Here is a 56,324-nt window from a genome sequence, read left to right as displayed (position 1 = left end):
ACCTCCCTGATCATCGGCGACCACCGCAGCGCCCAGGTGCGGCTTGCTCTCGACCTGATCCGCGGCGTGCGGCAGGGCGCCCTGTTCACCGACGAGGTCCGCTGCCCCATCGACGCCACCGACCTGGCTGCCGCCATCCTTGAGCTGGCGACTACCGACTACGCGGGCACCATCAACGTGGCCGGCCCGCAGGTGCTGACGCGAGCCGAGCTGGGGGAGCTGGTCGCCCGCGCGCATGGGCTCGATCCGGCCTCGGTGCCGCAGTGCACAATCGCCGAGGCGGGGGCAGGGCCGCGCCCGGCCTGGGTCACGCTGGACAGCACCCGTGCGACGAACCTGCTGGGCATACGCCTGCGCCCGGCCTCCGAAGTCCTGCGCCCCTGAGCCGTCCCCGCGGCCTGGCCGGCGTTGTCGCCCGGCCTCGCCTGCGTTTGCCCTCGCGCGCGGGAACCCGGCAACCCGCACAATAAGAGCCATGTTGCTGCAGCCGACCGTCGTTGAGCGGCCCGAGCAGGTTTATGCCGGCCGGCGTGAGTCCATCACCATGACCGAGTTTGCTCAGGTAGCCGACCATCTGCCGGGGATGTTCTCGTGGCTGGGGGAGCGGGGTGTCGCACCGGTCGGCGCTCCCTTCTTCCGGTACCGGGTCATCGACATGTCGGCCGAGTTGGTCGTGGAGGCCGGGATTCCGCTGGCCGCGCCGATCGAGGTGGAGGAGCCCACCTTCGTTGACGTGTTGCCGGCCGGGCGGTATGCGAGTGTCACCCATGTCGGGCATCCGGACGAGCTGATGGGCGTCACGGCGAACCTGCTCGACTGGGCGCAGCGCGAGGGCCTGGCCTGGGACATGACGCCGACCCCGGACGGTGAGGTGTGGACGGCCCGGCTGGAGGTGTTGCTGACCAACCCGGCTGAGCAACCCGACATGCACATGTGGGAGACGGCTCTGCTGTTCAAGCTGCTATGAGGTCCGTGGCGCGGCGATCAGGCATCAAGCGCCGCCCGCGGATCACCAACCCGGTAAGGACCTCGTCCCACTGGAGCCAGGGGCTGCCACCGGGCCGCCCAGGACGCCAGCCCCTGCCCGAGCCCGCCCACGCGCTGCGGGGTCTCCTTCTCCAGCAGCGCCCGGACCGCATGACCGACCCTGATCACCCCGTGGGTAGCCCCGGCGGCGATGCCCGGCAGCAACCGCGGCCACCACATTGTGAGCACGTCACGCCACGCGGCCGGGGCGAGTTCGCGGTCGAAGTATGAGAACAGAGCTTCGTCGAGGGTTATCGAACCACCGTCCACCTTGAACCTTGGTTCAGGTCAAGGACGCGGGACCAGGTAGATCCGCATCGACGGGTCCTCGGTCAGGCGGAAACCGAGCGACTCGTACAGCGCCCGGCCGTCGGGTGAGGCGCGCAGATCAACGGCACTGATGCCCCGCTGGGTGTACCAGTCCAGCAGGGCGGTCATGCAGGCCCGGGAGAAACCCCGGCGACGGTACGCCGGGTCGGTCGCGACGCTGTAGACGTACCCGCGAAGACCGGTCGGATCGCTCGGACCCGGCAGCCGTTGATCCACAGCGCCCACGACGCAGGCCGCGAGACCCCGACCCTCGGGCTGGTCCACGACGAAGGCGGCGAGATCGTCGCCCAGGCGGTCCTGCAGCAGCTCGATCCCGGTCTGCTGCCAGGGGCCATCGGGCACCGCCGGGTCCATGGATTCGAGCATCACCTTGCGCAGCCGCATCAGCTCGCGCGCATCCCCGGGCGTCGCCTGCCTCGCATTCACCATGGTCCACATCCTTGCACAAAAAGGCTGCACAGAAATCTTGCACAAATTCTGTGCACAGGTACTGTGCAGAGCATGTCATCCCGTCGCGTCATCCTTGACCCCAAGCAGATCCGGGTCCTCGCGCACCCGCTGCGTTCCCGGCTCCTCGGCCGGCTGCGCTTGGACGGCCCGCTCACCGCGACCCGGCTCGCCGAAGTTCTCGGGACCAATACCGGCGCTACCAGTTACCACCTGCGCCAGCTCGCCGACGTCGGGCTGGTTGTGGAGGACAGCGACACCGGACGCGGCCGCGAGCGGTGGTGGCGGGCCGCGCACGACATCAGCAGCTGGAAGCGCGACGCGTTCGAGGGCGATCCCGACGCCACCGCCGCCTCCGACTGGCTCGAAGGCCAGCAACTGGCCTACCTCAACGAGCGCGTCGAACGCTGGCGGCAGGTGCAGAACGAGGAGCCGGCCGAGTGGCGCGCGGCCGCCTCCTTCTCCGACTACTACGTCACGGTCAACGCCGAGCAGTTGAGCGCCATGACGGCCGAGCTTGACGCGGTCATCGAGCGCTACCGGCAAGCCGCCCCCGGACCGGACGCGCGCCAGGTCATGTACTACCTGTGCGCCATGCCGCGGATAGAGGAGCCGTGACCGCCGCCCAAGCCCGGCGCCGCTTTCTGTTTCTGCTCGCGCTGCGCTGGTTGCCGGTCGGCTTGTTGATTCCGATCTCGGCGCTGCTGCCCCTCGACCGCGGGCTCACGCTGGCGCAGTACGGCTCGGCCGCTGCGTTGCAGGGCATGGTCGTGCTGTTCCTGGAACTGCCCACCGGCGGGCTGAGCGACGCGCTGGGGCGGCGTCCGGTGCTGCTGCTCGCCGGGATGATCGAGATCGGGGCGTTGTCGCTGCTCACCATCGCCGACACCGTCACCATGTTCGTCCTCTTCTTCGCGCTGCAGGGCGTCTATCGCGCTCTGGACAGCGGTCCGCTCGAAGCCTGGTACGTCGACCACGCGCTGGCCGCCGACGAAGCTGCGGACATCGAAACCGGGCTCAGCCACAGCAACGCGGTGCTGGGCGTGGCGATCGGTGCGGGTGCGCTGCTCAGCGGCGGCCTGGTCGCGCTCGTCTCGATCAACCTGCCCGTCTACGTCGCGTTGGGCCTGCAAGTGGGCTCGCTGGTCGCGGTGGTGACCGTCATGACCGAGGATCGTCCGGGTCGTGGCATGGCCGCGCTGATTTCTTCGGTACGGGGGGTGCCTGCGGCCATCGGCGGCGCCCTCGGCCTGCTACGCCGCTCCCGGGTGATCGTCGCGCTGGTCTCGGTGGAGCTGTTCTGGGGCTTCGGGATGGTCGCGTTCGAAACCCTCACCCCGGTCCGGCTGGCCGACGTGCTGCGCAGCACCGACCGAGCGTCGGCGCTGATGGGCCCGGTCGGCTCGGCGGGCTGGCTCGCCTCCGCCGCCGGTGCCGCGCTGATCCCGCTGCTCGCCCGCCGCATCGGCGCACCCTGGACCGGGTTCGTGCTGCGTCTGCTGCAGGGTGCCACCGTCGCCATGATGGGCCTGCTCGCCGGTCCGGTCGGCGTGATCACGGGGTACCTGCTCTGCTACACCGTGCACGGTGCCTCCGGCGCGGTCCACAGCGGACTGCTGCACCGCCAGGTCGAGGGGCCGTACCGGGCGAGCCTGCTCTCGCTCAACTCGATGGTCTCCCAACCCGCCGGCGCGCTGGGCGTCATCGGGCTGACCGCGCTCGCCGGTGCGACCAGTCTGGTGGTGTCGCTGCTGACCGGAGCGATCGTGCTGGCCCTGGCCGCGCCGCTCTATCTCGCCGCCCGGCGCACACCGAGCCGCGAACCGGTTTGCGCGTGAGCACCCCGTGGGTAACAGCCCCGGCGAAGTGCTCTCACCCCCCATGGAGGCTCCCCATGCTCGCGATCGCCGCGGCCGTTGTTTTCGGCATCTACCTGCTGCTCGACTTGTTCGACGTCAAGCACTCCGACCTGTTCAACTTCGAGACGTTCACCTCGCTCGGCCTGCTCCTGCTCGCTCTGTACCTGGCCGGCGTGGGCAGCGGCCCGCGCAACGGCAGCGGCTCCGGCTCGGGCCGCCGCTTCTACGGCCGTCGCCCCGGCCGCGGCTGAGCTGCTGTCCCTGCTGTTCCACGGCCGTTGCTGTCCTGCTTGCCGGCCGCGGTTGAGCTGTTGAGTCTGTCCGCGCCGCCTACCTCGTCCGAGGTGGGCGGCGTTCGGGCATTCGGGGCATTTCCGGCTCCGGGCGGCGGGCCGGTACTGTCGTTGCCGATGGAATTCGACGGGCTCTTCTCTTTGGGCGATCCGGGTGCCGTGCGCACCGCACCCCCGGCTGCCATGGAATCCGGCTTCTCCCGGCCGGACGCCGCATCACCCTTGCCCGTACGTATGCGCCCGCTCACCCTGGATGAGCTCGTCGGCCAGCAGCATCTGCTGGCCCCCGGAGCGCCGCTGCGCCAGCTCGTCACCGGCACCAGCCCCATGTCGGTGATCCTCTGGGGGCCGCCCGGCACCGGCAAGACCACCATCGCCCACCTGGTCGCCGGAGCCACCAACCGCAAGTTCGTGGCGATGTCCGCGCTGACCGCCGGCGTCAAGGACGTCCGAGCCGTGATCGACACCGCCCGCCGCGAACGCCGAGCCGGTGGCCCGCCCACGGTGCTGTTCATCGACGAGGTGCACCGCTTCAGCAAGACCCAGCAGGACTCGCTGCTCGCCGCCGTCGAGGATCGCACGGTGACCCTGCTCGCCGCGACCACGGAAAACCCCTACTTCTCGGTGATCTCGCCGCTGCTGTCGCGCTGCGTGCTGCTCACTCTCAAGGGTCTTGACGAGGACGATGTGCGGGGGCTGCTGCGCCGCGCGGTGACCGACGAGCGCGGGCTGGGCGGGCAGGTCACGCTTACCGCCGAGGCCGAGGACCACCTGGTACGGCTGGCAGCTGGGGACGTACGCAAAGCACTCACTGCCCTTGAAGCGGCAGCCGGCTCAGCTCAGGCGCAAGGCGTCACCGACATCGATCTGGCCACCGCCGAGAAAGCAGTGGACGTAGCGGCAGTCCGTTACGACCGCGACGGCGACGCGCACTACGACGTGACCAGCGCCTTCATCAAGAGCATGCGCGGCTCGGACCCCGACGCGGCCGTGCACTGGCTGGCCCGCATGCTGGTAGCCGGCGAAGACCCCCGGTTCATCGCCCGCCGCATCGTGATCTTTGCCAGCGAGGACGTCGGCATGGCCGACCCCCAGGCACTGTTGATAGCCACGGCCGCCGCCCAAGCGGTCCAATCGGTAGGCCTGCCCGAGGCGCAACTCAGCCTGGCCCAGGCGGTCATCCACATGGCCACCGCCCCGAAGTCAAACGCGGTGACCACAGCCCTGTTCGCCGCGATGAGCGATGTCCGAGCCGGCCGAGGCGGCGCGGTGCCGGCCCACCTGCGAGACGCCCACTACCCGGGAAGCAAGGGCCTGGGCCACGGTCGCGGCTACCGCTACCCGCACGACGACCCCAAGGGTGTTGTTAGGCAGCAGTATGTGCCGGATGATCTGACCGGCACGCAGTACTACCAGCCGACAGACCACGGAGCCGAAAGGGCAATGGCGGAGCGTTTGCCGCTGTTGCGCAGAATCGTCCGTGGAGTCGGAGGGAGATCGTCCGGGCCGGGCGGTGTTCCGGCGGCTACCGGTGGCTCTGGGAGCGCTTCCGGCGAGGGTGCTGGGGCGTTGCCGGGAACGGCGTCAGGTAAGGGTGGTCTTGACGAAGTGCCGGAGGGTGCTTCGGCGGGGGTGCCGGATGCGGCGCTGGGTGCGGTGGTGGAAGATGCCTCCGCTCAGGTGCGGCCGGAGCTGTCAGCCGAGGTTGCAACGGGTGAGGTTTCGTCGCGGACCTCGGGTAAGGCGCAGCGGGGCGCCGCACGCAGGGCGCGGTTGAGTGCCCCGGGTGCCTCCGCCGGTCCTGCGGCGGGTGCCTCGGGTGCGGTGGTGGACGGTGCCTCGGGTGGGGTGCCGGAGGGTGACGACAGCGGCGGAAGCGCCGGAGAGGACCAGCCGTGAGCAGGCGCGGTGCCGAAAGGCCCGACGACTACGAGGACCACACCGAGCAGACCGGCCGCAGCCGGCGGCTGTTCGGTCGGGGCCGCTCGGAGGCGGTCGAGCCCGAGCAGGTCTCCGGCGAGGAGACCGGCTGGCTCGATGACCTGCGCACAGCCAAGCAGACAGGCGGCGCGATCGGCCCCGGCACGGCCCCCGGCGAAGCCCGCTTCAGCAAGAGCGGCCGCACCGCCCCCGGCCCCAACGGGGGTGGGGGTTCGTGGCTGGGCGGGCCGAGATCGAGGGAGTGCGGCGCAAGGTTCGCGTGCCGTTGCTCACTCAGCCGGTACGTCTGGAGCGCACCCTCAGCGGCTACCGCATCGTCGCCGCGGGTGATGCCGAGCTGACGCCGCTGCTGGAGGACCGTGGCCTGGCTGCGGAGATGGAGGCGGCCCCCGGTTTGGCAACGCCGGGCTGGCTCGAGGCGATCGGCACGAAGTCCTGGCTCTGGTCGGCCGCCGAGGCCACCGGTTTGCCCATCGACGCTGTGACCACCGCCACCTCCAGGTTGCCCGGCGATCGGCTTGTCGTGGTCGCCGCCGCGGCCCTGTTCGTCGGCCGGGACGTGTTCGGCGGCGGTCTGGTCGACAGTTTGCGCAGCTGGGCGGGCCGGGAGCTGCACGCGACAGCGCTGGCGGCGGTCTACGACCCACCCGGCGAGCCGGAACCCGACAGCACTCCGATTCTTTCCCCGCTGCCGTTGACGCAGGCTCAGGAAAAAGTCGTGGCGAGGGCGCGAACGGCACCGGTGACGGTGGTGTCCGGCCCGCCCGGCAGCGGCAAGAGTCACACCGTCATCGCCGCGGCGCTGGAGGTGGTGCACCGAGGGGGTTCGGTGCTGGTTGCGACGCAGTCACCGCACGCCGCCGACGTACTGGCCGCGCTGCTCACCCGCTATCCGAGTCCGTCGCCGGTATTGTTCGGCAACGCCGAACGGCGGGCCGCGCTTGCCGCGGAGCTGGCGGGCGGTGCCGCCGACGGCCCGTCGGAGCGCGAGCTGCGGGCAGACCAGCAGACCGTGACAGAAAACCATGATCTGGTACGGGGTGCAGCGGCGCGCCTGCAAGCCGCGCTGGCCGAGCACGAGGCGGCAGCCGGGTTGCCGGCCTGGCAGCCACTCCTGCCCGGCCTCGCCGCCGACGTGCCAGGAGCGTTCGATGACGCGGTAGATCTTGACCGGGCCGTCCGGTTGCTCGACCGTGCCGGTTCATCGTGGTGGGCCCGGTGGCGGGTGCGGCGGATGCTGCACGCTGCTGGGGGCGTACCGGAAGAGAAAATGCGGGAGGCGATCCGGGCGGCGACCGCGCAGCGTGCTGCGGCGCGACTGGCCGCGGCTGGTGGCACGGACCTGGCGCCGCAGTGGGAGGGTTTGCAGGCGGCGGAGGAGACGCTGGCACAGGCGGTTGGCGCGGCGATGCATCGGGCTGCGCGTAGCCGGAAGCGGTGGGATGCCGAGGCTCGGCGGGGTGCTGCGGCACTGGCTGCGGCGTTGCGGGCCGGGCGTAACCGACGGCGCGAGTTGCTGTCCAGATTGGACGCTGCGTCGCTGGTGCGGGCACTGCCGCTGTGGATCGGCACCGTGGCGGATGTGGAGGACCTGCTGCCCGCCACGCCCGGCATGTTCGACCTGGTGGTGCTCGATGAGGCGTCCCACGTCGATCAGATCCGGGCGGCACCGGTGCTGGCCCGGGCCCGGCGGGCGTTGGTGGTCGGCGATCCCCGGCAACTGCGCTTCGTCTCGTTCGTCAGTGACGTGGACGTGGCCGAGGTGCTCAGCCGGTACCACGCCGACGACCGGCTGGACGTCCGCCGGGTCAGCACGTATGACTTGGCGGCCGGCGCTGCCCCGGCGATCTGGTTGGACGAGCATCACCGCAGCACTCCGCACCTGATCGGCTTCTCGGCGCACCGGTTCTACGACGACCGGGTGACGGTGGCGACCCGGCATCCGCGCACCGAGGCGGTCGACGCTATCTCGCTGGTACGGGTGGGGACTGCGGCTGCCGAGGTGGATGCCGTGGTGGGGGTTGTCCGGTCTTTGGCGGAGTCTGGCCGTACCGGAATCGGGGTGGTGTCGCCCTTCCGGCCGCAAGCCGAAGCCCTCGAAAAGGCCCTGCTCGCCGCGTTCCCCACCGACGAGATCGAGCGCCTCGGCCTGCGTGTGGGAACGGTGCACGCCTTCCAAGGCAGCGAAGCCGGCACCGTGGTCGCCTCCCTGGGCCTGGACCCCGGCGCCCCAGCCGGCCGCCGCCGCTTCGCCACCGACCCCCACCTGTTCAACGTCATGATCACCCGAGCCCGCCACCGCCTGATCGTCGTCACCGCCCAGCAGAACCCGGACGGCCTGCTCGGCGACTTCTTTACCTGGGCCGACAAGCCACCCCCGATCGACCTGGCCCCCGACCCGGACGGCTGGCCCGGCGTCCTGACGGCTGAGCTGCGCCGGCAACAGGTGACCGTACGCCCGGCCTACAAGGTGGGAACCTGGACCGTCGACCTCTGCGTCGGCCCACCGGACAGCGCGATAGGAGTGTTCTGCGCGGTCCACGAGCAGGGCCCGCAGGCTCACATCGACCGGCGCCGAGCGTTGCGCCGAGCAGGCTGGCAACTGCTCGACATCTTCGGCACCGATGGGAGCAGCGACCCGCGCCGCGCAGCCCTGGAAATAGCAACGGTCGTGCAGGGCGCTCGGGACCATCCAGGTATCGGCTCGGTGCCGGCCTTGGACTCGATGTCGGCCCCGGGCTCGCCGCCGCCTTCGCGTGCGTCACCGCCAACGACGTAGGGCCGCCCGGCCCCGCGATCACCGCGGCACCGGGCGGTCCCGGCTACCTCACTCGTCGTCGTCCGGCAGCGTGTCCGGATTCCATCGGCCGAGGTACACCGCGGGCTTGCCCTCAACCACCTCGCCGGCGAGCGCGACCGCATCCGCCAGGATGAGTTCCATCATGTCCACCGGCAGGTGCGGATTCGCCGCCGCGGCCTCCGTTGTCTCGTCAGCGTCGAACAGCTCCAGCACCCGCGCGGGCGACAGCCGACGGTCGGAAGCCATGCGTGCTCGCACCACCGCGTACTCGTCGTGGCTCAGGCGTTCGATCAGGCCAGGGGCGGCGTTGGGATCGCGGGGTACGAGTGCTCGCGCGCCGGGGTGCGGGTCTTCGGCCAGGCTGGCGAAGGGGAAGTCGCGCAGCCGGGGGTGGTCCAAGAGCCGGCCGGCCGTCATCGTGGTGGCTTCGAGGAACGTTGTGACGACTCGTTGCGGGGCTACGGTGGCGTTGTATTCGCAGAGCAGCAGTCGTACCGCGAAATCGGTGTCTTCCGCGAGAATCGGGACCAGTTCGGGGGACAGGTGCTGGTTGAGGGCGACGCTGCGCCGCAAGCCGATGTGGGCCGACAGTGCGCACGTTCGCTGCACCTCGGGGTCCTCGGTCGTCGTGGCCCACCACGTGGGACGGAGGCGGTCGTCGGGACCCACGTGGTAGTCGATGGCCTGGCGTTGGTGCTCGGTGAGTTCCGGGCGCAGCGACACCGCCAGCCGTACCTCGTGCGCCGGGTCGTTGGTGAAGCGGGCCGCGATGCCGGCGGGCACCCGCGGATCAGCCAGAGCTTGGGCCCGGCTGTATTCGTTGTCCGTGGCGACCATCGCCTCCGCTTGCGCGCGGGTGAGCGGCACCTCGGGCGTCGGCGCCGTCCTTTGAATTCCGAGGCGTTCCTGAATGTCCTGCGGCACAAAGGGATCGTCCATCAGCGCCAGCACACCCCATTGGGGATACCGCTCGATTATCCGCTCGTAGGCCCACCGCGGCAGTGGTGGTTCCGGCAGTTCCCACGAACCGAAAGCGAGCATGCCCGCGAAGTCGATAAGCGCGGCAACAACGTTCCGGCTCGGATCCTCAACGAAGTGGGCGCGCTGTTCCGGGGTCAGGTACCAGGCGTGCGCCACCCGTTGACGTACTCCGTCATCGGGGTGATCGGCGAGCGCTCGGAACTGCGAGTCCGTCCATTCTTTGCGCGAACTCAGCGACCCGAGCGTTTCCTCACGCTGCTCGTCGATGAGGCGGCGAAGCAGTTCGGCGGGGATTGCGGGGTTGCGGGTCAGGCCGCGCAGACGGGCGCGGACAGGCTTGTTGTGGTGCTTGCGGTACGCGGCATTGACGTGCAGGGCAGCCTCCCAGCTTGGCGTGAGAGCCAGAGTAGGCAGAGAAACTGCAGGTCAACAGGGCCGAACGACCGAGTGATCTTCGTCGCTGCCTGCGGTAAGCTGAGGTCAAGCGTTTCCCGTTCAGCCGGGAACGGGAGCGGCGACCGGGCTGCGGTGGCCGTCGCGATCGATTGCTCGTACCCCGAAGAAGACGTTGTCCTTGGAAATGTCGATCGTCGTCGCGGTTACGTTTCCCACGGCCAGCGCGTGTTCCCAGTCCGGAGCCGTGGTTTCGCGCCAGACCACTTCGTATCCCGCGATGTCGGCCGCCGGGGAAGCCTGCCACCGCAACGTCGTCGCATTGGTCAGCTGCGTCGTGTCAATGATCACACCCTTCGGCGTTCCCGGTGCCTGCGCCAGCGACCACAACGCCGCCGCATTCACCCTGGCCACCCGGGCGATGTACCGGAAATCGCAGAACTCCACGAGATCGCCATACTGCACACCGTTTTCCACGCGCACATTCTGGTGCTCATGAGCGAAATTCTCCCGAGGCTCGGTGAAGCGCGCCGCCGGATACCCGCGCAGCAGAAACGAAATGTGGTCACTGCCGCGCAAATACCGATCGCGGCGCCACACCACCCGCACGGACATGCCGGTCTGCGGGTTCTGCGCGACGTCCCGGACGAACCGGCCGAGCTGCCGTGACGGGCCATCGTTCTCACCCCCGACCGAGAGGCGGGTGGTGGCCTGCGCGGGCGTTTCGGACGTGGGCACCCCTTCAACAAACAATCGGACGGTACGCGGGTCGGCTGCCGTTCCGTCGTGAGCGTCCCCGGTGCCCACAATGTCGTTGCTGAACATTGCTTGCACGTCCGTGCCGGCGTCCTTGAGAACCTGGGCCAGATGGTCGGATCCGTAAAGTCCCTGCTCCTCGGCCGCCACCGCCGCAAAAACGATGGTGGCCTGCGTCTTCCGCCTCGCCATTACCCGGGCAATTTCCATGACGGCGGCTACCCCGGATGCGTCATCGTCGGCCCCGGGCGCGTCGCTGGTCGCGTCCAGGACATCGCTGGCCCGCGAGTCATAGTGACCGGTCACCACATAAACCCGGCCGGGCTCGTCGGTGCCCCGCAACGTGGCCACAACATTGGTGATCCGCGTCGGCTCCGGAATGCGAGAGGCGGGAGCCTGAACGTACGACTGCAGCTCCACGGTCATCCGCCCGCCCGAAGCGGCGGCGTAGTCCCGGAACTGCTCGTAAATCCAATCCCGCGCAGCTCCGATCCCGCGTACCGGGTCATCCTGACTGGACAAGGTGTGCCGGGTACCGAAGGAAGCAAGCCGTCGCACAGTGGTCTCGATGCGGTGCGGATCAATTTCTCGCAGCAGCGCCTTGAGCGCCCGATCAGGCTGTTGTTCGGGTAATCCGCCCGGCTTCGCGCCGGGTCGGCTCACCGAGGCCTGCGCCGCCCTGCCCGAGCCGGCCGCTAGCACCGGAGTTGTAGCAACAACAGCAGAGGCAGAAAGAAACGCACGCCGGCTCGCCTGCGGGCGCTCACCACGATCCGTCATGCCCCCTGACTCTCGTCCATACCGGACACCATGTCCACACCCATCAATGTCAGACCTTTGGAGGGGTTGGTGAATCCGTCACCCCCCGCAGGAACCGGAGCACCGCCAGAACCCGCCGATGATCCGAGCGATCCTGCATCAGATCGAGCTTGAGAAAGATTGCGGTCACATGCTTCTCCACGCTGCGTTCCACCAAGTGCAGCTTCTCCGCGACAGCCACGTTGGACCGCCCCTCGGCCAGCAGTCCCAGAATTTCGCGTTCGCGGGCCGACAGCCGCCCGAGCCCGGCATCAGTCGCCGGATCGGCGAGCAGATGCCGTACCACTTCCGGGTCCAAAGCCGTTCCACCCGCCGCCACCCGCCGCAAAACCTCGACGAATTCGCCCGTGCTGACGATGCGGTCTTTGAGCAGGTAGCCGACGTGCCCCTTGTTCTCCGACAGCAGCCTCCGGGCGTAGCTGGTCTCGACCCATTGGGAGAAGACGAGGACGGCGATGCCGGGGTGCTGGGAGCGAATGGTCAGCGCGGCCCGCAGACCCTCGTCGGTGTGGGTGGGCGGCATGCGCACGTCCACGATCGCCGCGTCCGGACGCTCGGCTTCCACCGCGCCCAGCAGCGCATCGGCGTCGCTCACCGCCGCCACCACGGTGATGCCGTGTTCGCCCAGCAGCAGTACCACGCCGTCACGCAGCAGCGGGTTGTCCTCGGCTACGACAACGCGCATGTCAGTCCTCTCGCGGCAGGGTCATGGTGATGGTGGTGGGGCCGCCCGGTGGTGACGTGATGCTCAGAGTTCCGTCCAGCGCCTCGGCCCGGCGCGTCAGCCCGGTCAAGCCGGTACCCGAGCGGGCCGCGGCACCGCCGTGACCGTTGTCGGTGACCGTCAGCGTGAGCCAGCGGCCTTCCTGGGTCAGCGCGATGCCGGCCCGGGTCGCCCCCGAGTGGCGGGCGATGTTGGTCAGCAACTCGGCGACGGTGAAGTACACGGCCGAGGCGGTGGCGGCGGAGGGCCGGGCCGGCAGGGCGACCGCCACCGACGCGGGCACCGCGCTGCGACCGGCCAGGGAGGCCAGGGCCACGTCGAGGCCGTCGTCCAAGGCCGGCGGGTGCAGGCCGCGCACGATGTCGCGAAGTTCGGCCAGCGCCTCGGTCACCGTGCCGCGCGCGTCTCGCGCCAAAGCTTGCACAGGTGCTTCGGTACTGCGGCTCTCGATGCGTGACAGGGCGACGCCGAGGGCGACCAGACGGGCCTGCGTACCGTCGTGCAGGTCGCGTTCGACGCGGCGCAGCATGGCGGTTGCGTCGGCTTGCAGGGCGGCGCGGCCGGCTTCGAGATGGGCGCTGCGGCGGGCGGCCGGGCTGGGGCGCAGCAGGGCTCGGACCAGCAGGGAGTCCAGCAGGATGATCAGACGCAGGTACCAGGGCAGGGCCAGCAGGATGATCAGCGCCAGCGTGATCTGCCAGGCAGGCCCGTCGATCAGGTGGGGGGCGGACAGCCGCCACACCGGGTAGGTCAGCGCGAGCGAGCCGAGGAGCAGCGCCAGCACTGCGCCGTAGGCGCCGACGTAGAACAGCGGAAAGCGCAGGAAGCAGTACGCGAGGGCGCGCCAGGCAGTGGCGTCGCTGAGCACGGCGATGACCGGGCGCCGCCCGAGCGGGGGTGGGTCGGGCCAGGTCCAGCCGAGCAGCCGGCGGGCCGGGGCGCGGAAGTAGCGCGGGGTGAGCCGGGCCAGACCCAGGATGCCGGACAGCGGGGCGAGACCGAAAATGGCGACCGAGAGGGCACTGGCCACGATGCCGAGCAGGGCCAGCGCGAACGTCGGCGTGCTCAGGATGGCGGCGGTGAGCACGAACGTCAGTTCGCGCCAGACGCGGGTGCCCTTCCAAGCCCGCAGCAGGATCACCCCGAAAGCCTCGCAGACGTCGACGGTCAGCGTGTGCCCGCTCGTGGCCCCGGCGAGGCGCATGACGGCGAGGTCGCGGCGGCGGGCCAGCCGACGGTCACCAGCGTGTCAACGGCGGCGACGGCGGCGAACGCGGGCCAGCACGCCGTGCGGAGACCGCCGGGACACGGCCGCCAAGGAGATCACGGATTTCACGGCTCCAGCCTTGTCCCGGCGCCGCCGCCGCACATCGGTGCTGGCCCCCGCAACCAGGTGCGGACAACCGAACCCAGCCGCCGTGGACCTGCTGGCCCTAGCCGCCGTTCACCGGCCGGAATGTGTCGCCCTGCTTGGCCGTGGTGGGGGCCGATGCGGGTAGCTTGTCCATCATTGTGCGCCCGATCACCGCGTGCGCCTGCACCGCGGGATGGGTGGAGCCGTAGTTGTCGCGGTCGCCCAGGCCCTCGGCGAACATGGCGTAGGTCAGCTTGGGGGCACCGTCCGAGCCGAACATGATGCCCGCCTCGTGCCGGGACGCGCCGAGGGTGTTGAAGTCGGCGCCGTACTTGGTGGCGACGCGGCTGCGCTCCACCGAGGACATGGTCCGGCGTACGCCGTCGTGGTAGCCGTTCTGCCAGCGGGTGATGCTCAGCAGGAACGAGCAGGACTGCGGGCTGAGCAGCGTCTTGGTGGCCAGGCGCCACAACAGGTCGTGCATCTCACGGGGCGTGGTGGTGCCCAGCAGGAAGCGGTTGGGGTTGGCGACCGGCTCGACGCGGGTGTGCGTGAACCCCTTCGCGGCAAGGATCTCGTTGATCTCGGCGGCCGGGACGACGCGGCCGCACATGCGCACCGCGGTGTTGTCGGACATCAGCAGCATCGCGGTGAGGAAGTTGGCGACGGTGATCTCGTCGCCCCAGACGGTGTGCAGGAAGTAGATGCCGCTGCCGCGCAGGATGATGTCGGCCGGAAGATCGAGTTTCTGCCCGAGCGACAGCTCGCCGCGGTCGATTTTGTCCATGACCGCTGTGGCTACGGCGAGTTTCTGCACGCTGTAGCCCTGGGTGACGTGGTCGGTGTCGTCCTCGACGATCGGAGTGATCGCCCCGGTGCCGTCGACGGTGGCGATGTGGGTGTGCCAGGTGCCGCCGGCCGTGGCCTTCTCCCGGGCGTACACGTCGGCGATGTCGTCGCCGGCCGGGTCGGCGTGGGCCGGCGCGCTCACGCCGACGGTGGCTGCTGCGGCTGCTGCGGCGCCCAGGCCGAGGGCGGAACGGCGGGACAGATTCGAAGACATAGGTCTATTTTGATGGACGGGGTCAAGCCAGCGCCTTGTCCACGCCGGTCTCGTGCGGGCCGAGGAACACCGGATCACGCCCGGACACCACGTCGATCATCGCCTTGACGACCGCACCGCGCTCGCGGGCCACGCTGTGGTACCAGGGTTCGCGGTAGACCCGCACGGAGTCGTCGGCCACGCCGTTCGCCTCGATACCCAGGCTGCGGCACACGGTGACGGCCCGGTCGATGTGGTAGCTCTGGGTCACCACGGTGAGCGCTGTGACGCCGAAGATCTCCTTGGCCCTGGCGCACGAGTCGTAGGTGTCGAAGCCGGCGTGGTCGAGCACGATCCGGCTGTTGGGCACGCCGCGGTCGAGCAGCCACTTGAACATCGCGCCGGGCTCGTTGTAGTCCCACTCGCGGTGGTCGCCGGAGACGAGGATGGCCTTGACCTTGCCGGCGGCGAGTAGCTGGCGGGCGATTTCGAGGCGGGCGGCCAGGAACGGTGACGGGTTGCCGTCGGGGTAGACCTCGGCACCCAGGACCAGGGCCACCGGCGCGGCCGGGACGGCGCTTTCCTCGTACACGTGGCCGTGGGCACTGGAACGCACCCACAGGTCTCCGGCCGCCATGGCCAGGACCGACGCGGCGACGCCGAGAGCGCCGAGGCAGGTGAGCCGGCGCAGCCAGGTGTGCAGGCGGGAGGGGAGAACCACGCCGCTGAGCATGCCAGGTACGGTCAACTTCCGTGACTGCGCTCGACGTGTTTTCCCTCGACTCGATCCCAGCCGACGAGGATCCGCTGCTGGTCTGGGCGGCGCAGGACCTGCGGCCCGGGATGCGCGCCTGGGCGCTGGGCGACGCCGTGGCGGTGGCCCGTCAGCAGGTCGCCAACCGTGACCGCATCGCCGTGCGCGGAAGTGCCGCCGATGTCAGCGAGCTGCTGCGCCGCATCCGGTCCCAGGTCGAGGGCTTGCATCCCATCGGCGACGAGGACCTCATCGCGCGCGTCGACGGCATCGAGACGATCGCGCAGTTCGGCTGGATGGCCACCACTGCTTGCGTCCCGGATGCCCGGTCAGAGCTGGTCAGGGTCGGTGATGAGCAGGCCGGCGCCTTCCTCGACGAGAACCATCCGCACTCGTTCGCCCGTCCGGGCTGGCCGGGCGTCGAGCGATGGCTCGGCCAGCGCGACAGCGACAGTGGGCTCCTGGCCGTGGCCACCGATGCCTGGACGACGAGCCGGATCGGTTTCATCTCGGGCGTGGCGACCCGCCGGGACCGCCGCGGTCGGGGACTCGCCACGAAACTGTGCGGAGCCCTGACCAACCACCTGCTCACCGGACGCCACATGGTCGCGCTGCTCGTGGATCACGACAACCTTCCGGCGGTACGCACCTACGAGCGCCTCGGCTACACGATGCGACGGGTAGCCGCGGCGTCGTACGTGGGTTAACCGATCCGGAAACGCGCGGCCAGCAGGTTCGTCTGACGCGAGTTCGGCCCCACCAGCAGGTCGAACTCGCCCGGCTCGACCACGCGCCGCCCGGCCGCGGTGACCAGTGAGCAGTCGGCCGCGCGGACCTCCAGCTCGACGGTCACCTGGGTGCCCGGCTCGACCGTGACCTGCCGGTACGCCTTGAGCTCCTTGGTCGCCCAGGTGATGCTGGTGACCAGGTCGCTGATGTAGGCCTGCACGGTTTCCAGCGCCGGTCGTGAGCCGGTGTTGGTGAGCATGATGCTGGCCCGGATCACCCCGTCCGCGCTGACGCCGGGCTCGGCGATGCGCAGATCCGAGTATTCGACAGTGGTGTAACTCAGGCCCTCACCGAAGACGAACAGCGGGTCCTGGCTCAGGTCGGCGTAGCGGTTGCCGTGCTGGCCACGGATCTGGTTGTAGTAGATCGGCTGCTGACCGACGTGCCGCGCCGCCGAGACGGGCATCCGGCCGGTCGGCTCGATGTGGCCCAGCACCAGCTCGGCCAGCGCCCGGCCGCCGCGCATACCGGGGTTGAACGCCTGGATGATGGCCGCAGAGTTGAGCACGGACGGCGGCAGCACGGCGGGCTTGGAGTTGAGCAGCACGATCACTGTGGGCGTACCCGAATCGGCCAATGCCTCCAGCAGTGCGAGCTGGCCACCCTGCAGTTCCAGGGTCGCCGTCGATTTGCTCTCCCCCGTCAGCGCGACCGTGTCACCCACCACGACCACCGCGTAGTCCGCCGCCTGCACGGTCTGCACCGCCTCGGCGATCAGCGCGGGCTCGGCCACCGCTGGACGCGAGATCGGCGGGCGGGGCTGGCCGTCGGGGTAGAACTCGCCCAGCGGGTCGGGCACCAGCACCTCGATGTTGGCGCCCTGGGCGCTGGTGACCGTCCAGGTCGGCGGGACCACCGCGCGGAAGCCGTCGAGCACCGTTTCGATCAGCTCACGCGGCTGGCCGTCGGGCATCCAGTCGATCTGCCCGGAGGCGCCGGCCCAGTCACCCAGTTGCGACTGCGGGGCGTCGGCGTTGGGACCGATGATCGCGACGGTCTTGGCGCCGGTGCCCGCGAGCGGCAGCGTGCCGTCGTTCTTGAGCAGCACCAGCGAGCGCCGCGCCACCTCGAGGTTGAGCGCAGCATGATCGGCGTGCCCGATCACCGCGGCCTGCCGCTCGGCGTCGGGGGCCCGCGGGTTTTCGAAAAGGCCCAGTTCGAACTTCAACCGCAGGATTCGCCGTACGGCCGCATCGACCTCCTCCTCGGCCAGCAGCCCCTGCTCGACAGCTCCTTGGGCGCCCTCGAAGAACGACGGTGTGGTCATGACCAGGTCGTTCCCGGCTTTGACGGCCACCGCCGCGGCCTCGACGTCGTTGGCGCAGACCTTCTGCTCCCACACCATGCGCCCGACGTTGTCCCAGTCGGTGACCAGCGTGCCGGTGAAGCCCCACTCGTCCTTGAGCACGTCGTTGAGCAGCCACTTGTTCGCCGTGATGGGCACGCCGTCGATCGACTGGTAGCCGAGCATGAACACCCGGCAGCCGTCCTTGGCGGCGCGCTCGAACGGCGGCAGGAACCAGGCTCGCAGTTTGCGCGGGCTCAGGTCGGCCTCGCTGGCGTCGCGGCCGCCCTGGGTCTCGGAGTAGCCGGCGAAGTGCTTGGCGGTGGCGAGCACCGCGGTGGGGTCGGTGAGCCCGTCGCCCTGGTAGCCGCGGATCATGGCGGCACCGAGCTCGCCGATCAGGAACGGGTCCTCGCCGAACGTCTCGTCCAGCCGGCCCCAGCGCAGGTCGCGGGCGATGCACAGCACGGGGGAGAAGGTCCAGTGGATGCCGGTCGCGGACACCTCGATGGCGGTGGTGCGGGCCACCCGCTCGATCAGGGCGGCGTCCCAGGTGGCGGCCATGGCGAGCTGGGACGGGAAGACGGTGGCGCCGGACCAGAAGCCGTGGCCGTGGATGCAGTCCTCGGCGGTGATCAGCGGGATGCCGAGCCGGGTGCCGGCGGCCAGGTCGATGGCCTCCAGCATGCGCTGCGGGGAGGCGTGCAGGATCGACCCGGCCAGCTTCTCGCTCACCGCGGCCTTCAGGTCCCGGCGGGCATCCAGCTGCAGCATCTGCCCGACCTTCTCGGCCAGCGTCATCCGGGCCAGCAGGTCGTCGACCCGCTGCTCGATGCTCAGGCTGGGATCACGGTACGGGTCGTCAAGGCCCACGAGGCAACTCCTGTCGGTCCGACCGCGCGACACACGGTTTCCGAACGGCAACTCATCGGTAAACGTCGGAAGTGTCGCACAGTCCGGAACCGGTACCGGGCTCCGCGGGGGTCGGCTTTTCGGTCAATTGGTACCGGAACTGATCTATGCCTCGGCGCTGCCCTCGATGCTCGCCACCGTGAGACCGGCCGCATCCAGCGCGTCCGTGCGCGCGCCCTGGGCCTGCTTCTCGCGTTCGGCCAGCGTCGCATATTCGGCCAGCACGGACGGGTCCTCGAGGTCCTCGACGCGATCGAGGAAGCGCTGGGTGGTGCGCACGGCCTCGGCGTAGGCCAGGGCGGTTTCCCGGATGCGAGCCAGATCTTTGTCAGCCATGCCCGCAGGCTTACTCCGGACGGGGGTATCCCGGCAAGTGACGAGTACCTCGGCCGGGACGGGGGAATCACGCTTGCTTCCGCGCGCCGAGGCGTTATACGGTCCTCTGCATAGTCATGCGGAGGTAGGTATGGGAATCCGGGTCGCTGTCGCCGGGGCGAGTGGGTATGCCGGGGGTGAGCTGTTGCGGCTCATCGCCGGGCACCCCGAACTCGACCTCGTGGCCGCCACGGCACACACGCAGGCGGGGGCGCCCGTGTCCGCCGTGCACCCTCAGTTAGCGGGTCTCGACCTCACGCTCGGGTCGACCGGCGCCGCCACCCTGGGCGACGCGGATCTGGTCTTCCTCGCCCTGCCGCACGGGCAGTCGGCCGCCCTGGCCGCCCAGCTGAGCGGCGGCGTCAAGATCGTCGACCTGGGCGCCGACTTCCGGCTGCAGGACGCCGCGGCCTGGCAGCGCTACTACGGCGGCACCCACGCCGGCACCTGGACCTACGGGCTGCCCGAGTTGCCCGGCCAGCGCGCCGCGATCGCCGCGAGCGACCGGGTCGCCAACACCGGCTGCTACGCCGTCACCATCACCCTGGCGCTCGCCCCGCTGATCGCTGCCGGGGTCGCCGACCCGGCCGACGTCGTGGTCGTGGCCTCGTCCGGCACCTCGGGCGCGGGCCGCAGCGCGAAGGTCAACCTGCTCGGCAGCGAGGTGATGGGCGACCTGAGCCCGTACAAGGTGGGGGCCCACCAGCACGTGCCCGAGATCAAGCAGGCCACCGGGGCCGACTCGCTGTCGATGACCCCGGTGCTGGCGCCGATGCCGCGCGGCATCCTGGCCACGGTCACCGCCAAGCCGATCGGGCACACCCCGCCGCGGGAGGTGCTGCAGGCCGCCTACGCCGACGAGCCGTTCGTGCACGTACTGGCCGAGGGGACCTGGCCGCACACCGCCGCGACGCTCGGCTCCAACTCCTGTCACCTGCAGGCCACCGTCGACGTCGACTCCGGTCGCATCGTCGTGCTCAGCGCCCTGGACAACCTCGGCAAGGGCGCGGCATCGCAGGCCGTGCAGAACGCCAACCTCATGCTCGGGCTGGATGAAACCGCAGGGCTCTCGATCTTCGGGGTGGCACCGTGAGCATCACCAAACCCAAGGGGTTCCGGGCCGCTGGCGTCGCCGCCGGGCTCAAGACCAGCGGCGCGCCCGACGTGGCCCTGGTCGTCAACGACGGTCCCGACGCCACAGTGGCCGGCGTGTTCACCGGCAACCGGGTCAAGGCCGCCCCCGTGCTCTGGAGCCAGCAGGTGCTCAAGGGCGGCGTGGTCCGGGCGGTCGTGCTCAACTCCGGCGGGGCCAACGCGTGCACCGGCACCCAGGGCTTCCGCGACACCCACGCCACCGCTGAGCACGTCGCCGGGGTGCTGCGGGGGCTGCCCAAGCCGCTGCTCATCGGAGCCGGCGACGTCGCGGTGTGCTCCACCGGGCTGATCGGTGAGCTGCTGCCGATGGACAAGCTGCTGCCCGGCGTCACCGCCGCGGTCAAGGGACTGACCACCGCGGGCGGCCCGGACGCGGCCACCGCGATCATGACCACCGACACCGTGGCCAAGAACGTGCACGTCGAGGGGGAGGGCTGGTCGGTCGGCGGCATGGCCAAGGGCGCCGGGATGCTCGCGCCGGCCCTGGCCACCATGCTGGTCGTGCTCACCACCGACGCGGTGGCCGGCTCCGAGGCCCTGGACACCGCGCTGCGCGAGGCGACCCGGCTGACCTTCGACCGCATCGACGCCGATGGCTGCATGTCGACGAATGACACCGTGCTGCTGCTGGCCAGCGGCGCCTCCGATGTGCAGCCCAGCCAGCAGGAGCTGACCGCCGCGGTCACCACCGCCTGCCACGATCTTGCGCAGCAGCTGATCGCCGATGCCGAGGGCGCCACCAAGCACATCGTCATCGAGGTGCTCGGCGCGGCCAGCGAGGCCGACGCGGTCGAGGTCGGCCGCGCGGTGGCCGGCAACAACCTGGTCAAAACCGCGATGTTCGGCAACGACCCCAACTGGGGACGCATCCTTGCCGCCGTCGGCACCACCCGGGCGGCGTTCGCGCCCGACCGCATCGACGTGGGCGTCAACGGCGTCTGGGTGTGCAAGGGCGGGGCCGCGGCCGAGGACCGGTCCAAGGTGGATCTGTCCGGGCGCGACGTCACCATCCAGGTGCACCTGCACGAGGGCGAGATGGACGCCACCATCTGGACCACCGACCTGAGCCACGCCTACGTCCACGAGAATTCGGCCTACAGCACATGACCCCGCATGAGAAAGCCGCCGTCCTGATCGAGACCCTGCCGTGGCTGGAGCGCTTCCACGGCGCCACCGTCGTCATCAAGTACGGCGGCAACGCCATGATCAAGCCCGAGCTGCAGGCGGCGTTCGCGGCCGACATGGTGTTCCTGCGCTACGCCGGGCTGCGACCCGTGGTCGTGCACGGCGGCGGCCCGCAGATCTCGCGGATGCTCACCACGCTGGGCATCGAGAGCGAGTTCCGCGGCGGGCTGCGCGTCACCACCGCCGAGGCCATGGACGTGGTCCGGATGGTGCTCGTCGGGCAGGTCGGGCGCGAGCTGGTCGGCCTGATCAACCAGCACGGCCCGTTCGCGGTCGGGCTGTCCGGGGAGGACGCGCGGCTGTTCACCGCGGTGCGCCGGCCCGCCGTCATCGACGGTGAACCGGTCGACATCGGCCAGGTGGGCGACGTGGCAAAGGTCGACACGTCAGCGGTCGACGACCTCATCGCCGCCGGGCGCATCCCGGTCATCGCCAGCGTCGCCCCCGACGCCGACGGCGTGGTGCACAACGTCAACGCCGACACCGCCGCGGCCGCGCTCGCGGTGGCGCTGGGCGCGCGCAAGCTGGTCGTGCTCACCGACGTGGCCGGGCTCTACACCAACTGGCCCGACACCTCGTCGCTGACCCACCGCATCGGCGCCGACGAGTTGGAGAAGCTGCTGCCCGGCCTGGAAGCGGGCATGGTGCCCAAGATGGAGGCGTGCCTGCGCGCCGTGCTGGGCGGGGTGCCCGCCGCGCACGTCGTCGACGGCCGGGTCCCGCACTCCACCCTGCTGGAAGTGTTCACCTCGGAAGGAATCGGAACCATGGTGGTGCCGTCATGAGCAGCCTGGTCGAGCGTTGGTCCCAGAGCTTGATGAACAACTACGGCACCCCGGCACTGGGCCTGGTGCGCGGTGAGGGCGCGGTGCTCACCGGCGAGGACGGCAAGCAGTACGTCGACTTGCTCGGCGGCATCGCGGTGAACGCCCTCGGGCACGCCCACCCCGCCGTGGTCGAGGCGGTCACCCAGCAGATCTCCTCGCTCGGGCACGTGTCCAATTTCTACGTCTCCGAGCCGCCGGTCGCCCTGGCCGAGCTGCTGCTGGCGCTGGCCGGGCGGCCCGGCCGGGTCATCTTCGGCAACTCCGGGGCCGAGGCCAACGAGGCCGCGTTCAAGCTGTCCCGGCTCACCGGGCGCACCCACGTGGTCGCGGCCGAGGGCGGGTTCCACGGCCGCACGATGGGGGCGCTGGCGCTGACCGGCCAGCCCGCCAAGGCCGACCCGTTCCGGCCGCTGCCCGGCGAGGTGACGCACGTGCCCTACGGCGATGCCGAGGCGCTGCGCACCGCCGTCACGGGGGAGACCGCCATGGTCATCCTCGAACCCATCCAGGGCGAGATGGGTGTTGTCGTGCCCCCGAGCGGTTACCTGGCCGCGGCTCGGGAGATCTGTGACCGTACCGGGGCGTTGCTGGTGCTCGACGAGGTGCAGACCGGCATCGGGCGCACCGGGCACTGGTTCCATCACCAGGGCGAAGGCGTCGAACCCGACGTCGTCACGCTGGCCAAGGGCCTGGGTGGTGGGCTGCCCATCGGTGCGTGCCTGGCGTTCGGCCGGGCCGCCGAGCTGTTCACCCCCGGCTCGCACGGCACCACCTTCGGCGGCAACCCGGTCAGCTGCGCGGCCGGGCTCGCGGTCATCCGCACCATCGCCGGCGAGGGGCTGCTCGACCACGTCAAGCGGGTCGGCGAGCTGATCCGCCGCGGCATCGAGGGGCTCAACCACCCGCTGGTGTCCGGGGTCCGCGGCGCCGGGCTGCTGCTGGGTATCGTGTTCACCGGGAATGCCTCCGCCGAGATCGCGGGCAAGCTGCGCGACGCCGGGTTCCTCGTCAACGCGGTGCAGCCCGACGCCATCCGGCTCGCCCCGCCGCTCATCCTCAAGACCGACCAGGCCGAGGCATTCGTCGCGGCCTTCCAGGAGGCTCTCCCGTGACCCGGCACTTCCTGCGCGACGACGACCTGAGCCCGGCCGAGCAGAACGAGGTGCTGGAGCTGGCGGCCGAGATGAAGGCCGACCGGTTCCGCTACCGGCCGCTGGAGGGCCCCCGGTCGGTCGCCGTGTTCTTCGACAAGGTCAGCCTGCGGACCCGGCTGTCCTTCGAGACCGGCATTCCCGAGCTGGGCGGCAACGCGATAGTGGTGGACACCCAGGCCACCCACTTCGGCCGGGGCGAGTCGCTGGCCGACGCCGGGCGGGTGGTGTCGCGCTACGTCTCGGCGATCGTGTTCCGCACCTCCGGCGACGAGCGGCTCGCCGAGCTGGCCTCCGACGTGCACGTCCCGGTGGTCAACGCGCTCACCGACGGCTTCCACCCCTGCCAGCTGCTGGCCGACCTGCAGACGATCCGCGAGCGTTCCGGCAGCACCGCGGGCCGGGTGCTGACCTATGTGGGCGATGCCGCGAACAACATGGCGCACTCCTACCTGCTGGCCGGGGCGACCGCCGGGATGCACGTGCGGGTGGCCGGGCCCGAGGGCTTCGACCCCGATCCCGCGGTGGTGGCCCAGGCAGCCAAGATCGCGGCGGACACCGGCGGCTCGGTCAGCGTGCTGCGCGACCCGCACGAGGCGGCGGCCGGCGCCCACGTGCTGGCCACCGACGCGTGGACCTCGATGGGCCAAGAGGACGACGGCGCCGACCGGGTCACCCCGTTCCGGGCCTACCAGGTCAACCAGGAGCTGCTCGCCGTGGCCGCACCCGACGCGATCGTGCTGCACTGCCTGCCGGCTCACCGGGGCGAGGAGATCACCGACGAGGTGCTCGACGGACCGCAGAGCGCGGTGTTCGACCAGGCCGAGAACCGCCTGCACGCCCAGAAGGCTCTGCTGGCCTGGCTGCTGGCGGCCGACCCGTCATGACCGCGCCGGGCACGCGGGCGGCGCGGCACGCTCTCATCATCGACATCGTGTGGTGCGACAACGTGCGCTCACAGGTCGAGCTGTCCCGCAGGTTGCACGAACACGGGGTGCAGGTGACGCAGGCAACGCTGTCGCGTGACCTCGAGGAGCTTCGGGCCGTCAAGACCGGCGGGGTGTATGTGATCCCCGAGGACGGGCGGCCCCCGCTGCGCACGGCCGAGGAGGCGCCCGCGCGGCTCGTGCGGCTGCTGCGCGAGTTGCTCACCTCGGTGGACGTCAGCGGCAATCTGGTGGTGCTGCGGGTGCCGCCGGGGGCCGCGCAGTTCCTGGCCAGCGCGCTGGACCGCTCGGGGCTGCCCGACGTGGTCGGCACCATCGCGGGCGACGACACCATCCTCATCGTGGCCCGCGAGCCCGCGATCGACACCGGGTCCGGCGCCCGCCTCGCCGGGAAGCTGACGGCGTGGAGCCGTACCGACAGTGAAGGGGTTCCGTCGTGATCGCCCAGCAGCCCATCGTCGAGGCGCACTTCCCGGGCTTCGCCGACAACATGCAGAAGCTTCAGGCGCACGGGCTGGAGTTCTACCTGGCGTCGAACGACACGCTGCGGCCGTACCTGAACGAGGCGCCCTACGGCCACAAGCTGGACTGGCTCGACTTCACCGAGACCACCGGCGACAAGGGCTGGGACACCGGCGAGTTCCTCAACCTGTTCAACGTGATCAACGGCATCGCGTTCGGCGACCGGGGCATCCCGATGCCGCAGTGGGTGATGGTCGACCTGATCCTGATGCCCTCGGCGGCAGTCATCGCGGCGCTGCCCCAGTCGTTGTTCACCGAGACGCTGGAAACCAGCGCGTTCGACGACGACGCGAAGAAGCACCTGCGTGCGGTGTTCGAGAAGGCAAAGGCTAGTGACTACACCGGTCCCATCCCGATCGGCGGCTACTGTGCGGCGCCCAGCGCGGCGCCCGGCACGTGGGTCGGCTGGTCGCTGTGGTCGGTCATGACCAACGTCGGGCTCGGCCGGGCTCTCAAAGCCCTCGCGCTCTCGGTCTACCAGGCGAAGAAGCTCGACGGCGTCACCCAGTACGACAACACGGCGCTGCGCGTGCACACCAAGTTCGGCCGGTTGCAGATCATGGTGGCGACCGTGCCGTTCCACACCTCGCCCGGCTCGTTCGTCTATGAGAACGACTTCACGCTGCCGGTCACCGAGCGCGAGCCGGAGCCCACGTTCCTGCTCGACCCGTTCGACTACGACCGGCAGCGGGCCATGCAGAAAGCCATCGAGGCCCGCGAGTCCCGCTACTTCGTGCTGGCCCCCGGCCACATCGTCCGCGACGGGTCGTCGTACGTGCCGATCCTCGAAGTCCCCTTTGCTGAAGGAAACTGATGTCCAAGCGCAAGATCGTCCTCGCGTTCTCCGGCGGCCTCGACACGTCGTACGCCCTGGTCTCCCTCAAGGAGCAGGGCTGGGAGGTGCTGACCGCCAACATCGACACCGGTGGCCTGCACAGCGGTGAGGCCGACGTGGTGCGCCAGCGCGCGGAGGAACTCGGCGCGGCTCAGCATTTCGTCATCGACGCCCGTGAGGAGCTCTACTCCCGCGTCATCACGTACGCGATCAAGGCGAACTACCTGCGCAACGGCGCGTACCCGTCGTGCGTGGGCGCCGAGCGGCTCGTGCAGGCCGAGCGGGTCGTGCAGGCGGCGCTGGACAACAATGCCGACGCGGTCGCGCACGGCTCCACCGGTGCCGGTGCGGACCACGTGCGCTACGACTCGGTGATCCGCGCGCTGGCGCCGCAGATGGAGATCGTCACGCCCATCCGCGACGAGCGGCTGACCCGCGAGTTCGAGCGCGACTTCCTGCTGCAGCACGGGTTCCACACCCCGGACAAGGTCACCACGTACTCGATCAACGAGGGGCTCATCGGCACCTCGATCGGCGGCAAGGAGACCTACGGATCGTGGGACTATCTGCCGCAGGACGCGTGGACGTACACGAAATCCATCGATGACGCCCCCGCCGCCGGCGTGGAACTGATCCTGGAATTCGTCAAGGGTGAGGTCGTCTCGGCGACCACCGCCGACGGCACCCCGATCGAGGGCACCGGCGGCGACGCCCCCAACTACGCCATCCTGCGCGCGCTGAACACCCTGGCCGCCGAGCACGGCGTGGGCCGCGGCATCCACATGGGCTCGACCATGGTCGGCAACCTTGCCCGCGTTGGCTTCGAAGCCCCCGGCATGCTCACCCTGATCACCGCGCACCGCGAGCTGGAGAAGCTGGTGCTCAGCAACCGCCAGCAGGCCACCAAGGCGCAGCTCGGCAACACCTACGGCGACCTGCTGCACGAGGCCGTCTACTACGACCCGATCCTCGACGACTTCCGCGCGTTCCTGGACTCCAGCCAGCAGCGGGTCACCGGGCACGTGCGGATCAAGCTGGTCAAGGGCAACATCATCCCGCTGGGCAGCCGCAGCCCGTACAGCTTGCTGGACGCGGCCACCCGCGAGGGCGTCGTCTACGGCTACGGCTCGTCGCTGTGGAGCGGCGAGCAGGCCCGGGCCTTCGCGCACATGTACGCGATCCCGGGTGCGATCGCCAAGAGCGCCGGCCAGCCGGAGAAGCCGGAGTGAGCCGGGCTATTGCAGCCAGGTAGCCAGGACGCGCTCGCATTCGCGGATCTCGGCGACCGGCACGTACTCTTCGTCGGTGTGGGCCAGCAACGGGTCACCCGGCGCATAGTTCACCGCCGGAATGCCGAGCTCCGCGAAACGCGACACGTCGGTCCAGCCGAACTTGGCCGCCGGTTGACGGCCCACCACGGCCACGAACTCCGCGGCCGCCGGCTGGTCCAGGCCGGGCCGGGCGCCGGGCGCCTGATCGCGGATCTCCAACTCGTAGCCGGCGAACACCTCCTGCAGGTGGGCGTAGGCGGCGGCGACGCTGCGGTCCGGGGCGAAGCGGTGGTTGATGTCGATCACGCACTCGTCGGGCACCACGTTGCCGGCCAGCCCGCCCTGCACGTTCACGGCGTTGAGACCCTCGTGGTACTGCAAACCGTCGACGAGGGGCTGGCGGGGTTCGTACGCGTTGAGGATCGCAAGGATCGGGGCGGCCGCGTGAATCGCATTGACCCCGCGCCACGACCGGGCGGTGTGCGCGGCCTTGCCTTTGAGCGTGATCCGTACGCGCATGGTGCCCTGGCAGCCGCCCTCGACCCCGGCGTTCGACGGCTCCCCGAGAATCGCGAAGTCCCCGCCGAGCCACTCGGGATGGTTGCGCACGAGCCGTCCCAGCCCGTTGCGCACCGAGGCGACCTCCTCGTTGTCGTAGAAGACGAACGTGAGATCGTGACGCGGCTCGGTGACGGTGGCCGCGATGCGCAGCTGGGTCGCCAGTCCGGCCTTCATGTCGCAGGTGCCGCGCCCGTGCAAGAGTTGAGCGTCACCCTCACCGGTGGTCCGGGTGGGCAGATTGTCCTTGATCGGTACGGTGTCCAAGTGCCCGGCGAGCACGATGCGCCGCTGCCGGCCGAGGTGCGTACGCGCCACCACGGCATCACCGTCGCGCAGCACTTCGAGATGCCCGAGCTTGCGCAGCGAGGCCTCCACGGCATCGGCGAGCACGGCCTCCTCCCCGCTGACCGAGGGGATGTCGCAGAGCGCGCGGGTCAATGAGACAACATCATCGTGCAGGTCGAGCGTCATGGCAGTGACCCTATCGTTGGGTTTTTATCGAACAGGAGGCAGCAGTGCCGGAGACCGAAGGTCCGACCAGGCTGTGGGGTGGCCGGTTCGCCGGTGGACCGGCCGACGCGCTCGCGCGCCTGAGCGTGAGCGTGCACTTCGACTGGCGGCTCGCGCCGTATGACATCGCCGCGTCCCGGGCTCACGCCCGCGTGCTGGCCGGAGCGGGCCTGCTCGACGCCGACGAGCTGGGCAAGATGCTGGCCGCCCTCGACGATCTCGAGTCGGCGTGCGCGGCGGGGGAGTTCCGCCCCACCATCGAGGACGAGGACGTGCACACCGCGCTGGAGCGGGGCCTGCTCGAACGCCTCGGCGCGCTGGGCGGCAAGCTGCGCGCCGGCCGCTCCCGCAACGACCAGGTAGCCACCGACCTGCGGCTCTACCTGCGCGATCACGCCCGCGGGGTGGCGTCCGCGGTGGTCGAGCTGGCCGACGCGCTGATGGAGCAGGCCGGCCGGCACATCGACACCCCCGCGCCGGGGCTGACCCATGTGCAGCACGCCCAGCCGGTCAGCTTCGGGCACTGGCTGCTGGCCCACGTCCAGCCGCTGCTGCGCGACCTCGAACGCCTGCGCGACTGGGACGAGCGCGCGGCGATCTCGCCGCTGGGCTCGGGGGCGCTGGCTGGTTCGTCGCTGCCGCTGGACCCGGCCGCGGTGGCCAAGGAGCTGGGCTTCAAGGCCCCCGTGCAGAACTCGATGGACGGGGTGGCCGACCGCGACTTCGCCGCCGAGTTCCTGTTCATCACCAGCCTGGTCGGCGTGCACCTGTCCCGGCTGGGCGAGGAGGTGGTGCTGTGGACCTCCACCGAGTTCGGCTGGGTCATCCTCGACGACGCGTTCGCCACCGGCTCCTCGATCATGCCGCAGAAGAAGAACGCGGACATCGCCGAGCTCGCCCGCGGCAAGGCCGGCCGGCTCATCGGCGGTCTGGTCGCGGTGCTGACCATGCTCAAGGGCCTGCCGCTGACCTACGACCGCGACATGCAGGAAGACAAAGAACCGGTCTTCGACGCGGTGGACACGCTGCAACTCCTGCTGCCGGCTCTGGCGGGCATGATCTCCACCATGACGGTACGGGTGGACCGCCTCGCCGCCGCCGCACCCGTCGGCTTCTCCCTGGCCACCGAGGTCGCCGACTGGCTGGTCCGCAAGGGCGTACCGTTCCGCGACGCGCACGAGATCACCGGCCGCCTGGTAGCCCTGTGCGCAGCCCGCGAATGCGAACTCGAAGACGTCACCGACGACGACCTCAAAACGGTAAGCGAGCACCTGGATTCGTCGGTACGCCAAGTGCTGTCGGTGCGCAGCGCGCTGGCTGGCCGCACAACACCGGGCTCGACGGGCCCCGGACCGGTGGCGGACCAGCTGCAGATCGCCTCGGACAAGCTCGACGGGTGGCGCGAGTGGGCGATCGAGAGCGTGGTCCCGCGCTGAGGTGGGCCTGAGGCAGCACAACCCGCTTGCCACTTCGGCGAGCGGGCTGTGCTGTGGTTGGGCCCAGCCACAGGCCCGGATCATGGCCGTGGGCGCCGCCAGCGTACCGTCGGGGGAAGTTTGCTCAGGGGCTCGCGGACCAGCGGCTCGATCGCCCGTCCGGTTCTGATGCGTTGCAGAACCAGATCGCCTCGGGCTCTTTCGACCTCGTCGATGCGTTGCCGGCCCAAGAAGTACAGCCAGAATCGCAGGTACGGGTCGGTGATCCGGTAGCGGCGTTCCTTGGACGCCGTCGTGGACAGCGGAAGCTCGGGCGCGACCACGCGCTTGCGGATGAGGATCTCGATGGCGCGTACGAGCGGGGCATGCCCGATGGTCGCGGCCTTGCCAATGGTGGTGAAGGTTCGTTCGCCGCTTCCGATCGCGGCCGGCACCGTCGCCGCCTGGGCCGCCACCGGAAATTCGGCCGCCAGGGAGCGTTCTCCCGAAATGAGCAGCGGCGACCCGGGATCGGCGAGTTGAGCCGCCAGGAAGGTCCACAGATCCGTGCCGGGCGCCCAGCCGGCGCAGATGAGCGGAAGTCCGCCGGTGACCAGAGCCGCGTCGATGGCCGGCGCCGGCGGCAACCCTGCCATCTCGGCGACTTCGGCGGGGTTCAACGGGCCGAGGACCATCTCGCGGCCCCGTTGGTGAAACGGCCGCCCGTACTCGTTGAGCGCCTCCATCATCGACAGGTTCGAGCCGATGAGAATGAGCAGGACGGGTTTGCGGCTCAGCTCCCGGTCCCAGGCCCGCTGCAGGATGCTCTCGAAGGCGTCGACCTGGTCGACCAGGTGCGGCACCTCGTCGATGACCACGATGCTCGGCTGATCATCGGGCAGGGCGCTGGCCAGCAGACGTAGCGCGGCACTCCAATTACCCGGTGCGGCGTCTTCGAACAGGGAGCGGCCGGGAAGCGTCGACGCCGCTGGCGCCGGCTGCGGCCTCCGCGCTGTGCCCGTCGCCGGGTTTGCGATGTGCACGCTCACAGAGCGACAAAAGTGGATCTTTTGCGGCAACGTTACGTATTGACTACCGTGATGTTAGCGATAACACTGCGAGAGACGTTCCGATCGACGCCAGATCATCGGGAGGGTGTCATGGTGGTCCAGTCTCTGCCCGGGGTCGCGCACCGGGGCCGGATCGAACTGCGCCAGCTTGGCTACTTCGTCACCCTCGCCGAGGAACTGCATTTCGGACGGGCCGCAGCCCGCGAGCATATCGCCCCCTCCGCGCTGACCGCCCACGTCCAGCGGCTCGAACGGGCCGTCGGCGTGCACCTCGTGGAGCGTACGTCCAGGCATGTTGCCTTGACGGCCGCAGGGGCGCGGTTCCTGGTGGAGGCGCGCCAGATCCTTGAGCATGTCGAGCGGGCCGCGGCGCTCGCGCAGGGGGCCGCTCCCACCTTGCGGCTGGGCTTGCTCGACGAGGGGTATGACGCGATCCGTCCGGTCCTGCGCGCGGTCCAGGGCCGCCATCCCGAGGTGGAGATCCATCAGGTGCAGGCCGGCGTCCCGGAGCAATGCCGGCTGCTGGCCGGCGGGCGTCTCGACATCGGCATCGGCCGGCTGCCGGGCGGGGCGCCGGGGATCACCGCCGAGGTTTTCCGGATGGATCCGCTGGGCGTTGTGCTACCTGCGATTCACCGGTACGCCCACCTGCCCCGAATCCCGATCACCGCCCTGCGCACCGAAACCCTGCTTCTGGCCGACGAGGACCTGGCTCCGGAGTTCAACGCGTTCGTGGCCGAGGTGTGCCGTTCGGCAGGCTTCTTCCCCGAGGTGTTCCCGGGCAGCGTGCAGAACCTGCGCGCCGCCGTCGACCTGGTCGCCCAGGGCCGGTGCCTGCTGTGCATCCCGGCTTCGACAGCGCTCTGGCCACCCGACGTGGTGTGGCGTCCGCTGGAGGGCCGGCTGCCGCGCTACCCCTGGTCGATCCTGTGGCGCACCGCCGACCCGTCCCCGCAAGCCCTCGACGTGGTGGCGATCGCCCGCCGCCTGGCCGCCGCCGAGGGCTGGCGGGAAAGCGACCTGGCGAGCTAGGTTCTGGCCCACCGCTGCATCGGCGGCACCCGGAACATCGCATAGGTGAACTTGCCGCTGATCAGCCCGTCGGCGTCGAAGTGGAACACGTCCAGGCCGTGCCACTGCAGCCGCCCGCCGTGGCGTACCCGGGCGAACCAGCGCAGCGCCGGCATCGCCCGCCGCCCGTTGTCGCCGGTCAGGTCCAGCCGGCAGGCCCAGCGGATGGTGGCCCGGCGGCGTTGCTCGTCGATCACCGTGTCGTACACGTCGAAGGTCATGGCGCCGTACCGGCCGGCGAACTGCGGGGCGAACTCGGCGCGGATCTGGGCCAAGCCGTGGCGCTCGGGCTGGCGGCCGGGCAGGTAACGGGCGTCCTCGGCGAAGAACGCCATCACCTTGTCCAGGTCGGGGCGGGGTTCGTTGAAAACGGCCACGAACGCGTCGATGGTCCGGGCGAGGTCTGCGGCGATCATGGGGACCGATGATAGGAGAACACTGTCCTTTTAACAAGAGAACGGTGTTCCGGTATCTGTTGCGGGATAGGGTGGTGGCCGTTATGGAGACGCCGTTTCAGCGGGCCCGGCGCCCGGAGCAGAAGGACCGGCGGCGCGCGACGATTCTGGCCGCGGCCTGCGAGCTGGCCGAGGGCGCGGGAGTGGCCCGGGTCAGCCTGGGCGACATCGCCACCGCTGTCGGCCTGGCCAAGTCCAACGTGCTGCGCTACTTCGGCACGCGCGAGGAGATCTACCTGCAGCTCGCCATGCGCGAGGGCACGGACTGGGCGGACGCCGCCGAGGCCGGGCTGCAGCTGGCCGGCGGTTTTGCGGCGGTGGCCACCGTGCTCGCCGACGCCTACGCCGACCGGCCGTTGTACTGCGACCTGACCACCCACGCCGAGACAATGCTGGAGCACAACGTCTCGGTGGCCGCTCTGCGCGTCTACAAGGAATGGGCCATCGGCACGTACCTGCAGGTGGGTAGGCAGATCTCCGCAGCGTGCCCGCGGCTGAGCGAGCGCGACGGCGCCGGTCTGGTCATGGCGGCCAGCGCCTTCGTGGCCAAGCTGTTCCCGCTGACCCGCCCAGCCGCGGCGCTGCAGGAGCTCTACGACCAGCAACCGCAGATCGCGCAGGCCTTCCCGCCGTTCCGCCCCACCCTGCAGCGCATGATCGCCGCCACCGCTGCCGGTCTGCCAGCCAGCGAAGAACCCGAGCCGTGAAGGAGTCCCCGCACTGAAGCGGAGCAGCTCAGCTCAACTGAGCCGGATCATGTTCCAGGACAGGGCGGGCAGCTCCGCCTGCAGCCGCCCGTCGTCGACCGTGGCGGACAACGAGCGGGGCACCACACGCTCCGGTTCGGCGACCGTGTTGACCGCGTCCGGGTCGTCGTCGGCGAGCGCGGTGTGCGAGGCGGACGTGCACGCCGGGAAGGCCCGCAGGTCCACCTCCAGGCGCAGTGGCGTGTCCAGCGACCGGTTCACCGCGAACACCACCACACCCGCGCCGGAAGACACCGCCACCGCATCCAGGACCGGCACGTCGCCGTACAAAGCCGTGGACACCGTGGGGGAGGAGACCGCGACCTGCAGCACCGTGCCCTGACCGTGCCGGGCGGTCAGCGCGAACGGGTGGAACGACGCCTGCTTCCACACCCGTCCCCCCGGCTCGGTCATGATCGGCGCGATCACGTTGACCAACTGGGCCAGGCAACCGATCCTCACCCGGTCGGCGTGGCGCAGCAGGCTGATCAGCAGGTTGCCAACCACCACCGCGTCGGTCACCGAGTACACGTCCTCGATCAGCCGCGGGGTCTGCTCGATCTCCAGGTTGGTCTCGCCGGGAAAGCGGCTCTGATACCAGACGTTCCACTCGTCGAAGGCGATGTTGATGCGCTTGCGGTGCCGGCCCACCGCGCGCACGTGGTCGGCGGTGGCGATGAGGTCGTCGATGAAGCCGTCCATGTCGGTGGCGACCGCGAGGAAGCTGGCCCGATCGTCGCCGTGCTGCTGGTAGTAGGCGTGCATGGAGACGTAGTCGACGGCGTCGTACGCCTCGCCGAGCACTGTTGCTTCCCACGAGCCGAACGTCGGCATGGCCCGGTTCGAGCTTCCGCACGCCACGAGTTCGATCGCCGGATCCACCTGCCGCATCGCCTTCGCGGTTTCGAGCGCCAGGCGGGCGTACTCCCGGGCGGTCTTGTGCCCGATCTGCCAGGGCCCATCCATTTCATTTCCCAGACACCAGGTCTTGATCCGGTACGGCGACCCGCCCCGAAGATCCGACCAGTACGTCCCGCCGGGCACATTGCAGTACTCGACCAGCGAACGCGCCGCATCGATCCCGCGCGTGCCCAGGTTGACCGCCATGATCGGCTCGACGCCCACCGTGCGGGCCCAGGTCATGAACTCATCCACGCCCACCTGGTTGGTCTCCAGCGAACGCCACGCCAGATCCAGCCGCGTCGGGCGTGACGACGCCGGGCCGATGCCGTCCTCCCACCGGTATCCCGAGACGAAGTTGCCGCCGGGGTAGCGCACGATCGGCACCCCCAGCTCGCGCACCAGGGCGGCGACGTCCTGGCGGAACCCGTCCTTGTCAGCGGCGGCGTGCCCCGGTTCATAGATGCCGGTGTAGACGCAGCGGCCAAGGTGCTCCACAAAGGAGCCATACAACCGCGGGTCCACCTCGCCCACCACGAACGCGGGGTCGACGGTCAGGGAAGCGTTGAGCATCAGGTCCTACCCTTTCAGGCCGCTGCCGGCGATGCCTTCGACGATGTTGCGCTGGAACAGCAGGAACACGGCGACCAGCGGTACGGCGCCCAGCAGCGCCGAGGCCATCGTGTCGGCGTAGCGGATACCGAACGAGCCCTGCACGGTGGCCAGGCCCACCGGCATCGTCATGATGTCCGGGTTGCTCAGCACCAGCAGCGGCCACAGCAGGTCGTTCCACGAGGTGACGAATGCGAAGATGACCACCGCGGCCACGGCCGGGCGGGCCAGCGGCATGATGATGCGCCCATAGATGCGCAGGTAGCCGGCGCCGTCGAGGCGGGCCACCTCCTGCAGTTCGCGGGGCAGCCCGTCGAAGAACTGCTTGAAGATGAACACCGCCACCGCGGTGGGGATCTGCGGCAGGCTGACCGCCCAGAAGGTGTTGAGCAGGTTGAACGAGTCCATCTCGCGGAACTGCGGCACGATCAGCACCTGGCTGGGGATCATGATGCCGGCCAGCACGAACCAGAACACCAGGGTGCGGTAGCGAAAGCGCATGCGCGACAACGCGAACGCGGCGAGGCTGGCGGTCAGCACGGTGCCCAGCGCGGTGAGCGTGGCGATGAACAGGCTGGAGCCGAACCAGCGCACGATGTCGGTGTCGCGCAGAATCCGGGCAAACGCCTGCACGTTGGGGTCCTGGACGGCCCAGGTGGTCCTGGTGGTCTCGGCGTTGGGTTTGAGTGCGGTGTCCAGCGCCCACAGCAGCGGGGTGAGCCACAGCAACGCGAAGGCGATCAGCACGCCTGCGCAGATGCGGTTGAACAGTTTGACCCGGGCTTCCACGGTCATCAGCGCTCAGAGCTCCTTCTCGCCGCGGCGGACCAGGGTGAACCAGAGGGCCGAGACCGCGAGCACGACCAGGAAGAACAGCATCGAGACGGCGGAGGCGTAGCCGATGCGGAAGTTGGTGAACCCGGAGTCGTAGACGTACTGCAGGATCGAGCGGGTGGCGAAGTCGGGGCCGCCGGAGGTCATGATGTACATCTGGTCGAAGACCTTGAGCGAGGCGATCACCTGCAGCACCGCCACCAGCGTGGTGGTGCGCCCCAGCAGCGGCACGGTGATCGAGCGGATCTGCTGCCACGGGCCGGCGCCGTCCATTGCGGACGCCTCGTACAGCTCGCGGGGGATTTCCTGCAGCCCGGCCAGGTAGAGCACGAAGTTGAAGCCCAACGTCCACCACAGCGTGGTCATGGCCAGCGACGGCATCGCCCAGCCGGGATCGCCGAGCCAGTTGGGGGAAGTGGGGCCGATCTTGGTCAGGGCCGCCTCGATCAGCCCCAGACCGGGGGTGTAGATCCACATCCAGATCAGCGCGACGACGGCCGAGGGCAGGATGTAGGGCACGAAGAAGGCCAGCCGGAAGAACCAGCGCCCGCGTCCGACCCGGTCGGCGAGCAGCGCGAACACCAGCGCCAGCACGATCAGCGGTGGGGTGGTCAGGATCGTGAACCAGAACGTGTGCCACAGCGACGACCAGAAGTCCGAGCTCTGCAGCGCCTCGGCGTAGTTGCCGAACCCGGCGAAGCTGTTGAGTCCGGGCTTGACCGCGCTGGTGTTGAAGAAGCTCATGGTCAGCCCGTACAGCGCCGGGCCGATGATGAACAGCAGGTACAGCAGCAGGAACGGGGTGAGGAAGCCGGCCGCGGGCAGCCCATGGCCCCACTCGCGCGGTGGCGCCTCGGTGGTCTGGCTGGCGTCGGTGCGGCGGACGGCTGTCTCGGCGGTCATGTCGGCCTCCTCAGACGGGCGACGCGGTTTTCGCGAGGCTGGTCAGGTTGCTGCGCATGGCCGACAGCGCGGCCGCGGGAGTGCTCCGGTTGCCGAGCACCGAGCCGATGGCCGCGCTCATGACGATCTCGTAGGTGGAGCCCGAGCCGGAGTACCAGCCCTCGGGGTCGTATGACGCCCCTTCGACGGCCGCCGCGTAGTTGGACTGCGGGGTCATCGCCCGGTACTCGGGGCTGTCACGCAACGGCACCCACGCCGGTACGTGCCCGCCCTCGGCCCACGTCTTGCTCTGATCCAGCAGCGCTCGGATGAAGGCCAGCGAGCGGTCCAGGCCGGCCTGGTCACGGCCGGGCCGGCGGGGGATGACCAAGGTGTGCGAGTCGGCCTGCACGGCGTAGCGGTTGCCGCCGAACACGTTGGGGAACAACGCCATCGAGAACGGCAGCTTGGCGGTCTGGAACGTGGAGATCTCCCACTCGCCCTGGAAGTAGAAGCCGGACTGGCCGTTGGCGAACACCGCGATGGCGCCCTGGTAGTCGATGCTGCCGGGCACGAGGTTCTGCTTGGTGAGCCCCTGCAGGAAGTCCAGCACCTGGGTGCCTTTGGCGTCGTCGAGCACCACCTTGCGGCCCTCGTCGGCAAGCACCTCGCCCTGCAACTGGGCGTACAGCGACTGGAAGATGCGCCACGGGGTGGCGACGTCGTTGTCGATCGCGACGACCCCGCCATACCCCTTCGTCACGTCCTTGGCCTTGCGCATGGCCTCGGTGAATTTCTCCGGGCTGTCCAGGGGCAGCAACGCGCCGGAGGAGTCGAGCAGGCCGGCCTTGGCGCACACGTCGGTGTTGTAGAACATCACGAACGGGTGGGTGTCCAGCGGGATGGCGTAGGCCTTGCCGCCGACCAGCCCGGCCTGCCACGGACGTTCGGAGAAGTTGGTGGCCTGCATGCCGTGCCGGGCCAGGTCCTCGGGCCGCAGTTCCTCGAGCAGCCCGGCCGAGATCAGCGTCTTGGCCCGGGTCAGGTGGGCGATCCCCACGTCCGGTGGTTTGTCGCCGAGGGTGGCCAGCGACAGCTTGGTGTAATAAGGGTTGCCCCATGCGAGAGTGACGGCGCTCAGGTCGATGCCGGGGTGGGTGGCGCGGTAACCGTCGAGCATCTGGGTCATGCGGACGCCGTCGCCGCCGCCGAACAGGTTCCAGTAGTCAAGCGTGCCGCCGGGGTCACGACCGGGCGTCAGACCGCTGCACCCGGCCAGCCCGAGGGCCGCTGCAGCGGCGCTGCCGCCCAGCAGGGCGCGTCGGGTGAGGGCCATGCTCCGACCCTGCCGCCGCGCGCCCCGCCGGGTCCAGAGATCGATGTTCTCCGAACCGGAAGGCTGGCCCGCGATCGGTGAACGATCAGGCCGGTACGGGCCCCGGCTGCAACAGTTTGCCCAGGTCGGCGCCGCTCATCGGGCGGGCGAAGAAGAAGCCCTGGGCGTAGCGGTAACCGGCCTGGTGCAGCCGCTCGGCCTGATCGGCGGTCTCCACTCCCTCGGCCACCGCCTGGATGCGCAGCCCCGCGGTGATGCCGATGAGGTTGTCCACGATGACCGCCTGCGGGCTGGTGCTGGTGACGCCGTCCACGAACGACTTGTCGACCTTGAGCACGTCCACCGGTACGTCCACGAGCAGGCTCAGCGAGGACTGCCCGGTGCCGAAGTCGTCGAGGGCGACCCGCATGCCCAGCGCGTTGAGCCCGTGCACAGCGTCCAGGGCGGCGCCGGTGCCCAGCACCGCGGTCTCGGTGACCTCGGCGACGATCAGCGCCGGGTTGACTCCGGCGGCGGTGATCGCGGCGGCCACCTCGGCCACGAACCCGGGTTCGCGTAGCTGGCGGGCGGAGACGTTGACGCTGACCCGGCCCGGGGCGGCGGCGCCGTACTCGTGCTGCCACGCCGCGGCCTGCGTGACGACCTGCTCGAAGACCCACCGGCCGATCTCGATGATCGCGCCGTTGCGTTCGGCCAGCGGGATGAACACCGCGGGGGAGACGTCGCCGTGCTCGGGGTGGCGCCAGCGCAGCAGCGCCTCGACACCGGCGATACGCCCATCGGGCAGCTCGACGATGGGCTGGTAGACCACGTGCAGCTCGCCGCGGGAGACGGCTTGACGCAGGTCGGCACCCAGCCGGGCGTCCTGATCGGCGAGGCGGTCCATGGCCGGGTCGAACCAGGCCCACCGGCCGCCGCCGGCGTTCTTGGCCGCGTACATCGCCACGTCGGCGCGGCGCAGCAGCTCGCCGGGGGTGTCGCCGATCTGGCTGGCGGTCACGCCGATGCTGAGCCGCGGCACCATCTCGTGGCCGTCGATGAGGATGGGTTCCTGCACGGTGGCGATCAGCCGGCCCAGCACCGCGGCCGCCTCGTCGTCGGACAGGTTGGGCAGCAGCAGGGTGAACTCGTCGCCGCCGAGGCGCGCCACCACGTCCTGGGCGCGCAGCCGGTCGTGCAGGCGCCGGCTGACCGCCTTGAGCAGCGCGTCGCCGGTGCCGTGCCCGAGCCGGTCGTTGACGACCTTGAAGTCGTCGAGGTCGAGCAGGGCCACCAGGAAGTTCTCGCCGTCGCTGAGCCGGCCGGTGACCTGCTCCTCGAAGTTGGCCCGGTTGGCGATCTCGGTGAGCGTGTCGTGGCGGATCTGGTGGGCCAGCTGAGCCTGGTAGCCGCGCAGTTGCTGCAGGTTGGCGTCGACGGTGCTGAGCAGCCGGTTGTTCTCGCGCAGGGTGGTGATCTGGCGGATGACGACCAGCGCGGTGATGGCCACGGTGCCGCCGGCGATGAGCTTGCCCTCCACGGAGGCGGTCAGGTCGGCGCCCAGCAGCATCGCGTCCATCCCGGCGACCGCGAGGTAGGGCACCACGCTGAAGCGGCGCGACACCGGCCGCTCGACCGGTTCGGCGGCCGAGACGCTGGTCTGGCGGTGCGCGGCGAGCTGGGCGGCGAAGGTGGCGATGGGAACGGCGATGAACACGGTGTTGAGCTGCGGGCGTGCGGCGAACAGCGGCATCGAGGCCCCGGCGGCGGCGGCCATGCCGGTGCCCAGCGACAGTATGTGCATGGATCGCCGGTCGAGCCCGCCGGTCCCGGCGAAGGCAACCTTGGTGAAGGCGATGACCGACACCGAGGCGACCATGGCGACGGCCAGCGTGGGCACCGCGGAACCGGTCTGGGCGGTCCAGGCCTCGGTGCGGCTCAGCGAGAAGTGCCACACCAGCACGCCGGTGGTGATCAGGATGATGCCGGTGTCGAGCCCGAAGCGGATCCATTCGGTGCGGCTGCGCTGCCAGGCCGGCAGGCGCATCAGCGCCCACACCGCGAACCCGAGGATGCCCAGGTACAGGGCGGTGGTCACGGGCCCGATGTGCTGGATGTCCCCGGGTACGGCGAAAGCGTCGAACGCGTTGCCGATGCAGGCCCCGGCCAGCACCACGCAGCAGAGCATGACGTGCCGCCAGAACCGCCGGGTGGCCGCGTCGAGGCCGGGGTGACGGCTGGTCTGCCAGCACGTGCAGGAGGTGAGCAGGCACATCAGCGGCAGCGGTAACCAGCCGATCGCCGGGGTGTCGGAGGTGACGAAGATGCCCGTCACGAACCGCACCCCGCTGAACGCGAGCAGCAGGGCGCCCGCGATCAAGGGCAGACGGGAGCGCACGGGCATGGCTGCATCATCGGTGCGCTGAGGCCGTACCTGAAGGATTCTCCCGGCGGAAGTGGGTAAAGGGTCCGCTCATGGAACAATTGCAGTGGCTTGCCGTGGTGCGGCATGGGCAGAGCACGGGCAACGTGATCGCCTCGCAGGCCGAGACGAGCGGCGCCGAAGTCATCGAGATCCCCGAGCGCGACGCCGATGTCCCGCTTTCGGAAACCGGCCGGGAGCAGGCGCGGGCGCTGGGTGCCTGGCTGGCCCGGATGCCCGACGACGAGCGGCCCGGCATCGTGGTGGTCTCGCCCTATCTTCGGGCCCGGCAGACCGCGGAGCTGGCGCTGGGCGACAGCGGGATCCCGATGCTGGTGGACGAGCGGCTGCGCGACCGGGAGCTGGGCATCCTCGACCTGCTGACCGGCCGGGGCGTGCGGGAGCGGCTGCCCGCGGAGTTCGCCCGCCGCGCCCGGCTGGGCAAGTTCTACTACCGGCCGCCGGGCGGGGAGTCGTGGGCCGACATGCTGCTGCGGCTGCGGGCCCTGCTGCGTGAGCTGCGCGAGGATCACCCGGACGGGCGGGTGCTGCTGTTCGCCCACGACGCCACGGTGATGCTCATCCGCTACCTGGCCGAGCGCCTGGATGAGGAGTCGCTGATGAAGCTCGCGCACGAGACGAGCATCGCGAACTGCTCGGTCAGCGCATGGCGGCGCCAGGACGGGGAATTCGCCGCCGAGCTGTTCAACGAGGTCGCCCATCTGCATGCCGAGGGGGCGCCGGCCACCAAGCAGGAGGACGTGGATGCCGAGCCGGTCTGAGGAAAAGGTCATCACCCCGCAGGTGCTGCGCGACTGGCCGCTGCCCGACCCGCAGGGCGACAAGCTGGCCCGCGGCACGGTGCTGGTGATCGGCGGGTCGCGGTTCACCCCGGGGGCGGTGCTGCTGGCCGGGGTGGCCGCGTTGCGCGCCGGCGCGGGCCGGCTGCAGCTGGCGGTGACCGAGTCGACGGCCACGGCGTTGAGCATCGCGGTGCCCGAGGCCAAGGTGGTGGGCCTGCCGGAGACCAAACGCGGGTCGGTGGCCGGGGAGGTGCCCGAGCATTTGCTGGAGCTGGCCGCGGAGGCGGACGTGCTGGCGATCGGGTCGGGTCTCGACGATATCGAGGAAATCCAGAAGCTGCTGCACAAGGTTCTGGATGTGGCGGGCAAGGATGCCGCGGTGGTCTTCGACGCGTACGCCCTCGGCGCGCTCAGCAAGGATCAGGAACTCCTGCAGGACCGTCCGCAGCCGGTGGTGCTGACCCCGAACGTCACCGAGGCTCAGCACCTGCTCGGCCGCGAACCCAGCGACGACCTGGCCAAGGAGGCCCTCGAACTGGCCACCCGCTACCAGGCCACCGTCTCGCTGTACGGCCACATCGCCGCCCCCGACGGCCGGGCCTGGCGCGAGGAAAGCGGCGACGCCGGCCTGGGCACCTCGGGCAGTGGCGACGTGCGCTCGGGCATCGTGGCCGGGCTGCTCGGGCGCGGCGCGGAACCGGCGCAGGCGGCCTGCTGGGCGTCGTTCGCTCACGCGGTCAGCGGCCAGCGACTGGCCCCGCGCTACGGCCGCACGGGGTTCCTGGCCCGCGAGCTGGTCGACGAGGTGGCGTACACGATCGCCACGGTCTGACATGCGCCGTCACACCGCAGCCCACCGCGCCCGGGCGAGCGAGGAGGTCTGGGACCGCTACGCCCGCCCGGCGCGCCGGCCACACCGTCACGTCGGCGTTCCGAACCAGCGGCTCAGCTGACCCTCCAGCTCTCCTTGGTCGTCGCCCACCCACGCGACGTACCCGTCCGGGCGCACCAACACCCCCGGCCCCGCCACCACCGTCGCAGGGTCCGCCACCAGGTCCACCCGGTCCGACCATCCACTGACGCTCAAATTCCCGGTGCGGTCCAGCAGCAGCCCCCTGCCGTGGTGCAGCAGCCCGTACACGTTGCCCTGCCCCAGCGCGACATCCGCCAGCCGCCGCCCGACCAGATCCGGGCCGGCACCGAAGTCGTAGCGGATGCCGATTCCGGTGATCTTCTCCAGCAGGTGGTTGTTGACCTCGTCGAAGTCCATCAGCTCGGTCAGCAGCCGGCGCACCGCATGCGGGCCGGGTCCGGGGGCCAGCAGTTCCGCCTGGGCGCGGGTGTTGTCCAGCACGTCAGCGGCAACCGGGCGGCGCTCGGCCTCATAGGTGTCCAGCAAGCCCGCCGGGGCCCAGCCCTGCACCTGGGCAGCCAGTTTCCATCCCACGTTGACAGCGTCCTGCACGCCCAGGTTCAGGCCCTGCCCGCCGAGGGGGGGATGGATGTGGGCGGCGTCCCCGGCCAGCAGCACCCGGCCCACCCGGTAGCGGTCGGCGAGGCGGGTGGCGTTGCCGAAGCGGGACAGCCAGCGCGGGGAGTGCACACCGAAGTCGGTGCCGGCGATGGTGTGCAGTTCGCGGCGGAAGTCGTCGAGGGTGTGCCCGCCGCCGGTCGTGGTGGTGGGCACGATGACGCGGTAGACGCCTGGGCCGGCGGGTCCGACGCTGAACCGCTTGTCGGTACGGCGTATCTCGGCGACGGTGGCGGCGATCTGCGACGGCGGCGTCTCGGCGTGCAGCTCACCCATCAGCGTGTCGGAACTCGAGGCTTCGCCGGGGAAGCCGACGCCGAGCAGCTTGCGCACGGTGCTGCGGGCGCCGTCGCAGCCGACCAGATAGCGCGTCCGCACCTGCCCCCCATCGGACAAGGAAGCGGTCACCCCGTCGTCGTCCTGCTGGAAACCGGTCACCGCGCAGCCGCGCCGCACCTCGGCTCCCAGGCTGGCCGCGTGGTCTTCGAGCAGGCTGACGATGGCCGGCTGGGGGATGCCCAGCAGATAGGCGTACGCGGAATTCAGGCTTTCGGGCGCCGGTTTGTCAATGGCGGCGAAGTAGGCACCGGCCGGACGGCGCCTGCCACGCTCCAGCAGGCGGTCCAGCAGCCCGCGCATGGCCATCAGTTCCAGGCTGCGGATGTGCAGGCTGACGATGCGGACGGCCGCTGCGGGCTCGGTTCCGGCGTCCAGGACCAGCACGTCTACGTTGTGCAGCCGCAGCTCGGCGGCCAGCATCGCGCCGGTCGGGCCGCAGCCGGCAATGACCACGTCCATCATCGGCTGCAAGGTACAGGAGACGGGCCGTTCTGGCGCGTGTGTTTCGCTTGGCGGGTGAGCTATGAGTGGCAAGAGTTGCCGGCGGATCGGGTGGATGAGGCGGCGCGGCTGTTGCTGGGCTGGCGGATCGCGGCGAACGGGGTGACCGTGCGGCTCAGCGAGGTGGAGGCGTACAGCGGGCTGGGGATGGATCCGGCCAGCCACGCGCACCGGGGGATGACCAGCCGTAACGAGGTCATGTTCGGTCCGGCGGGAGTGTTGTACGTGTACCAGATCTACGGCATGCACTTCTGCGCGAACGTGGTGTGCGGGCAGGAGGGCGTCGCCTCGGCGGTGCTGCTGCGAGCCGGGGAGGTAGTCGACGGCGTGGAGCTGGCTCGGGAGCGCCGGAAGGTCACGGCTGACCGGGAGCTGAGCAACGGGCCGGCGAAGTTGATGCAGGTGCTGGGGCTGGATCGCTCGGCGAACGCGACGAGCGCGGTTGACGGCACCGGGCCGGCCACGCTGCTGGCTCCCGATGGGCCGGTGGCGGCCATCGAGGCAGGGCCGCGGGTCGGCGTGACGGCTGCTCACGACGTACCGTGGCGATTCTGGCTGAAGGGCGATCCCACCGTGAGCGGTTATCGCCGTCATGTTCCGCGAAAGCGGCAGTAGCCGGGTGCGGGGACCGCTAACGTCCGAGCCGTGATCTCTCGACGGGCTCTGCTGCTGCTGGATGTGCTGTGCCTGGCCGGGGTGTTGTGGTGTGCGGTGCTGATCGGTGGTCTGCTGGCCGGTCGTTCGCCGCTGCCCAGTGGTCTTGCGGTGACGCTCGCGGCGGTTCTGGTGCTGCCCGGTTTCATCGCCGGGATCCTGACCAATCGCCGGGGGTTGCGGGGGCGGCGGCCGCAGAGCTGGTTCATCACGAGCGTGTGGGCACCGCCGGTGGAGCTGCCGCGCTGGGGGATGATCACCGCGGGCGTGGTGTTCCTGGCGTTCTGGGTGGCCGGGCTCAGTGCGGTCACCGGCCTGAGCGAGAACATGCGGCCGGGGGATCCCATCGCTCAGGATCGACAGGTACGGCATGAGCAGCGGTTCGCCCTCGGTGTCCTCGGCGGCATCGGTACGGGCGGCACCGCGCTCGCCGCGTCGAGTCTGGCGCGCACCCGCCGCGCCCGCTGACTCCGCCAGCACGACGCCGATCTATGTCCGCTATGTTCGTGTTCCCCGGGGTGGGGACCGGGTCCCGCGGTTCCCACCCCGGGCCGGGTCAGACCAAGCCCTCGCGCTGCGCCACGGACTGCGCGGCCGGGGGTGTGCCGGTGTAGACCTCGAGCCAGAAGTCGGCTTCCTCGTGCCGGGCCACCCGTGCCAGCCCCGGCGTTGCGGCCAGCATCGCGTGTACCTCATCGCCGCTACGGGCGTGCTCTTCGACCGGCCACCGCCAGTGCACCGCGACCAGGTCGCCGCCGGGTTCCAGCGATGCGGTGACGTGGGCGATCAGCGTAGCCAGGTCGGCGTCGTCGAAGTAGTAGGCCAACTCGGAGAGCACGATGAGGTCGAAGGTCTCCTTCGGCCAGTCCCGCGGGATGGCCGCCTGCCGGACCCGGACGCCGGGGTACCCAGCCACCCGGTCCGCAGCGGTGGCGACGGCGCCGGCTACCGCGTCGACGGCCAGCAGGTTGTCGCAGCGCTCGGCGAGCCGGGCGGTCAGCATGCCGGTCGAGCAACCCGGTTCGAAGCCCGAGCGGTACGAGTGCCGGGGCAGGGCGGCCACGGTGAGGCTGTGCTTGCGCTCGTCGTACCAGCGGGTCTCGAAGCTCCACGGGTCGGCGTTGGCGGCGTACATGCCCTCGAAGTAACCGATCGGGGTACTCACTCGAACACCACCTCGAAGCTGCGGGTGAACCGCTCGATGATGTGCGGCGGCAGGATTGCGGCGTCGGCCTCGGCCGGTCCGAGGGGGGCGATCTGGCTCGGGAACGCGGCGATGGCGGCCTGCTTGGCGGCCTGCGCGGACGGGCTCAGGTCGATGCGGCGGGCCCGGTCCCAGGGCACGCGCCGGTCGCCGGGTGTCGCCCAGTGCCACGCCCAGATGGGGAATTCCAGCAGCCGGGCGCCGGTGCTGGCGCAGGCCTTGGCGGCGGCGCGCCCGACCGCCTCGTGATCGGGGTGACCGTCCTCGCGCCAGGTGGTCAGGCACCAGCGGCCCTCGCTGAGCAGCGGGATCAGCGCGTCGGCGACCGCACCCTCGTCGATGCCGCCGTCGCGCTGGCCGAGCCGGTGCACCCGGGCGGCACCGAGCCCGAGCCGGTGCAGCGCCTCGGCGGTTTCCGCGCGGCGGATCTGCGCAAGTTCGGTGCGCGTGTACACGCTCGAGTCCGGGTGGGAAGCCTCGCCGTCGGTGACCGCGGCCAGGTCGGCAGCGCCCAGGGTGGCCATCAACCCGGCCACGCCGAGGATCTCGTCGTCGGGGTGTGGGGCCACGACCAGCGGCGGTCCCGGCGGGTCGAGCGGCAGCCGCGGCCAGCCCGCGGTCGCCTCCCACCGCTGCCACACGGTTTCGGGGGTGCCGTTGCCCTCGATCGGGGTCACCATGGCAGGCTCGCGTGCGTCAGCAGCCGCCCGAGTTGTTCATGGTCCGCCTCGGCGTGGCTCTGCCGCAGATAGACGGTCAGGTCCGCGACGCGGCGGGCGTGCGCGGCGTCGCGGCTCAGCGGTCCGGCGCCGAGCGCGCGGCCGACCCGGTCGAGGACCTCGGTGGCGGCGTTCTCAACGGTGGCGCGCACCCGCAGGGCCAGCCGGTGGGCGTCGCGGCGGGGGTCGGCGTCGATCTCGGCGGCGGCGTCGGCCAGGGCGGTGCGGGCGGTGCCCAGCGCCACGTCGATCGCGCCGAGGTGGGCCAGCGCGTGCGGGCCGAGATCCTTGGTGCGGGCGGCGTGCAGCAGGGAGTCGGCGACGCCGAGGGCACCGCCGTACCAGCAGGCGGCCACGCCGACGCCGCCGTGCCAGAAGCCGGGGCGCTCGACGTAGCCGCCGGCCTGGCCGACCGGGTGGGCCGGGGCGTCGGTGAAGCGGATCGTGCGGCTGTCGCTGCCGGCCATGCCGATCGCCGGCCAGGTGCCCTCCAGCGCGGTGGCGTACGGCCTCTGGTTGCGCACCGCGAACAGCCGGATCCCGTCGTCGGCGGCGGCGGTGACCAGGGCATGCGTGCACCACGCGGCGCCCGAGCACCAGGGCCGCTCGCCGGTGAGTGTCCAACCGTGGGCGGTGGGGGCGGCGGTGAGCGAGGCCGGGGTGGCGGCCCACACGCCCCAGCGTCCGGGTTCGGCGGGGTGGCCCAGTTCGGCGAGGATCGCCACGGCATCGGTGTGGCCCTCGACCAGGCGCGCGGTGACGAGGTCCTCGCGGGCGATGGCGGTGAGCCGGGCGAAGCGTTCGGCGGTGCGGCCGTGACCGGGAAGGGGCAGGTCAGGCAAGGTAATCACGCCCGGGTACTACCCGGGCGTGATGACCTCAATCAGCGGGTGTTACTGGGTGATGGCGTCCATCAGGTCGCCGACCGGGCGGTCGGGCAGCGCGCGGGCCACGTCGGCGATCGCGACCATGCCGACCAGCCGGTGACCGTCGATGACGGGTAGCCGGCGCACCTTGTGCTGACTCATCGTGCGCAGAATCTCGGCCGCGTCGTCGTCGGCGCCGATGGTCACCGGTTTGCCCTGGCTCAGCTCGCCGGCCGTGACGGTGGCCGGGTCGCGGTCCTGGGCGAGCACCTTCACCACGATGTCGCGGTCGGTGATCATGCCCTTGAGGCGGTTGTCGTCGCCGCAGATGGGCAGCGAGCCGACGTCCAGGTCGGCCATCTTGTGAGCGGCCTCGGAGAGAGGTTCCTTCTCGCCGATGCAGGTGACATCGGAGGTCATGATGTCGCGAGCGGTAGCCATGGTGATGCTCCCTTCACTCGATGTGAAGAGGGCCTACCCGCTCCGCGAGCGGCAAACCTGTCCTAATTCGCGGGTCTCTGCGGTCCGCGCGGGCGGCGGCGTTTGACCGGACCGCAGCTACCGCCGGGGCGGTTCGGACCGAACGGGCGGGTCGGGCCGAACTCCAGCGGGCGGCGGCGCTTGCGCGGGGTGCCCGGTCTCATCCGATGAAGTCCTGGGTCATCCAGACCACGCCCTTGCCGTCGCGCACCACGCTGAGCCCGATGCGCTTGAAGCCGTCGCTGAGCAGGTTCTTGCGGTGCCCGTCTTCCGGCGGCTTCTCGGCCAGCATGCTGTCGGTGAGCCCGTTGGCCGCCTTGACGATCTCAGCGTTGCTGGAACCGGCCGAGCCAAAGCCGATGTTCTCGCCCGCCGAACTCCACCGCACGCCCTGGGCGCTGAACCGATCGCCGATGCCGCCCTCGCCGGAGCACTGGTGGCTCAGTCCGCACCCGTCGATCATCAGCCCGTTGTGCAGCGAGGAGGCCTTCGACAGCGAGTCGTCCAGAGTGTACGGCGAGAGCCCCTCGTCCTGGCGGGCGGCGTTGATGTGCGCCAGCACCTGGTCGAGCACCGAGCCGCTGGTGGCCGGCGCGTCCCCGGTGCTGCTGCCGGTGGGCGGCGGCTGGGTCTTCTTGCGCGTCTGGGTGACCTTCGGCTTGGGGCTGGCAGTCTTCCTCGGCGCCTTCGTGGTGGTCTTGGGTGACGGGCTGCTGGAACTGGCCGATGGTGAGGGCGAGGCCGAGGGCGGCGCGGGCGGCAGGCCCGAGGCGCTGTCGTCGAGCAGCAGGTCGGCGGTGTTGTCGGGCAGGCCGATCGGCGACTGGGTGGCCAGCGGCGCGCTGAGCGCGGCGGGGTCGGCGGTGGCGTCGCCGTGCCGGTTGAGCCCCACGGCCGTGAACCCCACCCCGATCACCACGGCCGTGGCTCCCGCCGCCAGCGTGTACCGGAATTGTCGGGCAGGGGACATGGACACGGACCGGTCACCTCGGGGCGCAGCAGGGCGGGGCGCGCGTGGTTCGCGGCGCCCGCTGACTATGCCGGGTGATCGGGGCGTTGTGGTCGTACCTCAGGAGCGCTTAAGAATTGACTCACGAAGACATAAGGCAAGCGGGTGGGTTCAGGGGGCCCACGACAGGAAGCGCTCGTAGAGGTCGGCCGGGGTGGGGGCGCCGTGCGCGGTGAGGTCCTCGACGGCGTCGTACATCGAGGACGCCATGTAGATGGCCAGGCCGGCGGGGAAGTGGTCGTACTGTTCGCGCAGTTCCTGCTTGGCGTTGACGCAGGGCCACGGGTGGCCGCAGACCGCGCAGTCCCAGGTGGGCCGGGACGGCAGATGCTCGGTGCGGGGCACCTGCCGATCGCGGTCGGGGCAGGGCCTCATCAGCGTCTCCTCATTCACTGCCAGCTACTTCAGGGCTACACAGAGGAGCGTGCTTGACCTAGTCTCAGGCTTCAACGCTTTCCAGCGAGATTCCCGAGATCGAATTCTCGGTGTTTCGGACGAGGCAATCCGATTGTCTCGTTCGCGACAACTGCAAAGTTCTTGACACAGGAGGCTGCCGTGAGCACCGAAACCGGCTCCACGGTTCCCCGGCGCCAGGCCGGCCGGTTGATGAAACAGCTGCGCGAGCGCGCCGGGATTTCGTTGATGGCCGCCGCCGAGGAGCTGGAGTTCTCCCGCGCCCGGATGTATCGCATCGAGAACGGCGAGGTGTCGCTGCGCAAGCACGACGTGCTGGCCATGTGCGCGTTCTACGGCGCTAACGACCAGATCACCGAGGTGCTCGTCGGATTGGCCCGCGAGTCCAAGGCCAAGGGCTGGTGGCACGCGTACGGCGACGCCGTGCCCGCCTGGTTCGAGCTCTACGTCGGCATGGAAACCGCTGCTGAGCGGCTACGACACTACGCGCCCAGCGTGATTCCCGGGCTGCTGCAGAACCGCGAGTACGCCGGGTGGGTGTTTCGTCAGCGCGCCGATCTGGACGAGGCCGGCGTGCGCAACGCGGTCGGCGTGCGTGTGGAACGCCAGGAGCTGCTGCGCCGGCACAGCCCGCCCCCGCCGCTGCTGGAGGTGCTCATCGATGAGGGGGTGCTGCGCCGCACGATCGCCGACACCCTGGGCATGCAGAAGCAACTGGCGCAGCTGGTGAACATCTCGCAGCACCCCGGGGTGAGCGTGCGGGTGATCCCGTTCAGCGCCGGGCCGCACACCGCGTCGAGCGCCGGTTCGTTCACCATTCTCGACTTCCCCACCCTCGGTGCGGCGGCGCCGGAACCGGCGACGATCTACTGCGAAAATCTGACGGGTGCCCTCTATCTGGACAAGCCCCGCGAAGTGGAGACTTACAGGAACGTGTGGCATGAGCTGGATACCGTGGCTCTGGACCAGCGCGCGTCGGACGACCTGATCGCCACGATCATCAAGGAGAGCGATGGCTGACCTCACCGGTGCCCGGTGGCACAAGAGCACCCGCAGCGGCAGCAACGGCGGCGACTGCGTGGAGGTCGCCGGCAACCTGCCGGGCATCGTCGCCGTGCGCGACAGCAAGGACCCGCACGGGCCGGCACTTGTCTTCCCCCGCGAGGCGTGGCGTCACTTCATCGGCGAGCTCAAGGAGCAATAGTCGCAGGGTGACCGTCACCGTCGAGCTCAGTGACCCGCACACGATGTGGCGCCGCTGGGCCACCCTGGCCGCCGCCCTCACCGCCGTCGGGTACGACGACACCTGGTTGGTGCCCGGCGCCGGCGCTCACCATGACGACGGCGGCGGCAACTGGGCCCACCTGGCGCTGATCGAGGGCGGCCGGGCGGTGCTCTACGGATACGACCACGAATACAGCGACACCGTCGGCGCGGACCCCCCTCTCGACCTGCTCGCCGGGGCGCCCGCCTGGCTGCCCTGGCCCGCGCTGACCGCCTGCGCCGCGCAGGATCAGCTCGGTTACGCCCTCTGGTACGACCACGGCAACTGGCACCGCGTCGCCTACCCCGACGGCCTGAACGACGGCCTGGGCTCCACCGCCGGTCCGGTGCTCGACGAGCAGGCCGCGCGCGACGAGCTCGCCAGCTTCGTCTTCGCGTGGGGCGAGCACGACAACGACTCCCCGGACGAGCGCGCCGCCGTGGCCGCAGCCGCTGAACGCCTGCTCACCGCGTTCGACCCCGACCGGCTGCGCGACCTGCTCACCCGGCTTACCGTGCCCACGCTCGACCTGCGCGCCGGCCTGGCCGTGGCCGGCCGCGCGGGCCTGACCGGGCCGGCCCCGGTGCCGCTGCTGCCCGAGGGCACCGGCCCGGCCCGCCGTACGGTGCGCAAGCTCAGCGACACCGAGCACGACCGCCTGGTCTGGGCCGCCATGCGCCAGGAACCCGAGCGGACCCGCCCGGCCCCGGTGGCCACCGGCGAGCTGGGCGCGCTGGTCACCTGGCTACGGGCCCGCGCGCCGCAGCACGACGGGCGCTGCTCGCTGCTGGTCTACGCCGACGAGAGCAGCCTGACCGCCCACCATGGCCAGTTCCCGCCCCGCGAGGAACCCGGCGAGGGCAGCTTCGGGTTGTTCCGCCAGCTCAGTGACCTGGTGCGGCGCCTGCGGGCCGCCGAAGCCGACGACGCACACGGCCGCTGGCTGTTCCTGCAGGCGGAGACGACCGCCGGCGATGTCACCATGCACCGCGTCTACGACTCGTGGCCCGAGTGGTGGGAGTCCACCGGCACGGCCGGGCCGTGGCGCGCCAACCTCAAGGCCGAGATCGAGGCCCGCACCGAGCCGTGGCGTCCAGGATGGACCCCGTTGCTGGCGCCCGAGGTGGCGTACCGCCCTGCTCCGTGATAAAGGCCGGTGCGACCCGGCTGACCACGGCGAACCACACCTGAGGGCAGTACAGTGCGGCGCGTGAAGGATTTCATCAAAGGCATCGTGTCCGCGATCAGCAAGCACCCGGCCAAGCACGTCCCGACTCAGGACCGGGGCCGGCGCGTCGAATACTCACCCAACCTCGACGGTGACGCCGACCCGGGCGAAATCGTTTGGACCTGGGTGAAGTACGAGGACGACCCGGGCCAGGGCAAGGACCGGCCGGTGCTGGTGGTCGGGCGCGACGGCCGTACGTTGCTGGGCCTGATGCTGTCCAGCCAGAGTGAGCGCGACGGCCAGCGCAACTGGCTCGCCCTGGGCCCCGGCTCCTGGGACCGCGAGCAGCGGCCCAGCTGGGTGCGCCTCGACCGGATCCTCGAGGTCGACGAGGACGGCATCCGCCGCGAGGGCGCCGTCCTCGACCGGGGCCGCTTCGACGAGGTGTCCGGTGTCCTGCGCAGTGAGTACGGCTGGGCATAACCCGGGCGCCGCCGCGGTTGGCCACTACCGTGACAACCATGGCAGGCTTCGGCGGTAAACAGGCGTGGCTGGCGATCCGGGACGGTGACCCCGGCGCGGTGCTCGGCGCGCTCGACCTGCGCGACCTGGGCGAGGTGCCCTGGCGCAGCGGTCTCGACGTCGCGCACCTGAGCGACGACCGGGTCGCCATCACGCCCCCGCTGCCCGGCGGCTGGGTGCTCGCCGTCGGCCGGCACCTGCTGCTGCACCCGCCCGCGCTCGACGACCTGTCCAAGGTCCTCGACACCGAGGTGCAGATGTTCGCCACCCACCGCGTCACCGAGACCCATCGGTGGCAGCGTGCGGTACGGGGTTCGCTGGTGCGTTCCTTCGGGTATGTGGGTCAGACCGGCGACGTCACGTCCTGGTCCGGTGACCCCGACGCGGTCGAGCGCGCGGCGGGACTGCCGGCGGCGTTCGACGAGGACGCGACAGTGCTGGTCTCGGAACGCGACGTGTTCCGGGTGGCCGCGGGGTGGAGCATCGACCCCACCACGCTCGACGGCCCCGCGCCAGGCCCGCTGCGCATCGGCGCGGCTCGTTGAGGAGGACGCTGTGCGCAAATACGTGATCATGGGTGTGCAGGGCAGCGGCAAGGGCACCCAGAGCGCGCTGCTGGCCAAGGACCTGGACCTGGTGCACATCAGCGTCGGCGACATCTTCCGCTGGAACGTGCAGAAACACACCAAGCTCGGGGCGCAGGTGCGCCGCACGATGAACGCCGGCAACCTGGTCAGCGACGATCTGGTCGAAGCGGTGGTCCGCGACCGGCTCGGCATGCACGACTGGAACTTCGGGTTCATCATCGACGGGTTTCCGCGCAACGCCCGCCAAGCCGAGTTCTTCATGGAGAGCTACGACATCGACGGCGTGATCAACCTCGAAATGCCCGACGATGAGGTGCGCCGCCGGGTGTTGAGCCGCCGGCTCTGCCCCAGGTGCGGGATGGATTACAACCTGATCGCCGATCGGCCCGAAGAAGAGGGACGCTGCGACATCTGTGGAACCCCTCTGGTCGTACGAGATGACGACACTCCTGAGGCTCTGGCCGCGCGTCTGCGGGACTATCACGAGCAGACGCGCCCGGTGCTGGAGCTTTTCCGGCGTAAGGAATACGTGTACGACATCGACGCGCGGCCCGCTCAGGACGAGGTGCAGCAGCAGATCCGCAAGGCCCTCAACTTGCCTTCTTGAGCGCCTCTTCAATGCGCTCGCACACCGTTTCCACAACGGCGAGCCGGGCGTAGTGCTTGTTGTCTCCGGCAATGATGTGCCACGGTGCGCGTTCATGATCGGTGCGCTTGAGCATTTCTTCGACGGCTTTCTCGTACGCGTCGCGCTTCTTGCGGTTGCGCCAGTCCTCTTCCGTCAATTTCCACGCGCGCAACGGATCATTCGCCCGGTCCTCGAAACGCCTTAGCTGTTCCTCCGGCGACACATGCATCCAGAACTTCACCATGATCATGCCCTCGGCCGTCAAAGTGCGTTCAAATTCCACAATTTCCTGGAACGCCCGCTGCCATTGTTCCTTGGTGGCGAACCCTTCCACGCGTTCCACCAGCACGCGCCCGTACCAGGAACGGTCGAACACCGCCATGCCGCCCCACCCGGGCAGCTTGGGCCAGAAACGCCACAGGAAATGGTGCCGCTTCTCGTCATAGGTCGGCGCCGCGAACTGCGACACCCGCACATGCCGCGGATCCAGCGGCGACGCCAAGCGCTTGATCGCCCCGCCCTTGCCCGAGGCATCCCAGCCCTCGAACACCACGCACAGCGGCGGGCCGATCTTCTTGCCGCCGATCTGGCCGCCCAGCTCCAGCCGCAGCTTCAGCAGCCGTTGCTGCGCTTCCTCGAGGCGGGCGACGGCCTTCTTCTTCGACAGCTCAACCGGCGGGGTGGCAGAACCAAGGCGACTCATCCCAGCAGTATCCCGGTTGGTTGCCACCCCCGCCGTGCAGGACAATCACCTGGTGACTTTTGTTGACGACATGCAATGGCGCGGGCTGATCCAGGACTCGACCGACCCCGACGAGCTGCGCAAGCACCTCGACGGCGCCTCGATCACGTTCTACGTGGGCTTCGACCCCACCGCGGCGTCGCTGCACGTCGGCAACCTCATGCAGGTCGTCACCGCCCGCCGGCTGCAGCAGGCCGGGCACAAGCCGCTGCTGCTGGTCGGCGGGGCCACCGGGCAGATCGGCGACCCCAGCGGGCGTTCCAGCGAACGCACCCTCAACACCCAGGACGTCACTGCGGGCTGGGTGCAGCGCATCCGCGAGCAGCTCACCCCGTTCATGTCCTTCGACGGCGACACCGCGGCAACCATGGTCAACAACCTCGACTGGACCGGCGAGCTGTCCGTCATCGACTTCCTGCGCGACGTCGGCAAGCACTTCCCGGTGAACAAGATGATCGCCCGCGACGTGGTGCGCAACCGCCTCGAAACCGGGATCAGCTTCACCGAGTTCAGCTACCAGTTGCTGCAGGCCAACGACTTCTACGAACTGCACCGCCGGCACGGGTGCTCGCTGCAGTTCGGTGGCTCCGACCAGTGGGGCAACATCACGGCAGGCGTTGATTTCGTACGCCGCCGCGGCGCCGGTCCGGTACAGGCTTTCACCACCCCGCTGGTGCTCAAGGCCGACGGCACCAAGTTCGGCAAGACAGCCGGGGGTGCCACTTGGCTCGACCCGGCGATGACCTCGCCGTACGCGTTCTACCAGTTCTGGATCAACTCCGACGACCGCGACGTCACCCAGTACCTGCGGTTCTTCAGCTTCAAATCCCGCGAGGAACTCGAAGAGCTGGAGAAGGCCACCGCCGACCGCCCCCAGGCCCGCCAAGCCCAGCGCGAGCTCGCATACGAGATGACCGCCCTGGTGCACGGCACCGCCGAAGCCGACCAGGCGGTGGCGGCCAGTCAGGCGTTGTTCGGGCGGGGCTCGCTGGCCGAGCTGTCTGCCAGCACGCTGCAAGCCGCGCTGTCCGAGGCCGGGATGACCACTGTGTCGGCGTTGCCCACGGCAGCGGCGTTGCTGCAGGAGACCGGGCTGGCCAAGAGCGGGGGAGACGCCCGCCGGACGATCTCCGAAGGCGGGGCCTACCTGAACAACGAGCGCATCACCGACCCCGAGGCCGTGGTGGACGCGGCAGCCCTGCTGCACGGGCGCTACCTGGTGCTGCGCAAGGGCAAGCGGACCTTCGCCGGCGTCGAACTTGCCTCGTCCACCGCCGTGTGACGCAGGTCTAGTTCGCCGGATTTGACGCTCGCTGGGGCGCCGACGTACCTTTCTTCCTGCCCACGGGACCTGGTCCTGAGGGCAGGGAGAACCATCTCGGGCGGTGCACCCACCCGGAACCCCGATCGGGGGGCCGGATTTGGAGCTGCGAAGCCGAGCGGGTAAAGTTCTTCTAGCCGGCAGGGAAACGGACGCGGAAGCGGACGGCCTGCCAATCCCCAAGATCTTTGCTTAGCGGGTCAGTCGTGTTCGTATCGGCTGGGCCGGTGATGGGTTGTGGGGAATGTGTTTCGGTTTGCCCCGTGATTTGCGGTGGGGAATCGGAGCGGGTAATGTTGAACGAGTGCCCCGGGGTGCGGAACTGCGGTTTCGGGTGTCGGTGTGTGGTTGTTCTTTGAGAACTCAACAGGGTGCTTGATAAGCCAGTGCCAATTGTTTTATTTCTGGCTTCTTCGGAAGCTTGGATTCCTTTGGCAACTTTTATGTTGTCGGGATGGATTCACAACAAAAGTTTTTGTTGGAGAGTTTGATCCTGGCTCAGGACGAACGCTGGCGGCGTGCTTAACACATGCAAGTCGAGCGGAAAGGCCCTTCGGGGTACTCGAGCGGCGAACGGGTGAGTAACACGTGAGCAACCTGCCCTGGACTTTGGGATAACCCTCGGAAACGGGGGCTAATACCGGATATTACTGCTGGCCGCATGGTTGGTGGTGGAAAGTTTTTCGGTCTGGGATGGGCTCGCGGCCTATCAGCTTGTTGGTGGGGTGATGGCCTACCAAGGCGACGACGGGTAGCCGGCCTGAGAGGGCGACCGGCCACACTGGGACTGAGACACGGCCCAGACTCCTACGGGAGGCAGCAGTGGGGAATATTGCACAATGGGCGCAAGCCTGATGCAGCGACGCCGCGTGAGGGATGACGGCCTTCGGGTTGTAAACCTCTTTCAGCAGGGACGAAGCGTGAGTGACGGTACCTGCAGAAGAAGCGCCGGCCAACTACGTGCCAGCAGCCGCGGTAAGACGTAGGGCGCGAGCGTTGTCCGGATTTATTGGGCGTAAAGAGCTCGTAGGCGGCTTGTCACGTCGACTGTGAAATCCCGCGGCTCAACCGCGGGTCTGCAGCCGATACGGGCAGGCTAGAGTTCGGTAGGGGAGACTGGAATTCCTGGTGTAGCGGTGAAATGCGCAGATATCAGGAGGAACACCGGTGGCGAAGGCGGGTCTCTGGGCCGATACTGACGCTGAGGAGCGAAAGCGTGGGGAGCGAACAGGATTAGATACCCTGGTAGTCCACGCTGTAAACGTTGGGCGCTAGGTGTGGGGGACCTCTCCGGTTCTCTGTGCCGCAGCTAACGCATTAAGCGCCCCGCCTGGGGAGTACGGCCGCAAGGCTAAAACTCAAAGGAATTGACGGGGGCCCGCACAAGCGGCGGAGCATGCGGATTAATTCGATGCAACGCGAAGAACCTTACCTGGGTTTGACATCACTCGAAAACTCGCAGAGATGTGGGGTCCTTCGGGGCGGGTGACAGGTGGTGCATGGCTGTCGTCAGCTCGTGTCGTGAGATGTTGGGTTAAGTCCCGCAACGAGCGCAACCCTCGTTCGATGTTGCCAGCGCGTTATGGCGGGGACTCATCGAAGACTGCCGGGGTCAACTCGGAGGAAGGTGGGGATGACGTCAAGTCATCATGCCCCTTATGTCCAGGGCTTCACGCATGCTACAATGGCCGGTACAAAGGGTTGCGATGCCGTGAGGCGGAGCGAATCCCAAAAAGCCGGTCTCAGTTCGGATCGGGGTCTGCAACTCGACCCCGTGAAGTCGGAGTCGCTAGTAATCGCAGATCAGCAACGCTGCGGTGAATACGTTCCCGGGCCTTGTACACACCGCCCGTCACGTCACGAAAGTCGGCAACACCCGAAGCCGGTGGCCTAACCCCTTGTGGGAGGGAGCCGTCGAAGGTGGGGCTGGCGATTGGGACGAAGTCGTAACAAGGTAGCCGTACCGGAAGGTGCGGCTGGATCACCTCCTTTCTAAGGAGCAACTA

55 protein-coding genes, 1 rRNA gene and 1 pseudogene (1 of these 57 only partly in view) are annotated in these 56,324 nt (G+C 69.8%); 31 read left to right on the top strand and 26 right to left on the bottom strand.

Annotation, left to right across the window (positions count from 1 at the left end):
• Window positions 1-384, top strand: the end of a protein-coding gene (locus tag TFC3_RS21150; protein ID WP_067502680.1) for a sugar nucleotide-binding protein. Its footprint begins 420 nt before the window's first position; the window shows 384 of its 804 coding nt (coding positions 421-804); its start codon lies beyond the left edge, outside the window; the stop codon is at window positions 382-384.
• A gap of 91 nt (window positions 385-475) precedes the next feature.
• Window positions 476-967 carry a GyrI-like domain-containing protein gene (locus TFC3_RS21145; RefSeq protein ID WP_067502676.1) on the top strand — a complete coding sequence of 164 codons (492 nt, stop codon included), beginning with the start codon at window positions 476-478 and terminating at the stop codon, window positions 965-967.
• A gap of 20 nt (window positions 968-987) precedes the next feature.
• Here TFC3_RS21145 and TFC3_RS21140 read toward each other — a convergent pair.
• A pseudogene (locus tag TFC3_RS21140) lies at window positions 988-1,257 on the bottom strand (hypothetical protein); the annotation flags it as partial.
• A 57-nt stretch (window positions 1,258-1,314) separates the two neighbouring features.
• Window positions 1,315-1,785: a GNAT family N-acetyltransferase gene (locus tag TFC3_RS21135; RefSeq protein WP_067502670.1), complete on the bottom strand. Its 471-nt coding sequence runs from the start codon at window positions 1,783-1,785 to the stop codon at window positions 1,315-1,317.
• 72 nt (window positions 1,786-1,857) lie between these two features.
• On the opposite strand from TFC3_RS21135, the gene TFC3_RS21130 reads away from it, so the two are divergent.
• The 5 genes from TFC3_RS21130 (at window position 1,858) to TFC3_RS21110 (ending at window position 8,675) form a co-directional block, all read left to right on the top strand.
• Window positions 1,858-2,421, top strand: coding sequence for a winged helix-turn-helix domain-containing protein (locus tag TFC3_RS21130; RefSeq protein ID WP_067502666.1), 564 nt, complete (start codon window positions 1,858-1,860; stop codon window positions 2,419-2,421).
• Entirely contained in the window at window positions 2,418-3,641 is a 1,224-nt protein-coding gene (locus TFC3_RS21125; protein WP_082772205.1) for an MFS transporter, read from the top strand. Before TFC3_RS21130 ends, TFC3_RS21125 begins: the two co-directional genes overlap by 4 nt.
• A gap of 56 nt (window positions 3,642-3,697) precedes the next feature.
• Window positions 3,698-3,913, top strand: coding sequence for a hypothetical protein (locus tag TFC3_RS21120; protein ID WP_067502660.1), 216 nt, complete (start codon window positions 3,698-3,700; stop codon window positions 3,911-3,913).
• A 159-nt stretch (window positions 3,914-4,072) separates the two neighbouring features.
• Entirely contained in the window at window positions 4,073-5,854 is a 1,782-nt protein-coding gene (locus TFC3_RS21115; protein WP_067507184.1) for a replication-associated recombination protein A, read from the top strand.
• A gap of 256 nt (window positions 5,855-6,110) precedes the next feature.
• Entirely contained in the window at window positions 6,111-8,675 is a 2,565-nt protein-coding gene (locus TFC3_RS21110; RefSeq protein ID WP_067502657.1) for an AAA domain-containing protein, read from the top strand.
• A gap of 48 nt (window positions 8,676-8,723) precedes the next feature.
• Here the strand turns inward: TFC3_RS21110 and TFC3_RS21105 are convergent, their stop codons facing one another.
• The 6 genes from TFC3_RS21105 to TFC3_RS21080 form a co-directional block, all read right to left on the bottom strand.
• Window positions 8,724-9,833, bottom strand: a complete 1,110-nt coding sequence (locus tag TFC3_RS21105) for a hypothetical protein (protein WP_067502654.1) — start codon at window positions 9,831-9,833, stop codon at window positions 8,724-8,726.
• A gap of 339 nt (window positions 9,834-10,172) precedes the next feature.
• Window positions 10,173-11,489 carry a M20/M25/M40 family metallo-hydrolase gene (locus TFC3_RS21100; RefSeq protein WP_369819635.1) on the bottom strand — a complete coding sequence of 439 codons (1,317 nt, stop codon included), beginning with the start codon at window positions 11,487-11,489 and terminating at the stop codon, window positions 10,173-10,175.
• 166 nt (window positions 11,490-11,655) lie between these two features.
• A complete protein-coding gene (locus TFC3_RS21095) occupies window positions 11,656-12,330 on the bottom strand; it encodes a response regulator transcription factor (RefSeq protein ID WP_067502649.1) in 675 nt (224 codons plus the stop codon).
• A gap of 1 nt (window position 12,331) precedes the next feature.
• On the bottom strand, window positions 12,332-13,573 hold the full coding sequence (locus TFC3_RS21090) for a sensor histidine kinase (RefSeq protein ID WP_082772204.1): 1,242 nt from the start codon (window positions 13,571-13,573) through the stop codon (window positions 12,332-12,334).
• Window positions 13,574-13,802: 229 nt separating this feature from the next.
• A complete protein-coding gene (locus tag TFC3_RS21085) occupies window positions 13,803-14,786 on the bottom strand; it encodes a serine hydrolase (protein WP_067502646.1) in 984 nt (327 codons plus the stop codon).
• Between the two features lie 22 nt (window positions 14,787-14,808).
• Complete coding sequence (locus TFC3_RS21080; protein ID WP_067502644.1) at window positions 14,809-15,498, bottom strand: ElyC/SanA/YdcF family protein; 690 nt, start codon at window positions 15,496-15,498, stop codon at window positions 14,809-14,811.
• A 20-nt stretch (window positions 15,499-15,518) separates the two neighbouring features.
• Here TFC3_RS21080 and TFC3_RS21075 point away from each other — a divergent pair, with 20 nt between their 5' ends.
• Window positions 15,519-16,226 carry a GNAT family N-acetyltransferase gene (locus TFC3_RS21075; protein ID WP_082772203.1) on the top strand — a complete coding sequence of 236 codons (708 nt, stop codon included), beginning with the start codon at window positions 15,519-15,521 and terminating at the stop codon, window positions 16,224-16,226.
• Here the strand turns inward: TFC3_RS21075 and TFC3_RS21070 are convergent.
• Both TFC3_RS21070 and TFC3_RS21065 read right to left on the bottom strand, forming a co-directional pair.
• Complete coding sequence (locus TFC3_RS21070; protein WP_067502641.1) at window positions 16,223-18,466, bottom strand: glycoside hydrolase family 3 N-terminal domain-containing protein; 2,244 nt, start codon at window positions 18,464-18,466, stop codon at window positions 16,223-16,225. The two genes, TFC3_RS21075 and TFC3_RS21070, sit on opposite strands and share 4 nt — an antisense overlap.
• A gap of 144 nt (window positions 18,467-18,610) precedes the next feature.
• Complete coding sequence (locus TFC3_RS21065; RefSeq protein ID WP_067502638.1) at window positions 18,611-18,841, bottom strand: hypothetical protein; 231 nt, start codon at window positions 18,839-18,841, stop codon at window positions 18,611-18,613.
• 130 nt (window positions 18,842-18,971) lie between these two features.
• Here TFC3_RS21065 and argC point away from each other — a divergent pair, with 130 nt between their 5' ends.
• The 8 genes from argC to TFC3_RS21025 are packed head-to-tail and all read left to right on the top strand — an operon-like array spanning window position 18,972 to window position 26,731.
• The gene (gene argC, locus TFC3_RS21060) at window positions 18,972-19,973 is read left to right on the top strand and encodes an N-acetyl-gamma-glutamyl-phosphate reductase (protein WP_067502635.1); all 1,002 of its coding nucleotides are present in this window, start codon (window positions 18,972-18,974) and stop codon (window positions 19,971-19,973) included.
• On the top strand, window positions 19,970-21,142 hold the full coding sequence (gene argJ, locus TFC3_RS21055) for a bifunctional glutamate N-acetyltransferase/amino-acid acetyltransferase ArgJ (RefSeq protein ID WP_067502633.1): 1,173 nt from the start codon (window positions 19,970-19,972) through the stop codon (window positions 21,140-21,142). Before argC ends, argJ begins: the two co-directional genes overlap by 4 nt.
• Complete coding sequence (gene argB / locus TFC3_RS21050; protein ID WP_067502630.1) at window positions 21,139-22,005, top strand: acetylglutamate kinase; 867 nt, start codon at window positions 21,139-21,141, stop codon at window positions 22,003-22,005. Before argJ ends, argB begins: the two co-directional genes overlap by 4 nt.
• Window positions 22,002-23,159 carry an acetylornithine transaminase gene (locus tag TFC3_RS21045; protein WP_067502627.1) on the top strand — a complete coding sequence of 386 codons (1,158 nt, stop codon included), beginning with the start codon at window positions 22,002-22,004 and terminating at the stop codon, window positions 23,157-23,159. The genes argB and TFC3_RS21045 overlap by 4 nt, the downstream gene beginning before the upstream one ends.
• Window positions 23,156-24,085, top strand: coding sequence for an ornithine carbamoyltransferase (gene argF / locus TFC3_RS21040; protein ID WP_067502625.1), 930 nt, complete (start codon window positions 23,156-23,158; stop codon window positions 24,083-24,085). Before TFC3_RS21045 ends, argF begins: the two co-directional genes overlap by 4 nt.
• Window positions 24,082-24,585, top strand: coding sequence for an arginine repressor (locus tag TFC3_RS21035; RefSeq protein WP_067502621.1), 504 nt, complete (start codon window positions 24,082-24,084; stop codon window positions 24,583-24,585). The genes argF and TFC3_RS21035 overlap by 4 nt, the downstream gene beginning before the upstream one ends.
• The gene (locus TFC3_RS21030) at window positions 24,582-25,481 is read left to right on the top strand and encodes a hypothetical protein (protein ID WP_236718236.1); all 900 of its coding nucleotides are present in this window, start codon (window positions 24,582-24,584) and stop codon (window positions 25,479-25,481) included. The genes TFC3_RS21035 and TFC3_RS21030 overlap by 4 nt, the downstream gene beginning before the upstream one ends.
• Window positions 25,481-26,731, top strand: coding sequence for an argininosuccinate synthase (locus TFC3_RS21025; RefSeq protein WP_067502618.1), 1,251 nt, complete (start codon window positions 25,481-25,483; stop codon window positions 26,729-26,731). The genes TFC3_RS21030 and TFC3_RS21025 overlap by 1 nt, the downstream gene beginning before the upstream one ends.
• Window positions 26,732-26,737: 6 nt before the next feature.
• On the opposite strand, the gene dapE is transcribed toward TFC3_RS21025, so the two are convergent.
• Window positions 26,738-27,805, bottom strand: coding sequence for a succinyl-diaminopimelate desuccinylase (dapE, locus tag TFC3_RS21020; protein ID WP_067502615.1), 1,068 nt, complete (start codon window positions 27,803-27,805; stop codon window positions 26,738-26,740).
• A gap of 44 nt (window positions 27,806-27,849) precedes the next feature.
• Here dapE and argH point away from each other — a divergent pair, with 44 nt between their 5' ends.
• Complete coding sequence (argH, locus tag TFC3_RS21015; protein WP_236718235.1) at window positions 27,850-29,280, top strand: argininosuccinate lyase; 1,431 nt, start codon at window positions 27,850-27,852, stop codon at window positions 29,278-29,280.
• A gap of 80 nt (window positions 29,281-29,360) precedes the next feature.
• On the opposite strand, the gene TFC3_RS21010 is transcribed toward argH, so the two are convergent.
• Entirely contained in the window at window positions 29,361-30,308 is a 948-nt protein-coding gene (locus TFC3_RS21010; protein WP_153040323.1) for an ATP-binding protein, read from the bottom strand.
• A 111-nt stretch (window positions 30,309-30,419) separates the two neighbouring features.
• Here TFC3_RS21010 and TFC3_RS21005 point away from each other — a divergent pair, with 111 nt between their 5' ends.
• The gene (locus TFC3_RS21005) at window positions 30,420-31,361 is read left to right on the top strand and encodes a LysR family transcriptional regulator (RefSeq protein WP_067502607.1); all 942 of its coding nucleotides are present in this window, start codon (window positions 30,420-30,422) and stop codon (window positions 31,359-31,361) included.
• Here the strand turns inward: TFC3_RS21005 and TFC3_RS21000 are convergent.
• A complete protein-coding gene (locus tag TFC3_RS21000) occupies window positions 31,358-31,816 on the bottom strand; it encodes a nuclear transport factor 2 family protein (protein WP_067502604.1) in 459 nt (152 codons plus the stop codon). The genes TFC3_RS21005 and TFC3_RS21000 overlap by 4 nt on opposite strands.
• Window positions 31,817-31,899: 83 nt before the next feature.
• Here TFC3_RS21000 and TFC3_RS20995 point away from each other — a divergent pair, with 83 nt between their 5' ends.
• Window positions 31,900-32,562, top strand: coding sequence for a TetR/AcrR family transcriptional regulator (locus TFC3_RS20995; RefSeq protein ID WP_067502601.1), 663 nt, complete (start codon window positions 31,900-31,902; stop codon window positions 32,560-32,562).
• Window positions 32,563-32,595: 33 nt separating this feature from the next.
• Here the strand turns inward: TFC3_RS20995 and TFC3_RS20990 are convergent, their stop codons facing one another.
• The 5 genes from TFC3_RS20990 to TFC3_RS20970 form a co-directional block, all read right to left on the bottom strand.
• Window positions 32,596-34,074: an alpha-N-arabinofuranosidase gene (locus TFC3_RS20990; protein WP_067502598.1), complete on the bottom strand. Its 1,479-nt coding sequence runs from the start codon at window positions 34,072-34,074 to the stop codon at window positions 32,596-32,598.
• A gap of 6 nt (window positions 34,075-34,080) precedes the next feature.
• Window positions 34,081-34,908, bottom strand: coding sequence for a carbohydrate ABC transporter permease (locus TFC3_RS20985; RefSeq protein ID WP_067502595.1), 828 nt, complete (start codon window positions 34,906-34,908; stop codon window positions 34,081-34,083).
• 6 nt (window positions 34,909-34,914) lie between these two features.
• The gene (locus TFC3_RS20980; protein WP_067502593.1) at window positions 34,915-35,850 is read right to left on the bottom strand and encodes a carbohydrate ABC transporter permease; all 936 of its coding nucleotides are present in this window, start codon (window positions 35,848-35,850) and stop codon (window positions 34,915-34,917) included.
• 10 nt (window positions 35,851-35,860) lie between these two features.
• Window positions 35,861-37,165 carry an extracellular solute-binding protein gene (locus tag TFC3_RS20975; protein WP_067502589.1) on the bottom strand — a complete coding sequence of 435 codons (1,305 nt, stop codon included), beginning with the start codon at window positions 37,163-37,165 and terminating at the stop codon, window positions 35,861-35,863.
• 85 nt (window positions 37,166-37,250) lie between these two features.
• Window positions 37,251-39,548: a bifunctional diguanylate cyclase/phosphodiesterase gene (locus TFC3_RS20970; RefSeq protein ID WP_067502586.1), complete on the bottom strand. Its 2,298-nt coding sequence runs from the start codon at window positions 39,546-39,548 to the stop codon at window positions 37,251-37,253.
• Between the two features lie 71 nt (window positions 39,549-39,619).
• On the opposite strand from TFC3_RS20970, the gene TFC3_RS20965 reads away from it, so the two are divergent.
• Both TFC3_RS20965 and TFC3_RS20960 read left to right on the top strand, forming a co-directional pair.
• Window positions 39,620-40,348 (top strand): histidine phosphatase family protein, encoded by a 729-nt coding sequence (locus tag TFC3_RS20965; RefSeq protein WP_067502583.1) that lies wholly within the window; start codon window positions 39,620-39,622, stop codon window positions 40,346-40,348.
• The gene (locus TFC3_RS20960; protein ID WP_067502580.1) at window positions 40,332-41,201 is read left to right on the top strand and encodes an NAD(P)H-hydrate dehydratase; all 870 of its coding nucleotides are present in this window, start codon (window positions 40,332-40,334) and stop codon (window positions 41,199-41,201) included. Before TFC3_RS20965 ends, TFC3_RS20960 begins: the two co-directional genes overlap by 17 nt.
• A gap of 87 nt (window positions 41,202-41,288) precedes the next feature.
• On the opposite strand, the gene TFC3_RS37230 is transcribed toward TFC3_RS20960, so the two are convergent.
• Window positions 41,289-42,701 carry an FAD-dependent monooxygenase gene (locus tag TFC3_RS37230; protein ID WP_067502576.1) on the bottom strand — a complete coding sequence of 471 codons (1,413 nt, stop codon included), beginning with the start codon at window positions 42,699-42,701 and terminating at the stop codon, window positions 41,289-41,291.
• A gap of 54 nt (window positions 42,702-42,755) precedes the next feature.
• Here TFC3_RS37230 and TFC3_RS37225 point away from each other — a divergent pair, with 54 nt between their 5' ends.
• Window positions 42,756-43,355, top strand: coding sequence for a DNA-3-methyladenine glycosylase (locus tag TFC3_RS37225; protein ID WP_067507175.1), 600 nt, complete (start codon window positions 42,756-42,758; stop codon window positions 43,353-43,355).
• Between the two features lie 30 nt (window positions 43,356-43,385).
• Window positions 43,386-43,862 (top strand): hypothetical protein, encoded by a 477-nt coding sequence (locus TFC3_RS20945; RefSeq protein ID WP_067502573.1) that lies wholly within the window; start codon window positions 43,386-43,388, stop codon window positions 43,860-43,862.
• An 88-nt stretch (window positions 43,863-43,950) separates the two neighbouring features.
• Here TFC3_RS20945 and TFC3_RS20940 read toward each other — a convergent pair whose 3' ends face one another.
• The 6 genes from TFC3_RS20940 to TFC3_RS20915 form a co-directional block, all read right to left on the bottom strand.
• Window positions 43,951-44,559, bottom strand: a complete 609-nt coding sequence (locus tag TFC3_RS20940; protein WP_067502570.1) for an SAM-dependent methyltransferase — start codon at window positions 44,557-44,559, stop codon at window positions 43,951-43,953.
• A complete protein-coding gene (locus TFC3_RS20935) occupies window positions 44,556-45,278 on the bottom strand; it encodes a PIG-L deacetylase family protein (RefSeq protein ID WP_067502567.1) in 723 nt (240 codons plus the stop codon). Before TFC3_RS20935 ends, TFC3_RS20940 begins: the two co-directional genes overlap by 4 nt.
• Entirely contained in the window at window positions 45,272-46,168 is an 897-nt protein-coding gene (locus TFC3_RS20930; protein ID WP_067502564.1) for an acyl-CoA dehydrogenase family protein, read from the bottom strand. Before TFC3_RS20930 ends, TFC3_RS20935 begins: the two co-directional genes overlap by 7 nt.
• Window positions 46,169-46,210: 42 nt before the next feature.
• Window positions 46,211-46,624, bottom strand: coding sequence for a CBS domain-containing protein (locus TFC3_RS20925; RefSeq protein ID WP_067502560.1), 414 nt, complete (start codon window positions 46,622-46,624; stop codon window positions 46,211-46,213).
• Between the two features lie 199 nt (window positions 46,625-46,823).
• Window positions 46,824-47,633: a CAP domain-containing protein gene (locus TFC3_RS20920; protein WP_236718427.1), complete on the bottom strand. Its 810-nt coding sequence runs from the start codon at window positions 47,631-47,633 to the stop codon at window positions 46,824-46,826.
• A 150-nt stretch (window positions 47,634-47,783) separates the two neighbouring features.
• Window positions 47,784-48,047 carry a hypothetical protein gene (locus tag TFC3_RS20915; protein ID WP_067507174.1) on the bottom strand — a complete coding sequence of 88 codons (264 nt, stop codon included), beginning with the start codon at window positions 48,045-48,047 and terminating at the stop codon, window positions 47,784-47,786.
• Between the two features lie 180 nt (window positions 48,048-48,227).
• Here TFC3_RS20915 and TFC3_RS20910 point away from each other — a divergent pair, with 180 nt between their 5' ends.
• The 6 genes from TFC3_RS20910 (at window position 48,228) to TFC3_RS20885 (ending at window position 52,234) form a co-directional block, all read left to right on the top strand.
• Window positions 48,228-49,106, top strand: coding sequence for a helix-turn-helix transcriptional regulator (locus tag TFC3_RS20910; RefSeq protein WP_173745339.1), 879 nt, complete (start codon window positions 48,228-48,230; stop codon window positions 49,104-49,106).
• The gene (locus TFC3_RS20905; protein ID WP_067502555.1) at window positions 49,099-49,290 is read left to right on the top strand and encodes a DUF397 domain-containing protein; all 192 of its coding nucleotides are present in this window, start codon (window positions 49,099-49,101) and stop codon (window positions 49,288-49,290) included. The genes TFC3_RS20910 and TFC3_RS20905 overlap by 8 nt, the downstream gene beginning before the upstream one ends.
• 7 nt (window positions 49,291-49,297) lie before the next feature.
• Complete coding sequence (locus TFC3_RS20900) at window positions 49,298-50,497, top strand: hypothetical protein (RefSeq protein ID WP_153040321.1); 1,200 nt, start codon at window positions 49,298-49,300, stop codon at window positions 50,495-50,497.
• An 84-nt stretch (window positions 50,498-50,581) separates the two neighbouring features.
• Window positions 50,582-51,001 (top strand): type II toxin-antitoxin system PemK/MazF family toxin, encoded by a 420-nt coding sequence (locus TFC3_RS20895; protein WP_369819685.1) that lies wholly within the window; start codon window positions 50,582-50,584, stop codon window positions 50,999-51,001.
• A 38-nt stretch (window positions 51,002-51,039) separates the two neighbouring features.
• Window positions 51,040-51,585, top strand: coding sequence for a hypothetical protein (locus TFC3_RS20890; protein ID WP_067502552.1), 546 nt, complete (start codon window positions 51,040-51,042; stop codon window positions 51,583-51,585).
• 10 nt (window positions 51,586-51,595) lie between these two features.
• Window positions 51,596-52,234: a nucleoside monophosphate kinase gene (locus TFC3_RS20885; RefSeq protein WP_067502549.1), complete on the top strand. Its 639-nt coding sequence runs from the start codon at window positions 51,596-51,598 to the stop codon at window positions 52,232-52,234.
• On the opposite strand, the gene TFC3_RS20880 is transcribed toward TFC3_RS20885, so the two are convergent.
• A complete protein-coding gene (locus tag TFC3_RS20880; protein ID WP_236718234.1) occupies window positions 52,218-52,985 on the bottom strand; it encodes a polyphosphate kinase 2 family protein in 768 nt (255 codons plus the stop codon). The two genes, TFC3_RS20885 and TFC3_RS20880, sit on opposite strands and share 17 nt — an antisense overlap.
• A 43-nt stretch (window positions 52,986-53,028) precedes the next feature.
• Here TFC3_RS20880 and tyrS point away from each other — a divergent pair, with 43 nt between their 5' ends.
• Window positions 53,029-54,279 carry a tyrosine--tRNA ligase gene (gene tyrS / locus TFC3_RS20875; RefSeq protein ID WP_067507165.1) on the top strand — a complete coding sequence of 417 codons (1,251 nt, stop codon included), beginning with the start codon at window positions 53,029-53,031 and terminating at the stop codon, window positions 54,277-54,279.
• Between the two features lie 514 nt (window positions 54,280-54,793).
• Window positions 54,794-56,310, top strand: a 16S ribosomal RNA gene (locus tag TFC3_RS20870).
• The last annotated feature ends 14 nt before the right edge of the window (window positions 56,311-56,324 follow it).

The organism is Actinoplanes sp. TFC3 (genome assembly GCF_001553785.1).
Lineage (GTDB): Bacteria > Actinomycetota > Actinomycetes > Mycobacteriales > Micromonosporaceae > Actinoplanes.
This window is presented reverse-complemented; position numbering and strand designations above follow the sequence as displayed.

Bases quoted from the DNA above. Each gene is read 5' to 3' on its own strand.
- TFC3_RS21035 (WP_067502621.1), top strand. From the start codon at position 24,082: ATGACCGCGCCGGGCACGCGGGCGGCGCGGCACGCTCTCATCATCGAC.
- argC (WP_067502635.1), top strand. From the start codon at position 18,972: ATGGGAATCCGGGTCGCTGTCGCCGGGGCGAGTGGGTATGCCGGGGGT.
- TFC3_RS21045 (WP_067502627.1), top strand. From the start codon at position 22,002: ATGAGCAGCCTGGTCGAGCGTTGGTCCCAGAGCTTGATGAACAACTAC.
- TFC3_RS20935 (WP_067502567.1), bottom strand. From the start codon at position 45,278: ATGGTGACCCCGATCGAGGGCAACGGCACCCCCGAAACCGTGTGGCAG.
- dapE (WP_067502615.1), bottom strand. From the start codon at position 27,805: ATGACGCTCGACCTGCACGATGATGTTGTCTCATTGACCCGCGCGCTC.
- argB (WP_067502630.1), top strand. From the start codon at position 21,139: ATGACCCCGCATGAGAAAGCCGCCGTCCTGATCGAGACCCTGCCGTGG.
- TFC3_RS21135 (WP_067502670.1), bottom strand. From the start codon at position 1,785: ATGGTGAATGCGAGGCAGGCGACGCCCGGGGATGCGCGCGAGCTGATG.
- TFC3_RS20960 (WP_067502580.1), top strand. From the start codon at position 40,332: ATGCCGAGCCGGTCTGAGGAAAAGGTCATCACCCCGCAGGTGCTGCGC.
- TFC3_RS21130 (WP_067502666.1), top strand. From the start codon at position 1,858: ATGTCATCCCGTCGCGTCATCCTTGACCCCAAGCAGATCCGGGTCCTC.
- TFC3_RS20965 (WP_067502583.1), top strand. From the start codon at position 39,620: ATGGAACAATTGCAGTGGCTTGCCGTGGTGCGGCATGGGCAGAGCACG.
- TFC3_RS20970 (WP_067502586.1), bottom strand. From the start codon at position 39,548: ATGCCCGTGCGCTCCCGTCTGCCCTTGATCGCGGGCGCCCTGCTGCTC.
- TFC3_RS20995 (WP_067502601.1), top strand. From the start codon at position 31,900: ATGGAGACGCCGTTTCAGCGGGCCCGGCGCCCGGAGCAGAAGGACCGG.
- TFC3_RS21115 (WP_067507184.1), top strand. From the start codon at position 4,073: ATGGAATTCGACGGGCTCTTCTCTTTGGGCGATCCGGGTGCCGTGCGC.
- TFC3_RS21095 (WP_067502649.1), bottom strand. From the start codon at position 12,330: ATGCGCGTTGTCGTAGCCGAGGACAACCCGCTGCTGCGTGACGGCGTG.
- TFC3_RS20985 (WP_067502595.1), bottom strand. From the start codon at position 34,908: ATGACCGTGGAAGCCCGGGTCAAACTGTTCAACCGCATCTGCGCAGGC.
- TFC3_RS21025 (WP_067502618.1), top strand. From the start codon at position 25,481: ATGTCCAAGCGCAAGATCGTCCTCGCGTTCTCCGGCGGCCTCGACACG.
- TFC3_RS20980 (WP_067502593.1), bottom strand. From the start codon at position 35,850: ATGACCGCCGAGACAGCCGTCCGCCGCACCGACGCCAGCCAGACCACC.
- TFC3_RS20890 (WP_067502552.1), top strand. From the start codon at position 51,040: ATGGCAGGCTTCGGCGGTAAACAGGCGTGGCTGGCGATCCGGGACGGT.
- TFC3_RS21090 (WP_082772204.1), bottom strand. From the start codon at position 13,573: ATGCGCCTCGCCGGGGCCACGAGCGGGCACACGCTGACCGTCGACGTC.
- TFC3_RS20905 (WP_067502555.1), top strand. From the start codon at position 49,099: ATGGCTGACCTCACCGGTGCCCGGTGGCACAAGAGCACCCGCAGCGGC.
- TFC3_RS20915 (WP_067507174.1), bottom strand. From the start codon at position 48,047: ATGAGGCCCTGCCCCGACCGCGATCGGCAGGTGCCCCGCACCGAGCAT.
- TFC3_RS21065 (WP_067502638.1), bottom strand. From the start codon at position 18,841: ATGGCTGACAAAGATCTGGCTCGCATCCGGGAAACCGCCCTGGCCTAC.
- TFC3_RS20975 (WP_067502589.1), bottom strand. From the start codon at position 37,165: ATGGCCCTCACCCGACGCGCCCTGCTGGGCGGCAGCGCCGCTGCAGCG.
- TFC3_RS21145 (WP_067502676.1), top strand. From the start codon at position 476: ATGTTGCTGCAGCCGACCGTCGTTGAGCGGCCCGAGCAGGTTTATGCC.
- TFC3_RS20990 (WP_067502598.1), bottom strand. From the start codon at position 34,074: ATGCTCAACGCTTCCCTGACCGTCGACCCCGCGTTCGTGGTGGGCGAG.
- tyrS (WP_067507165.1), top strand. From the start codon at position 53,029: ATGCAATGGCGCGGGCTGATCCAGGACTCGACCGACCCCGACGAGCTG.
- TFC3_RS21005 (WP_067502607.1), top strand. From the start codon at position 30,420: ATGGTGGTCCAGTCTCTGCCCGGGGTCGCGCACCGGGGCCGGATCGAA.
- TFC3_RS37230 (WP_067502576.1), bottom strand. From the start codon at position 42,701: ATGATGGACGTGGTCATTGCCGGCTGCGGCCCGACCGGCGCGATGCTG.
- TFC3_RS21080 (WP_067502644.1), bottom strand. From the start codon at position 15,498: ATGCTCAGCGGCGTGGTTCTCCCCTCCCGCCTGCACACCTGGCTGCGC.
- TFC3_RS21000 (WP_067502604.1), bottom strand. From the start codon at position 31,816: ATGATCGCCGCAGACCTCGCCCGGACCATCGACGCGTTCGTGGCCGTT.
- TFC3_RS21085 (WP_067502646.1), bottom strand. From the start codon at position 14,786: ATGTCTTCGAATCTGTCCCGCCGTTCCGCCCTCGGCCTGGGCGCCGCA.
- TFC3_RS20920 (WP_236718427.1), bottom strand. From the start codon at position 47,633: ATGTCCCCTGCCCGACAATTCCGGTACACGCTGGCGGCGGGAGCCACG.
- TFC3_RS21120 (WP_067502660.1), top strand. From the start codon at position 3,698: ATGCTCGCGATCGCCGCGGCCGTTGTTTTCGGCATCTACCTGCTGCTC.
- TFC3_RS20925 (WP_067502560.1), bottom strand. From the start codon at position 46,624: ATGGCTACCGCTCGCGACATCATGACCTCCGATGTCACCTGCATCGGC.